Source organism: Rhodospirillum sp. A1_3_36, assembly GCF_047263945.1.
Taxonomy (GTDB): domain Bacteria; phylum Pseudomonadota; class Alphaproteobacteria; order Rhodospirillales; family Rhodospirillaceae; genus Rhodospirillum.
Genome location: NZ_JBLAVB010000004.1, coordinates 56,197 through 113,867, shown reverse-complemented (window position 1 = coordinate 113,867; position 57,671 = coordinate 56,197). Strand labels below are relative to the sequence as shown.

At 61.5% G+C, this 57,671-nt stretch carries 33 protein-coding genes (2 of these 33 only partly in view); 23 read left to right on the top strand and 10 right to left on the bottom strand.

The window, feature by feature from the left end; translation table 11 throughout:
- Positions 1-349, top strand: the 3' portion of a protein-coding gene (locus ACLIRY_RS10990; protein ID WP_413205437.1) for a GNAT family N-acetyltransferase. The gene continues 158 nt to the left of window position 1, outside the view; 349 of the gene's 507 nt are visible here — the last part of the coding sequence; the start codon falls outside the window, past its left edge; its stop codon occupies positions 347-349.
- 269 nt (positions 350-618) lie between these two features.
- Here ACLIRY_RS10990 and ACLIRY_RS10985 read toward each other — a convergent pair whose 3' ends face one another.
- Genes ACLIRY_RS10985 through ACLIRY_RS10975 form a run of 3 tightly spaced genes read right to left on the bottom strand, consistent with a single transcriptional unit; the run spans position 619 to position 1,846 of the window.
- A complete protein-coding gene (locus tag ACLIRY_RS10985; RefSeq protein WP_413205436.1) occupies positions 619-1,023 on the bottom strand; it encodes a GFA family protein in 405 nt (134 codons plus the stop codon).
- A 41-nt stretch (positions 1,024-1,064) separates the two neighbouring features.
- On the bottom strand, positions 1,065-1,511 hold the full coding sequence (locus ACLIRY_RS10980) for an iron-sulfur cluster assembly scaffold protein (RefSeq protein ID WP_413205435.1): 447 nt from the start codon (positions 1,509-1,511) through the stop codon (positions 1,065-1,067).
- A complete protein-coding gene (locus ACLIRY_RS10975; RefSeq protein ID WP_413205434.1) occupies positions 1,508-1,846 on the bottom strand; it encodes an XdhC family protein in 339 nt (112 codons plus the stop codon). Before ACLIRY_RS10975 ends, ACLIRY_RS10980 begins: the two co-directional genes overlap by 4 nt.
- 365 nt (positions 1,847-2,211) lie before the next feature.
- On the opposite strand from ACLIRY_RS10975, the gene ACLIRY_RS10970 reads away from it, so the two are divergent.
- The 12 genes from ACLIRY_RS10970 to ACLIRY_RS10915 all read left to right on the top strand — a co-directional run bounded on the left by ACLIRY_RS10970 (position 2,212) and on the right by ACLIRY_RS10915 (position 30,394).
- Positions 2,212-2,700 (top strand): (2Fe-2S)-binding protein, encoded by a 489-nt coding sequence (locus ACLIRY_RS10970; protein WP_413205433.1) that lies wholly within the window; start codon positions 2,212-2,214, stop codon positions 2,698-2,700.
- A gap of 149 nt (positions 2,701-2,849) precedes the next feature.
- Positions 2,850-5,228: a xanthine dehydrogenase family protein molybdopterin-binding subunit gene (locus tag ACLIRY_RS10965; protein ID WP_413205432.1), complete on the top strand. Its 2,379-nt coding sequence runs from the start codon at positions 2,850-2,852 to the stop codon at positions 5,226-5,228.
- A gap of 25 nt (positions 5,229-5,253) precedes the next feature.
- The gene (locus ACLIRY_RS10960; RefSeq protein WP_413205431.1) at positions 5,254-6,051 is read left to right on the top strand and encodes an FAD binding domain-containing protein; all 798 of its coding nucleotides are present in this window, start codon (positions 5,254-5,256) and stop codon (positions 6,049-6,051) included.
- A 251-nt stretch (positions 6,052-6,302) separates the two neighbouring features.
- Positions 6,303-7,238, top strand: coding sequence for an AAA family ATPase (locus tag ACLIRY_RS10955; RefSeq protein WP_413205430.1), 936 nt, complete (start codon positions 6,303-6,305; stop codon positions 7,236-7,238).
- A complete protein-coding gene (locus ACLIRY_RS10950; protein WP_413205429.1) occupies positions 7,235-8,563 on the top strand; it encodes a vWA domain-containing protein in 1,329 nt (442 codons plus the stop codon). The genes ACLIRY_RS10955 and ACLIRY_RS10950 overlap by 4 nt, the downstream gene beginning before the upstream one ends.
- Positions 8,564-9,298 carry an XdhC family protein gene (locus ACLIRY_RS10945; protein ID WP_413205428.1) on the top strand — a complete coding sequence of 245 codons (735 nt, stop codon included), beginning with the start codon at positions 8,564-8,566 and terminating at the stop codon, positions 9,296-9,298.
- A complete protein-coding gene (locus ACLIRY_RS10940; protein ID WP_413205427.1) occupies positions 9,295-10,944 on the top strand; it encodes an NTP transferase domain-containing protein in 1,650 nt (549 codons plus the stop codon). Before ACLIRY_RS10945 ends, ACLIRY_RS10940 begins: the two co-directional genes overlap by 4 nt.
- Positions 10,945-11,041: 97 nt before the next feature.
- On the top strand, positions 11,042-11,422 hold the full coding sequence (locus tag ACLIRY_RS10935) for an encapsulin-associated ferritin-like protein (protein WP_413205426.1): 381 nt from the start codon (positions 11,042-11,044) through the stop codon (positions 11,420-11,422).
- 66 nt (positions 11,423-11,488) lie between these two features.
- Entirely contained in the window at positions 11,489-12,289 is an 801-nt protein-coding gene (locus tag ACLIRY_RS10930) for a family 1 encapsulin nanocompartment shell protein (RefSeq protein ID WP_413205425.1), read from the top strand.
- 1,133 nt (positions 12,290-13,422) lie between these two features.
- The gene (locus tag ACLIRY_RS10925; RefSeq protein WP_413205424.1) at positions 13,423-26,535 is read left to right on the top strand and encodes a tandem-95 repeat protein; all 13,113 of its coding nucleotides are present in this window, start codon (positions 13,423-13,425) and stop codon (positions 26,533-26,535) included.
- Complete coding sequence (locus tag ACLIRY_RS10920) at positions 26,532-28,931, top strand: type I secretion system permease/ATPase (protein WP_413205423.1); 2,400 nt, start codon at positions 26,532-26,534, stop codon at positions 28,929-28,931. Before ACLIRY_RS10925 ends, ACLIRY_RS10920 begins: the two co-directional genes overlap by 4 nt.
- On the top strand, positions 28,928-30,394 hold the full coding sequence (locus ACLIRY_RS10915; protein ID WP_413205422.1) for an HlyD family type I secretion periplasmic adaptor subunit: 1,467 nt from the start codon (positions 28,928-28,930) through the stop codon (positions 30,392-30,394). Before ACLIRY_RS10920 ends, ACLIRY_RS10915 begins: the two co-directional genes overlap by 4 nt.
- Before the next feature lie 520 nt (positions 30,395-30,914).
- Here ACLIRY_RS10915 and ACLIRY_RS10910 read toward each other — a convergent pair.
- Positions 30,915-31,295, bottom strand: coding sequence for a helix-turn-helix domain-containing protein (locus tag ACLIRY_RS10910; protein WP_413205421.1), 381 nt, complete (start codon positions 31,293-31,295; stop codon positions 30,915-30,917).
- Between the two features lie 724 nt (positions 31,296-32,019).
- Here ACLIRY_RS10910 and ACLIRY_RS10905 point away from each other — a divergent pair.
- From ACLIRY_RS10905 to ACLIRY_RS10885, 5 genes are all read left to right on the top strand, one after another.
- Positions 32,020-35,094: an ATP-binding protein gene (locus ACLIRY_RS10905; RefSeq protein ID WP_413205420.1), complete on the top strand. Its 3,075-nt coding sequence runs from the start codon at positions 32,020-32,022 to the stop codon at positions 35,092-35,094.
- 66 nt (positions 35,095-35,160) lie between these two features.
- Entirely contained in the window at positions 35,161-35,616 is a 456-nt protein-coding gene (locus ACLIRY_RS10900) for a two-component system response regulator (protein ID WP_413205419.1), read from the top strand.
- A 220-nt stretch (positions 35,617-35,836) separates the two neighbouring features.
- The gene (locus ACLIRY_RS10895; protein WP_413205418.1) at positions 35,837-36,880 is read left to right on the top strand and encodes an amino acid ABC transporter substrate-binding protein; all 1,044 of its coding nucleotides are present in this window, start codon (positions 35,837-35,839) and stop codon (positions 36,878-36,880) included.
- 17 nt (positions 36,881-36,897) lie between these two features.
- Positions 36,898-40,338 (top strand): response regulator, encoded by a 3,441-nt coding sequence (locus tag ACLIRY_RS10890; RefSeq protein WP_413205417.1) that lies wholly within the window; start codon positions 36,898-36,900, stop codon positions 40,336-40,338.
- Positions 40,338-41,219 (top strand): diguanylate cyclase domain-containing protein, encoded by an 882-nt coding sequence (locus ACLIRY_RS10885; protein WP_413205416.1) that lies wholly within the window; start codon positions 40,338-40,340, stop codon positions 41,217-41,219. Before ACLIRY_RS10890 ends, ACLIRY_RS10885 begins: the two co-directional genes overlap by 1 nt.
- A 91-nt stretch (positions 41,220-41,310) precedes the next feature.
- Here the strand turns inward: ACLIRY_RS10885 and ACLIRY_RS10880 are convergent, their stop codons facing one another.
- On the bottom strand, positions 41,311-43,998 hold the full coding sequence (locus tag ACLIRY_RS10880; protein WP_413205415.1) for a response regulator: 2,688 nt from the start codon (positions 43,996-43,998) through the stop codon (positions 41,311-41,313).
- A 373-nt stretch (positions 43,999-44,371) separates the two neighbouring features.
- Here ACLIRY_RS10880 and amt point away from each other — a divergent pair, with 373 nt between their 5' ends.
- Positions 44,372-46,288: an ammonium transporter gene (gene amt / locus ACLIRY_RS10875; RefSeq protein WP_413205414.1), complete on the top strand. Its 1,917-nt coding sequence runs from the start codon at positions 44,372-44,374 to the stop codon at positions 46,286-46,288.
- A gap of 220 nt (positions 46,289-46,508) precedes the next feature.
- Here amt and ACLIRY_RS10870 read toward each other — a convergent pair whose 3' ends face one another.
- Positions 46,509-47,291 (bottom strand): YrhK family protein, encoded by a 783-nt coding sequence (locus ACLIRY_RS10870; RefSeq protein ID WP_413205413.1) that lies wholly within the window; start codon positions 47,289-47,291, stop codon positions 46,509-46,511.
- Between the two features lie 351 nt (positions 47,292-47,642).
- Here ACLIRY_RS10870 and ACLIRY_RS10865 point away from each other — a divergent pair, with 351 nt between their 5' ends.
- The 4 genes from ACLIRY_RS10865 (at position 47,643) to ACLIRY_RS10850 (ending at position 52,507) form a co-directional block, all read left to right on the top strand.
- Positions 47,643-49,655: a methyl-accepting chemotaxis protein gene (locus ACLIRY_RS10865; RefSeq protein WP_413205412.1), complete on the top strand. Its 2,013-nt coding sequence runs from the start codon at positions 47,643-47,645 to the stop codon at positions 49,653-49,655.
- 65 nt (positions 49,656-49,720) lie between these two features.
- Positions 49,721-50,227, top strand: a complete 507-nt coding sequence (locus ACLIRY_RS10860) for a prolyl-tRNA synthetase associated domain-containing protein (RefSeq protein ID WP_413205411.1) — start codon at positions 49,721-49,723, stop codon at positions 50,225-50,227.
- A 137-nt stretch (positions 50,228-50,364) separates the two neighbouring features.
- A complete protein-coding gene (locus ACLIRY_RS10855; RefSeq protein WP_413205410.1) occupies positions 50,365-51,768 on the top strand; it encodes an FAD-linked oxidase C-terminal domain-containing protein in 1,404 nt (467 codons plus the stop codon).
- Between the two features lie 4 nt (positions 51,769-51,772).
- Positions 51,773-52,507 carry a hypothetical protein gene (locus ACLIRY_RS10850; RefSeq protein WP_413205409.1) on the top strand — a complete coding sequence of 245 codons (735 nt, stop codon included), beginning with the start codon at positions 51,773-51,775 and terminating at the stop codon, positions 52,505-52,507.
- A gap of 410 nt (positions 52,508-52,917) precedes the next feature.
- Here ACLIRY_RS10850 and choX read toward each other — a convergent pair whose 3' ends face one another.
- From choX to betI, 4 genes are all read right to left on the bottom strand, one after another.
- The gene (gene choX, locus ACLIRY_RS10845; RefSeq protein WP_413205408.1) at positions 52,918-53,868 is read right to left on the bottom strand and encodes a choline ABC transporter substrate-binding protein; all 951 of its coding nucleotides are present in this window, start codon (positions 53,866-53,868) and stop codon (positions 52,918-52,920) included.
- A 62-nt stretch (positions 53,869-53,930) separates the two neighbouring features.
- Positions 53,931-55,616, bottom strand: coding sequence for a choline dehydrogenase (gene betA / locus ACLIRY_RS10840; RefSeq protein WP_413205407.1), 1,686 nt, complete (start codon positions 55,614-55,616; stop codon positions 53,931-53,933).
- The gene (betB, locus tag ACLIRY_RS10835; protein ID WP_413205406.1) at positions 55,613-57,073 is read right to left on the bottom strand and encodes a betaine-aldehyde dehydrogenase; all 1,461 of its coding nucleotides are present in this window, start codon (positions 57,071-57,073) and stop codon (positions 55,613-55,615) included. Before betB ends, betA begins: the two co-directional genes overlap by 4 nt.
- On the bottom strand, positions 57,070-57,671 hold the 3' portion of the coding sequence (gene betI / locus ACLIRY_RS10830; RefSeq protein ID WP_413205405.1) for a transcriptional regulator BetI. It continues 70 nt past the right edge of the window; the window shows 602 of its 672 coding nt (coding positions 71-672); the start codon falls outside the window, past its right edge — the gene reads right to left on this strand; it ends in the stop codon at positions 57,070-57,072. The genes betB and betI overlap by 4 nt, the downstream gene beginning before the upstream one ends.

Sequence of the window (57,671 nt, the reverse complement as noted above, 5' to 3'; positions counted from 1 at the left end):
CTGCTTCCTCGTCGCCGAGGCCCCCGGTGTGCAAGGCCCCTCGGGAGACCTTGCGGGCACCGTCGCCCTGATCGATTGCGGCGAAGGTCTGGCCGCGCTGCGAAAGATGTTCGTCGCCAAGGACCACCGGGGAAAAGCCAAAGGCGTTTCCCGGGCCCTTCTGGATGCGGCCATCGCCCACGCCCGGGAGAACGGGTTCTCGGAGATCCTGCTCGGCACCGTCGCCGTCCTGGAAGCCGCCCGCGCCTTCTATGCCCGCGAGGGGTTTACGCCCGTGGAGCCCGACCATCTGCCGCCCCACTTCCCGCGTATGGCCATCGATACGCATTTCTTTCGGTTAGTGCTGTAGGCACAGCTCTTTCGGTTGGTGCTGTAGGGACAGCTCTTTCGGTTGGTGCTGTAGGGACAGCGGCCCCTTGGGCTCTCGCCCAAACCCAGATCACGTTTATGAAATCAGGTCTGTCCGACCTGATTTCATAAACGTGATCTAAATCATATAGTTAGAGCGGAATGAGACGGAAAACCGCACACACTTTTCCTCATTCCGCTCTAGCCGGGGACGATGTCCCCGGGCCCCTCTTTTTTCTGGAAGGGGCGACCACTGGACCGGGCTTTGTCTTAACCGGGCATGCGGGGGCTGCCTTCCAACGACTCGTCGATGGGAGTCGAGGGAAGCTTGCTGTCGAGGAAGACGTTGCGTTCGGGTTTGATGGCCTCGGGCTGGTCAATCTGCCCGGCGCGGATGCCGATCATCCCAGGTCGGGCAGTATTCTGGCTCGCAATGGGGCTTCCGCATTTGGGGCAGAAGGATTTGGTCAAGGTCGTGCCCCGGTCCGAGGGGTGGGAAAAGGTCGCCCTGTCGCCGGTAATGCTGACGTCATCTTCCTTGAAGAACAGCAAGGTCGCGTAGGCCGCACCCGTAGAGTGACGGCAGTCGGTGCAATGGCAATTGGCCGAAAACACCGGGTCAGCGGTTGTGGAGATTGTCACGGCACCGCAGAGGCAATGACCGGAAATAGACATGGATGGACCCTTTTTGTCAGGAGAGGGGGCGGAAAAGGCGCTCAAACCTTTTTCAATGCCTTCTCGATGGCTTCGAAAGGCAGAAGAGCGCAGGAGTGGCGGCTTTTCGTCGGGGCAACCGGGGTGAACATGGCCAAATCCGCAAAGGGAGCCTCAGGCGGCGGCGCGCCCTCCTTCAGCAGCGCGCGCAAGGCCCCTGCGGCCTCTGCGATGGCTTCGGGGGCATGGCCGGGGGCCGCCTCGGCCAATGCGCCGGTGGCCGCCTGGACAAGCAGGCAGCCTCTGGCCTTGGCGTGGATCCGGGCCACTTTCCCTGTCTCGTCATAACTCAGATCGATGGTCACCTCGTCCCCGCAGAAGGGGTTGTCCCGGTGCACATGCAGGTCCGGGGCCTCGATGGGGAGATCCTCCGCCCGTTTCGCTGCGGCCATGATGGCGGCGTTGAACAGGGCATCCGCGCCTGCGGTGGCGTCGTTTTCTTCGGTCACGCCACTTTCTCCACGAACACCCGGACCTCGCCGCCGCAGGACAAACCCACCTCCCAGGCTTGCTCGCTGGACACCGAGAAGGAGAGCATCCGGGGGGCGCCGTCTTCCATAACCTCCAGGGCCTCGCGGATCACCGACCCCTCAATGCAACCACCGGAGACGGAGCCGACGAAGGCGCCATCTCCGTCAATGGCCAGGGCGCTGCCTGCCGGTCTGGGGGAACTGCCCCATGTGGAGACGACCGTGGCCAGGGCGACCGCGCGCCCCTCCTGCGCCCAGCCCTGGGCCTGGGTATGGGGGTCGGCATCGGAAAGCGGGGTGGTTTGGTCGGGCATGGCGTCGGGCTCCGAATAGGGCAATGGTTTCAAGATGGTTTCTTGGTTCAGCCAAGGCAAGGGCCAGGGCAAGGGCCAGGGCAAGGGTTAGGGCCGGGCCTTCGGTCGGGTCCTCGCGACGAGAGGGGCGAGATCGAAAAATGCCGCATTGCGTCATGAAAATACCCGAAAGCCACAGTGGACAAGTCGGTGCAAAATGCCCAATTCTGTGGTCTCCGGGTTGGGCCGGATACGAGGGAGAGGGAGGCGAGGAAGATCCGCCGCGCCAGACATCCTTCTGTTCCTGAGCTTGGCCTTGGTGAGTCGCCAAGGCTATTCAAAGAAGAGTTCAATCGCGAAACAGTCGCGCGCAGGGAGGTTTACGCATGCCCACGGTCTCCATGACTGTCAACGGTAAGCAGGTTTCGGGCGAGGTGGATGCCCGCATGCTGCTGGTCGAGTTCCTGAGAGAAAACCTGTTGCTCACCGGCACCCACGTGGGGTGTGACACCAGCCAATGCGGGGCCTGCGTGGTCCATGTGGATGGCCGGTCCGTGAAAAGCTGCACCATGCTGGCCGTGATGGCTGACGGGGCGTCCGTGACCACCATTGAGGGTATGGCCAGCGGCGAGACCATGCACCCCATGCAGGAAGCCTTCCGCGAACAGCACGGTCTGCAATGTGGCTTCTGCACCCCCGGCATGGTGATGAGCGCGGTCGATTTGGTCTCAACCAACCCCGACCCGAGCGAGGCGGAAATCCGCCAGTGGCTGGGCGGAAACATCTGTCGCTGCACCGGCTACCATAACATCGTGGAAGCGGTGAAGGACGGCGCGGCACGCATGCGTGCGGCGGGCAAGGCGGCGGCTGAATAAGAAAAAAAACACGTCGCCTTTTCTCGGTTTTCCGTACAGGTGGTTTCTATTCAGGCAGTGGGGGCAAGGCCCCCGTGTCGGCCATGAAAGTCCCCATCCACCTGGGAGTGGATGGCGCGGGCTGGCCGCACCCAAGGGAGTTACAGGTCATGAGTAACGTGACAGGCATTGGCGCTTCGGTGAAGCGCAAGGAAGACAAACGGTTCCTGATGGGCCGGGGCAATTACACGGATGATATCGGTCGCCCCGGCATGACTCACGGATATATTCTCCGGTCCACCCATGCCCATGCCAAGATCAATTCCATTGACACGACGGAGGCCGAGAAGGCTCCTGGGGTCGTTGCGATCTTCACCGGCAAGGACATGGCTGCGGACGGCGTAGGCTCCGTGCCGTGCGGCTGGCTGATCACCCAGATCGATGGGTCCCCCATGAACGAACCGGCCCATCCGCCTCTGGTGGTGGATCGGGTGCGCCACGTGGGTGATCAGGTCGCCCTGATCGTTGCGGAGACCCTGGGGCAAGCCAAGGACGCCGCCGAACTGATCGAGGTCGATTACGAAGAACTGCCCGCGACCGTGTCCGTGGCCTCCGCCGCGACCGGGCCGCTGGTCCATGACGAGGTTCCGGGCAACCTCTGCTACGACTGGGAGATTGGGGACGCTGCGGCGGTGGCCGAGGCCTTCTCCAAGGCCCACCACATCACCAAGATCGATGTGACCAACAACCGCTTGATCCCCAACGCCATGGAGCCCCGGGCCTGTATCGGTGAGTTCGACAAGGGCACGGGGGAATACACCCTTTACACCACCAGCCAGAACCCCCATGTGATCCGGCTGCTGATGGGGGCCTTTGTCCTCAATATCCCCGAGCACAAGTTGCGGGTGGTTGCCCCTGACGTGGGCGGCGGCTTTGGCTCCAAAATCTTCCACTATGCCGAAGAAGCCATTGTCACCTGGGCCGCACCCAAGGTGGGGCGTCCCATCAAATGGACGGCGGAACGCTCGGAAAGCTTCATGTCCGACGCCCATGGCCGCGACCATGTGAGCCATGCGGAACTGGCCATGGACAAGGACGGAACCTTCCTGGGCTTCAAGGTCGAGACCAAAGCCAATATGGGCGCCTACCTGTCGACCTTCGCCACCTCTGTGCCCACCTATCTTTACGCCACCTTGCTGGCGGGCGTGTACAAGACCCCGGCCATCCATTGCAATGTGAAGAGCTACTTTACCAACACAGTGCCGGTGGACGCCTACCGGGGCGCTGGACGGCCCGAGGCCACCTATCTGATTGAGCGCATTGTCGACAAGGCCGCCCGGGAAATGGGCATGGACCGGGTGGAGATCCGCCGGAAGAACTTCATCCCCACAGATGCCTTCCCCTATCAGACGCCGGTGGCTTTGCAATATGACAGCGGCAATTACTTCGCGACCCTGGACCGGGCCGAGGAAATGGCTGATGTGAAGGGCTTCCCTGCCCGCAAGGCCGAGGCGGCCAAGCGCGGCAAACTGCGGGGTCTGGGCTATTCCACCTATGTGGAAGCCTGCGGTATCGCCCCCTCTGCGGTGGTGGGCTCCCTCGGGGCCCGGGCCGGGCTGTTCGAAAGCGCCGTCGTGCGGGTCCATCCAACTGGTGGGGTAACCATCTTCACCGGCTCCCATAGCCACGGCCAGGGCCACGAGACCACCTTCGCCCAGCTCGTCTCCGACACCCTGGGGATCCCGCTTGAGAATGTGGAGATCAGCCACGGGGATACCAACAAGGTACCCTTCGGCATGGGAACCTACGGATCCCGCTCCCTGGCCGTCGGCGGCGAGGCCTTGATGAAGGCCATGAACAAGGTCGTTGAAAAGGCCCGCAAGATCGCCGCCCATGTGCTGGAAACGGCGGTCGAGGACGTGGACTTCAAGGACGGCGTCTTCACCGTGGCGGGCACGGATAAGGCCATGCCCTTTGCTCAGGTGGCGCTGACCGCCTATGTCCCCCACAACTTCCCCCATGACCAACTGGAGCCGGGGTTGGAGGAGCAGGCCTTCTACGACCCGATGAACTTCACCTATCCGGGCGGCTGCCACATCTGCGAAGTGGAAGTGGATCCGGACACTGGAGTCACCCAGGTTGTGGGCATGACGGCGGTGGACGACGTGGGCAATGTGGTCAATCCGATGATCGTCCATGGGCAGATCCATGGCGGCCTCGCCCAGGGTATCGGTCAGGCCCTGCTGGAGGAATGCATCTACGACGAGAGCGGCCAGATCGTCACAGGCAGCTATATGGACTATGCCATGCCCCGGGCCGATGCCTTCCCCAGCTTCAAGGTGGACAACTGCGTTACCGAATGCACCCACAACTCCCTCGGGGTGAAGGGCTGCGGTGAGGTGGGCGCCATCGGTAGCCCGCCTTCGGTGATCAATGCGGTGCTGGACGCCCTGCTGGATGTGGGCGTGACGGATATCTCCATGCCTGCCACCCCGGCCAAGGTCTGGGCTGCCATCCAGGCCGCCAAGCCTGCCCAGGCCGCCGAATAAGCGACGACGGAAAAGGACGAAACAGATGTATGCATTCGAGTATCACCGACCGGGTTCCGTCGCCGACGCCGGAGCCCTGCTGAAGGCCAATGAAGACGCCAAGATCATTGCTGGGGGCATGACCATGATCCCCACCCTGAAGCAGCGCCTGGCCATGCCGGGGGAACTGGTGGATCTGCGCGATTGTGCGGATCTGCAGGGGATCTCCGTCTCGGACGGGGTGGTGACCATCGGGGCCATGACCAAACACGACACCGTCGCCAACTCCGCTGAGGTCAAGGGCGTCCTTCCGGCCCTGGCTGGCCTCGCCGGAAGCATAGGCGACCCGGCTGTGCGCAACCGGGGCACCATTGGCGGCTCCATTGCCAATAACGATCCGGCAGCGGACTACCCATCGGCCTGTCTGGCCCTTGGGGCAACCATCGTTACCACCAATCGGGAAATCGCGGCGGAAGACTTCTTCACCGGCCTGTTCGAAACGGCCCTGGATGAAGGCGAGATCATCACCGCCGTGCGTTTCCCCGTACCGGAAAAGGCGGCCTACAAGAAGTTTGACCAGCCCGCCAGCCGCTATGCCCTGGTTGGCGTCTTCGTGGCCAAGACTGCGGCAGGCGTCCGGGTGGGGGTGACCGGTGCCGGTCAGGATGGAGTCTTCCGCCAGACGGACATGGAAGAGGCCCTTTCGGCTAATTTTGCGCCCGAGGCCATCGACGGTGTAACGGTCTCTCCGGACCGACTGAACGTGGACATCCACGGGGATGCTGCCTACCGGGCGAACCTGATCAAGGTCATGGCCAAGCGCGCGGTTGCCGACTGCGCCTGATCTGCGTGAACCGGGGCGCTTCCGAAAGGGGCGCCCCGGCTTTTCCGGGGTCTTCCAACGCTATCCCCATGTTCATCGTCATCCCCGCAAAAGCGCATAGGGGGTCACGTTTCTTTGTTTCCATCTGAGAATTTTTACGTCGTCATTCCCGTTTTCACGGGGATGACAAAAGTAAAAGGGACAAAACGGAAAATAGAAAAACGTGCATTCTTTAGCGTGAAAGGGACGTTCACACAAAGCTGGATCCCGCCATGACCTCTTGTCCCACATCCCCCCTCCCCACCTCCATCGACGAGACCCAGGCCCTGCTCGCCAAGGGGGGCTATGTCTCAGAGCGGTCTCTGTCCACGGCCCTGTTTCTGTCGCTTTCCATGGGCCGCCCCCTGTTCCTGGAAGGCGAGGCGGGCACGGGCAAGACGGAGATCGCCAAGGTTCTGTCGGCCACTCTGGGCCGGAGCCTCGTTCGCCTGCAATGCTACGAGGGGTTGGATCTCTCCCAGGCTGTCTATGAATGGAACTATGCCCGGCAGATGCTGGAAATCCGCATGACCGAGGCCACGGGGGGAGACAAGGCGGCGCTGGAGGCGGATCTGTTTTCCGAACGCTTCCTGATCAAGCGGCCGATCCTGCGCGCCCTGGAATCCCATGCGGAGGGGCCGCCGGTGCTGTTGATCGACGAACTCGACCGGGCCGATGAACCCTTCGAGGCGTTTCTGTTGGAGGTCCTCGCCGACCATCAGGTCAGCATTCCTGAATTGGGGGTGATCAAAGCCGAGCAGCCGCCCCTGGTGATTCTTACGTCGAACCGCACGCGGGAGATCCACGATGCGGTGAAACGCCGCTGCTTCTATCACTGGGTGGACTATCCCAGCGCCGAGCGGGAGTTGGAGATCCTCAAGGTCAAGGCCCCCAACGCGCCGGAGGCCCTGTCCCGGCAGATCGTGGCCTTCATCCAGAAAATCCGCGGGATGGACCTGTTCAAGCTGCCCGGTGTGGCCGAGACCATCGATTGGGCCCAGGCGCTCATGCAGTTGGACCGGCTGGCGCTTGATCCGCAGACCATCAACGATACGCTTGGCGCCCTGCTGAAGTACCAGGATGACATTGCCCGTCTGCGGGGCTCCGAGGCGGCTCGGGTTTTGGCTGAGGTCAAGGCCGATCTCGCCCAGGAAGACGCCCTGCGATGACACCCGCAGGGGACAGGGCGGCGGGACAGGCCGGGGCAGACAAGCCAACGGGTGACCTCTCCACCCGCGTTGGTGCGAATATTCTCGGGTCGGGCGAGGGCGGAGGGCGGCTGGCAGAAAACGTCATGCATTTCGCCCGGATCCTGCGCGAAGCCGGACTCCCCGTGGGGCCGGGTCGGGTATTGGAAGCTCTTGAGGCCCTGGACCGGGCCGGGATCATGAACCGGCGCGATTTCTATTGGGTCCTCCATTCCGTCTTCATCACCAAGCGCGACCAACGGGAGGTCTTCGATCAAGCCTTCCACATGTTCTGGCGCAATCCGGATATCCTCGAACGCATGATGGCCATGCTTCTGCCCACCATGCGGGGGGAGGAAGGACTGGCCCCGGATAATGGGCTGCTGCCCCGGGTGGCCGAGGCCCTGACCAAGGACCGCCCCCCTCCGCCGCCAGAGGAAGAGGACGAGACCCGGGACAGCGAAGAAGTGGAACTGGACGCGGCGCTGACCATGTCGCCGACGGAGGTGCTGTCCACCAAGGATTTCGAGCGGATGACCGGCGCCGAGTTCGAACAGGCCAAGCGGGTCGCCCGCACCCTGGTTCTGCCCGTCGACGAGATGCGCACCCGCCGCTTCCGTCCGGATCCCGCAGGCGACCGCCCTGACCCCCGGGCGACCCTGCGGGCCATGGCTCGGCGGGGGGGCGAGTTGGAGCGCCCCCGCTTCCGCCGCGCCCGCAAAATCCGACCGCCCCTGGTGGTGCTCTGCGACATTTCCGGCTCGATGGAGCGCTATGCCCGGATCCTGCTTCATTTCATCGTCGGGCTGTCCGAGGATCGGGATCGGATGCATGTCTTCCTGTTCGGCACGCGGTTGACCAATGTCACCCGACCGCTGCGCCACAAGGATCCGGACCTTGCGGTGGCCAATGTCTCCAAGGCGGCGGAGGATTGGTCTGGCGGCACCCGCATTGCCGCTTGCTTGCGCAGCTTCAACCGCGATTGGTCCCGGCGCGTTCTGGGGCAGGGGGCGGTGGTCCTGCTGATCACCGACGGCCTGGAACGGGATGACCCCGGCGAACTGGATGCGGAAGTGGCACGGCTCTCCCGCTCCTGCCGGTCATTGATGTGGCTCAATCCGCTTCTTAGATACGATGCCTATGCGCCGAAGGCCCGGGGCGCGCGTGCGCTGGTTCGCCATGTGCACGCCCATTGCCCGGTCCACAATCTGGCGAGTCTCGCCGACCTTGCCCGTGCGCTGGGAGAGGGAGAGGCCAGCCATCGCGCCGATATGGCCGCTTGGCGGCGGAAGGCGGAGGAAAGCTGAATGGATCGCCTGCTACTCGATGCCTTGAACGCCGCCCGGGCGGAAAAACGCCGGGTGGTTCTGGCCACGGCCCTTCCCGGGGGGGCTCAAGCCCTGTTGGTGGATGGCCTCCGGACCCAGGGCACCCTGGACACCGACGCCGCCCTTTTGGCTGCGGCGGAAGAGTCCCTGGTGTCGGATAAGGCCCGCACCTTGGCGACGGTGGAGGGGGAAATCTTCCTTCGCCCCTTCAATCCCCCCCTGCGGCTGATCATCGTCGGCGCGGTGCATATTGCCCAGTCCCTGGCGCCCATGGCGGCGCTCTGCGGTTATGCGGTCACCGTGACCGACCCCCGCCGGGCCTGGGCGACGGAAGCCCGCTTCCCCGCTGTCGATTTGGTCCGGGGCTGGCCCGAGGACCTGTTGAAGCGGGATCCACCTGATAGACGGACTGCCGTTGTCGTGCTGACCCATGATCCGAAGATCGATGACCCCGCCTTGGTGGAGGCCTTGCGTTCCGAGGCCTTTTATGTGGCCGCGCTCGGCAGCCGAAAAACCCACGCCGCCCGGGTGGAGCGCCTCTCCCCGGTTCTGGAGGCGGACCGGTTGGCGCGATTGGCCGCTCCGGCCGGTTTGGACATTGGGGCAATTTCTCCCGCCGAAATTGCCGTCTCGGTTATGGCCCAGATGACCCTGGCCCTGCGGGGATCCAAGGGGGGCACTGGTTCTGGGTCAAACACCGGAAACGGTTCGTGATTTTCGGCCCCACCCCGCTCGAAGAGGCCGAGGGCGCGATTCTCGCCCATGCCCAGGCGGTGATGGGCAAGCGGCTGCGCAAGGGGGCCGTCCTGACCGTTGCGGACATTGCCCTGCTTAGGGACCAGGGCTTGGAGGCGGTGGTGGCCGCGCGGCTGGAACCCGGCGATCTGCATGAGGACCGCGCGGCCCAGCGCATAGCCGCCGCCCTCCAAGGACCAGGGCTGGAAGCGGGGGAGCCCTTCACGGGCCGAGCCAACCTGTTCTCTGCCGTGGATGGGGTTCTCTCCCTGGATCGGGCGCGCCTGGAGCGGTTGAATGGGCTGCACGAGGGGCTGACGGTGGCCACCCTTCCGCCCTTCGCCCGACTGACCCCCAAACGCATGGTGGCAACGGTCAAGGTCATCCCCTTTGCCCTGCCCGAAGCTGTCGTGGCCGAGGCCGAAGCCTTGGCAGGGGCGGGGGAGGGGGAGGCTCCCCTGGTGGGTGCTGCCTTCCATCCCAAGCGGCTGGTTCTGGTGCAAACCCGCCTGTCCGATACGGCAGACAAAATGCTCGACAAGACCGTCCGGGTCACGGCGGACCGCATGGCATCCCTTGGCGGTGCCCTGGTGGGGGAGCACCGCTGCGCCCATGATGCCGCAGAGCTGGCAGGGGTCCTGTCCTCGGTTTTGGCGGAGGACCCTCCGGACATTCTGGCCGTTGCCGGGGCCTCGGCCATCGTCGACCGCGGCGATGTCATCCCCGAAGCCCTGCGCCTTGCGGGCGGTGTGGTCCAACACCTGGGGATGCCCGTGGATCCGGGCAATCTGTTGATGCTGGGGCGGGCCGGAGATACCGCCGTCCTGGGCCTGCCTGGCTGTGCGCGCTCCCCGGCCATGAACGGCTTTGATTGGGTGCTGGATCGCCTCTGTGCCAACCTGCCCGCCACCGGGCGGGAGATCATGGCCATGGGCGTGGGGGGCTTGCTCAAGGAAGTGGCCGAGCGCCCCCGTCCCCGGGTGGCCGAAGCCCATCCCGCGGTGCCGGGCGCCCCCCGGGTGGGCGTGGTGCTGCTCGCTGCCGGGCTGTCCAGCCGCATGGGCGGGGCGAACAAGCTGTTGCTCGACTGGCGGGAAAAACCCCTGGTGGCCCATGTGGCCGATGCCGCCCTGGCCTTTGGTCCGGTGGCGGCCATCGCCGTTGTCGGCCACCGGGGGCCAGAGGTCCGCGCCGCCCTGGAGGGCCGGGCCCTGACCTTCGTGGAGAACCCCAATCCGGCCCGGGGGTTGTCCTCCTCGCTGAAACTGGGGCTTTCGACATTGCCCGGGGGATTGGACGCTGTCGCGGTTTGTCTGGGGGATATGCCGGGGATTTCGCCGCGTATCCTCAAGCGTCTGGTCGCGGCCTTTGATCCGGGGGAGGGGCGCTCCATCTGCCTGCCCACCTTCGGCGGCGCGCGCGGCAATCCGGCCCTGTTCGACGCCCGCTTCATCCCGGAAATCCTGGAGGTCGAAGGCGATCGGGGCGCCCGGCCCGTCATCCAGGCCCACGGCGCCGAGGTGGTGGAAGTCCCCGTTGATGCCCTGGCGGAGGGCGCCGGGGTGCTGATGGACGTGGACACGCCCGAGGCTGCGGCGAAGCTACGGGGCCTTGACGGAGCATGACAGCAGATTTTGTTCCGGAACATTGGAACCAAAAGGCCGATTTGATCGTTTTAACCACACCCTATCCCGCTCATCCGATGCAAGGAGATGTAAGTCAATGGGTCAATCAAGTGATGGCTTCCATGAACCCCTGGAGAAACTCTCCGAAAGCACCATGAACCGCCACCGGGCGATCGTCTCGGTTATGGAGGAAATGGAGGCCGTGGATTGGTACGACCAGCGCGCTGAGGCCTGCTCCGACCCCGAACTGCGCGCCATCCTTGAGCACAACCGCGACGAGGAGAAGGAACACGCGGCCATGACCCTGGAATGGCTGAGGCGCCACGACGCGGGATGGGATGAGAATCTCAAAACCTACCTGTTTACCGAGGGCAACATTCTGGATGTCGAGGAAGGTACCGCCGAGCCCGGTCCGGGAACCGAGGAAATTGGCCCCTCCAACGATGGCTCCTTGGGCATTGGCTCCCTCAAGGGGTGAGCGAGCCTTCCAGAAGACCCGCTGATCCAACAGACCGAACCGATAGAAGACGAAACGAGGACTCCCATGAACGACCTGATGCGCGACCTGGCCCCCCTTTGCGCCGATGCCTGGACCGAAATCGAGGCGGAGGCCAAGCGGGCTCTGACCGTCACCCTGGCCGCGCGAAAAGTGGCGGACTTCAAGGGCCCCCTGGGCTGGAGCGCCTCCGCCGTGGACCTGGGCCGGGCCAAGGCCCTGAAGACCGGCCCCGTCGAGGGCGTGAGCGCCAGCACCCGCACCGTCCAGCCGCTGATCGAACTGTGTGTTCCCTTCACCCTGAAGCGCGACGAGATGGACGCCATCGCCCGGGGCGCCGATGACGCGGATCTGGAGCCGGTGATGGAAGCCGCCCGCGCCATCGCCATGGCCGAGGACAAGGCCGTCTTCCACGGTTTCTCCGAGGGCGGCATCGAAGGCATCGCCGAGGCCGCCAAGGACCATGCGGTGAAGCTACCCAAGGACCTGAAGGACTTCCCGGGCGTGCTCGCCAAGGCCCTCTCGACCCTGCGCGAGGCGGGGGTGGACGGCCCCTATGCCCTGGTGTTGAGCAAGGGGTTGTATCAGGAGCTGATGGAAACCCCGGCAGCCCAGGGCTACCCCATGCTGACCTACATCAAGCGCATGGTTGATGGCGCTATCGTCTGGGCTCCCGGTGTCGAGGGCGGCATGCTGATGAGCACCCGCGGCGGCGACTTCGAGCTGACTGTGGGCCGGGATTTCTCCATCGGCTATACCAGCCACGATGCCAAGACCGTGACCCTGTACATCCAGGAAAGCCTGACCTTCCGCTGTTTGGCTCCCGAAGCGGCGGTGCCGTTGAAGTAGGGGGGCATCGCGAAGACTTCGGGGGACCCTGTTCTGCTTGATCGTGGCGATGCCCGCCAGGAGCAGGAAGACGTCGCAATGATTCGGGAAATCGGTGTGGTCGCAGACCAACGTCTCGTTTGAGATCAAGTCATCGATATCGAACGGCTGTTCGGCGCATTTGGGTATGGCCTCTTCAATCTCGACGGCGTTCATATCTTCCGTACCTAGAGGGAAAGGGGATCAGCTTCAGTCAAGCTGATCCCCTTTCCCTCTATTTGTATCGATTTTAGAGTGCTGTCTTGGCCAAATGGAGCCAAGAAGTGGCCCAATTTGATCTTGGAGCACTTTATACCAAGCGGCGCGGGTTTAAACCCACGCCGCTTTTCTTGCGTTCAAACGCCAGGCGGGCTTTTACGCGCCATAAGGCGCGGCGGCCACTTGGCCGCTTCCAAGGTGCGGTGAGGCAAACTCACCGCACCTTGGTATGAGCCGGCGGCACCGACATTTGGCGGGGCGTCCCGGTCTATTGGTGCCGATGCTGATCCCTCAGCCGATCTGGAAGGGCGCCCCCCCCGTTGGTCATGATTCCCCCCCGCCCCCGTTTCACTCCGGCGGACCATTCCATGAGTCAATTGTGGAAATACGCCATGGTATGACCGCCTCGCATCTCACATTATCCGCGCGGTAAATGAGAAAGACTGGGCAGTATCATGGATCGGGATAGCCGATGTCCGGAAGAGCCAAAGCCCGAGTGGCCGGTGTCTATAACAAAAACAGAGCCATAGTCGCGCGGCGATCTGTGCCTGAGCTTCTCCGCCTGCCATTACAAGACCTGCGCCCCCTCCATCGAGATCGAAGCCGTCCTCACAAGGGCTGCTTGTGTTTCGTGCGCATCCCGCAAAAACACCCTGTCCTTTTTCGCTCACTCCCATTTCACCATAACGCACTGTTATAAAAAAATATTCTCCAAATTGGCCAACGGCGCCTTGTCCGATCCGGACGTGACATTGCTCGAAAATAAAGACCAGCCATCGGAAGGTTTTTTTTGTGGATAAATCACGAAAGCACACCTAGAACTCACAGAGCGCCCCCATCGGTAGTCTACGAAATAGAAACTACCAATACGAGAAACGTTCAGAAGGAATGCCCTCATGTGCCCTGCTCCCACGACCTCCGACAGCTCCCATTCCACGGGCGAAGACAGCCCCGCTCATATTTTCGCGTTTGGCGAAGCGAGCGGGGACAGCACCTTGACCTATTCCATCCTGAGCCTTCCCTCCGAGGGTCAGGTCTGGAACACAGGCGACGGAACCTTCGCTTTTGACCCGAATGGGGACTTCGAGGATCTGGCAGAGGGGGAAACACGCAATGTCACCTTCACCTACCAGGTAACGGACGAGAACGGCGCCTCCAGCCAAGCGACTGCGACCATCACCATTGTCGGTGCCAATGATGGACCCGTCGCGGCAAACGTCGCCTATGACATCGGTGAGGACGATCCGGCTCAGGTCTTCGCGTTCAATGGCACGGATATCGATAACGGCGCGACGCTGACCTTTGGCATCATCTCCCAGCCCAATGCAGGCGTGGTTGTGAACAATGGCAATGGGACTTTTTCCTTCGACCCCAACGGGGACTTCGAGGACTTGGCCGAAGGGGAAAGCCAAACCGTCTCCTTCAGCTATTATGTCCTTGACGAGCATGGCGCCATCAATATGGCCACGGCGACCATGACCATCCTTGGCGCTGATGAGGGGCTTGTCGCCCAGGATGTCGCCTACGACATCAACGAGGACGATCCCGTCCAGGCCTTCGCCTTCCAGGCGTCCGCAGGCACCGGCGCCTTGACCTATACCATCCTGACGCAGCCCGCAGAAGGCGCCGTCTGGAATACGAACACGGGTCTGTTCGCCTTCAGCCCCAGCGGCGATTTCGAAGATCTGGCCGAGGGGGAAACACGCTCGGTCTCCTTCACCTATTCCGTCACCGACGAAAATGGGGACTCAAGCGAAGCCACGGCCACCCTCACCATTGTCGGTGAAAATGATGGCCCCGTTGCATCCGACGTTGCCTATTCCATCGACGAAGACAGCGCTGCCCAGGTTTTCGCCTTCGACGGCACGGACATCGATAACGGCGCGGTTCTGACCTATGGCATCATGACCCAGCCCGCTGCGGGAACGGTGGTCAATAACGGCGACGGCACCTTTGCTTTCGATCCGGCAGGCGCTTTCGAAAGCCTCGCCGAGGGCGAAACCCAGACGGTCTCCTTTTCCTATTACGTCCTAGACGAACACAACGCCATCAGCCAAGCCACGGCGACCATCACCGTCATTGGTGCCGATGAAGGGCCCGTTGCCCAAGACGTCACCTACGACATCCAAGAGGACGATTCCGTCCAGGCCTTCGCCTTCCAGGCATCCGCAGGAACCGGCGCCTTGACCTATGCCATCCTGACACAGCCTGCGGAAGGCACCGTCTGGAATACAAACACGGGTCTGTTCGCCTTCAGCCCCAGCGGGGATTTCGAGGATCTGGCCGAAGGGGATACCCGAAGCGTCTCCTTCACCTATTCCGTCACCGACGAAAATGGGGACTCGAGCGAAGCCACCGCCACCATTACCGTCCTAGGCGAAAATGATGCCCCCGTTGCATCCGACGTCACCTATTCCATCGATGAAGACAGCGCCGCCCAGGTCTTCGCCTTCAACGGCACGGACGTCGATTCCGGCGCCGTTCTGACCTACGGCATCATGACCCAACCGGCCGAGGGAACGGTCATCAATAACGGCGATGGCACCTTCTCCTTCGATCCTGCAGGCGCCTTCGACAGCCTCGCCGAAGGAGAGACCAGTACGGTTTCCTTCTCCTATTACGTCCTCGACGAACACAATGCTATCAGCCAAGCCACGGCAACCATTACCATCGTTGGCACCAATCACGCCCCCGTCGCAACGGACGTATCCTATTCCATCGGAGAAGATGCGCCCGCCCAGACCTTTGCCTTCGATGGATATGACCAGGACGCAGGCACAGTTCTGACCTTCGCTGTCGTCACCCCCCCCTCCGAAGGCACTCTGGTCAACAATGGGGATGGCACCTTCGCCTTCGCCCCCGCAGGAGACTTCGAGGACCTGGCCGAAGGAGAAACGCGCGTCGTTTCCTTCACCTATTCCGTAACCGACGAACAGGGTGCCTCGAGCCAAGCCACCGCGACGATCACCGTCGTCGGCGCCAATGATGGTCCGGTCGCGACCAACGTTACCCATGATGTGTCCGAGGACGGTCCGGCCCAAAGCTTCGCCTTCCCGGCCACGGACGTGGACAATGGCGCGGTTCTGACCTACGAAATCCTCACCCAGCCTGTGGACGGCACCCTGGTCAACAATGGCGACGGCACCTTCTCCTACAATCCCGACGGCGCGTTCGAGACTCTGGCGGTGGGAGAAACGGTCAGCCGGTCCTTCACCTATGAAGTCACCGACGACCATGGCCAGACCAGCCAAGGGACCGTCACCCTGACCATTGTCGGGGCCAACGACGCTCCGATCGTCGTCGACGACGCGCAGGTCGCGGTCAAGAATACCAGCCGAACCATCCTCGCCGAGGATCTGCTGGCCAATGACAGCGACATCGACGGTGACACCCTGACCATCGCCTCGGTCACTTCCGTCTCGGGTGGCACGGTCACCCTGGATGGCGCGGGCAATGTGCTGTTTGTTCCAGACACGGGCTTTTCCGGCACGGCGACCTTCACCTATACGGTCTCTGACGGACATGGCGGCACGGGAACAGCCCTCGTCTCCGTTGAAGTCGTGGACGTGGACAGCAATAGCGATCCCATCGCCGTCGACGATTACCTCTTTGGCACAGGTGGGGATGACACCCTCAACGGCGGAGATGGCGACGACACCCTCATCGGCGGCAGCGGCCATGACACCATCAATGGCGGCGGTGGTGACGACACCATCTTCACGGGAGGTGGCGACAATAGCGATACCATCGACGGCGGCGAGGGGACCGATACGGTGATCGTGACCGGTGACGACCCCGTCACCATTGATATGGGCGACACCAACGTCGAAGTGGTCATCGGCGGTGGCGGCGACGACACCGTCGACACCTCCACCCAAACTGATCCCACCACGGTCGAGGGTGGTGGCGGCGACGACACCATTATTGTTGGTGGGGGCGGCGACACGACCGTCAGCGGTGGCGATGGAACCGACACCATTGTCTTCAACGACGGCGATACGCCAGCCTCCGACTACGACTACACCTATGACGACGAAGACGGGGGCTGGACCATCACGGGGCCGGACGGGTCCACCACCACGGTCACGGATGTGGAGGTGATTGAATTCCCGGACATGACCGTGGAGCTGGGTCCCGATGGGCGTCCCACCGCCTTCGTGATCTGGGAAGACATCCCCGCGACCATTCCCAAGGAACTGCTGCTCGCCAACGATAGTGATCCCGATGGCGATACCCTCACGATCGTCTCGGTTGGCAACGGCCCGGATTCAACGGTAACGCTGGACGAAAACGGCGACATCACCTTCCTGGGTGCCCAGGATTTCAACGGCGTCACGACCTTCACCTATACGATTACCGACGGCAACGGTGGCTATGACAGCGCCACGGTGACCGTGCGGGTGACCCCGGTCAACGACGACCCGGTGATCGAAAGCATCGAAGGGGGCACCGGCGACGAAGACACGGTGATCACGGGTACCGTGGTGGCCACGGATGTGGACGGGGACGATCTGACCTATACCGTTCCCGAGGCCCACAAACCGGCCCATGGCACGGTGGTCTTCGCCGACGACGGCACCTACGCCTACACACCGGACGAAAACTTTGGAGGAACCGACAGCTTCACGGTGGAGGTTTCCGACGGCCATGGCGGCGTTGTCAGCCAGGAGATCACCGTAACAGTGGCGCCGGTGAACGACGCACCCATCATCGGTCGGGACACTTTGCTGACCACCCTGGATACGCCTGTCACGACCACGATTGATGACCTTCTGGCCAACGACAGCGACCCTGAGGGCGATCCCCTGACCTTCGACGGTGTCGGCAATGCCCAGGGTGGCACGGTCACCCTGGACGAAGAGGGAACCATCACCTTCACGCCAAACGAGGCGTTCGTTGGTCTCGGGTCTTTCGAGTATACCGTCAGCGACGGGCAGGGTGGGGTGACCACCGGCGTGGTGACCGTGTCGATCCCCCCCAAGGGGAGCACATCCCTGGTCTCGTCCGACGAGGTTTCGGTGAACACGACCAAGGAGAATAACCAGGACCGGGCGCGGGTTGCGGTTCTGGCCGATGGCAGCTATGTGGTCACTTGGTTTTCACCAAGCTCAGCGGGCACCATGGTCTACGGACAGCGGTATGGCGTCAACGGCACCCCCATAGGGGACGAGTTCACGGTCAACGAAATACCCTTCTCCGATGGAAACGTCCACGACGGAGCCTCGGATAATCGCCGGGACGGGACGGTTACGGCCTTGGCCGATGGTGGTTTCTTGGTCACCTGGGTCAACGGCAACAACTACATCCATGCCCGTCGCTATGATGCCCAAGGCATACCCCTTAACGGGGAAATGACCCTGGCACAGGGAATCCTCCCCGAGGTCTCCGCTCTGGAGGACGGTGGCTACATCCTCGCCATACAAGGTGGTGACTCAAGCTACTCGGCCTCTTTCGGGCAGCGCTTCGATGCGAATGACCAACCCGTCGGCGGGCGCTTCCAGTTCAACGTCGCCGAGTCCGGCGCCCAATCCTACCCGGACATCACGGTTTTGGCCGATGGGTCCGTGGTGGCCCTCTGGCACGGCGATGGCCAGGGTCCGGTGATGCGCCTTTTTAATGCCGATGGCCAAGCCCTAACCGACGAAATTTTGGTCACGACCAACAACGGACACCTGGCCTCGACGGTATCCAGCCTGAGCGGCGGCGGCTTTATCGTCACATGGCCCTCGACCACAGATGGGAACGGTTACGGCATCCAAGCCATACAGTATGACGCCAGCGGCGAAGCTGTGGGCGACGCATTCCAGGTCAACGAATACACCATGTCCCATCAGAACGATCCGGAAGTCATCGGCACCGTAGATGGTGGGTTCGTCATCGCATGGCAATCCAACGGACAGGACGGAAGCGGCTACGGCATTTATGCCCGCCGCTACGGCGCCGATGGCACGCCCCTGGGCGCGGAATTCCAGATCAACACCACAACCCTGGGCAACCAGGTCGACGTCACCCTCGCAGCCCGACCCGATGGAGGCTTCGTCGCCTCCTGGACTTCAGCAAACAGTGACGGTGAAGGTAACGGGACAGGCATCGTCTCCAAGGTGTTCTCGGCCTCCACCCAGCCCCCGGTCATTATTGCCAACGATGTCGTGGTCACAGAGGCCAATCCTCTGGATGCCCAAGCCCTGGTGACAGGAAGCCATGTCCAAGGCGACGGCTCCGTTCGCGGTGGCCTGCAACAGCTCATCCAGTACGAATTCGTCGACGATACCCACGGGGCGGGTAGTGGCCATTTCCTGCTTGATGGCGTGGAAGTGGCTGCGGGTAATGTCATCACCCTGGATGCCAACGAGCTCTCCCGCCTCACCTTCGTGGGCGGAACCGACCTGGGCGCCGATAGCTTCCGCGTTCGGGCCACAGACGGCCTGAGTTGGAGCGACTGGGCAACCGGCTCGGCCCAAACCCTCCCCCTCACTTCCTCCCTGGTCTCGTCCGACGAGGTTGCGGTGAACACGACCACAGAGAACAGCCAAGACCGGGCGCGGGTTGCGGTTCTGGCCGATGGCAGCTATGTGGTCACTTGGTTTTCACCAAGCTCAGCGGGCACCATGGTCTACGGACAGCGGTATGGCGTCAACGGCACCCCCATAGGGGACGAGTTCACGGTCAACGAAATACCCTTCACCGATGGAAACGTCCACGACGGAGCCTCGGATAATCGCCGGGATGGAACCGTGACCGCTCTGTCAGGTGGTGGTTTCTTGGTCACCTGGGTCAGCGGCGACAACTATACCCGTGGCCGTCGCTATGATGCCCAAGGCGTGCCCCTTAGCGGGGAAATGACCCTGGCACAGGGAATCCTCACCGAGGTCTCCGCTCTGGAGGACGGCGGCTACATCCTCGCTATACAAGGCGGTGACTCAAGCTACTCGGCTTCCTTCGGGCAGCGCTTCGATGCCAATGATCAGCCCGTCGGCGAGCGCTTCCAGTTCAACATCGCCGAGTCCGGCGCCCAATCCTACCCGGACATCACGGTTTTGGCCGATGGGTCCATGGTCGCCCTCTGGCACGGCGATGGCCAGGGTCCGGTGATGCGCCTTTATGATGCCGATGGCCATGCCCTAACCGACGAAATTTTGGTCACGACCAACAACGGACACTTCGCCTCGACGATATCGAGCCTGAGCGGCGGCGGCTTTATCGTCACATGGCCCTCGACCACAGATGGGAGCAGTTACGGCATCCAAGCCATGCAGTATGACGCCAGCGGCGAAGCCGTGGGCGCCGCATTCCAGGTCAACGAATACACCTATTCCAATCAGAACGATCCGGAAGTCATCGGCACCGCTGATGGTGGCTACGTCATCGCATGGCAGTCCGATGCCCAGGACGGAAGCGGCTACGGCATTTATGCCCGCCGCTACGGGGCCGATGGCACGCCCCTGGGCGCGGAATTCCAGATCAACACCACAACCCTGGGCAACCAGGTCGACGTCACCCTTGCAGCCCGACCCGATGGAGGCTTCGTCGCCTCCTGGACATCGGAGAACATCGACGGCAGCGGCACCGCCGTCGTCTCCAAGGTGTTCTCGGGCTCCATCCAGCCCCCGGTCATTATTGCCAACGATGTCGTGGTCACAGAGGCCAATCCTCTGGATGCCCAAGCCCTGGTGACAGGAAGCCATGTCCAAGGCGACGGCTCCGTTCGCGGTGGCCTGCAACATCTCACCCAGTACGAATTCGTCGACGATACCGACGGTGCGGGCAGTGGCCATTTCCTGCTTGATGGCGAGGAAGTGGCTGCGGGCACTATCATCACCCTGGATGCCAACGAGCTCTCCCGCCTCACCTTCGTGGGCGGAACCGACCTGGGCGCCGATAGCTTCCGTGTTCGGGCCACAGACGGCCTGAGTTGGAGCGACTGGGCAACCGGCTCGGCCCAAACCCTTCCCTTCACTTCCTCTCTGGTCTCGTCCGACGAGGTTTCGGTGAACACGACCAAAGAGAACAACCAGGACCGGGCGCGGGTTGCAGTTCTGGCCGATGGCAGCTATGTGGTCACTTGGTTTTCACCAAGCCAAGCGGGCACCATGGTCTACGGGCAGCGGTTTGGTGCCGACAGCACCCCCATAGGAGACGAGTTCACGGTCAACGAAATGCCCTTCACCGATGGAGGCGTCCACGACGGGAAGTCAGATAATCGCCGGGACGGGACGGTCACAGCCCTGGCCGAAGGTGGTTTCTTGGTCACCTGGGTCAGCGGCGACAACTATACCCATGCCCGTCGCTATGATGCCCAAGGCGTGCCCCTTAGCGGGGAAATGACCCTGGCACAGGGAGTCCTCACCGAGGTCTCCGCTCTGGAGGACGGCGGCTACATCCTCGCCATACAAGGCGGTGACTCAAGCTATTCTGCCTCCTTCGGGCAGCGCTTCGATGCCAATGACCGGCCCGTCGGCGAACGCTTCCAATTCAACATCGCCGAAGAAGGTGCCCAGTCCTACCCGGACATCACGGTTTTGGCTGATGGGTCCATGGTCGCCCTCTGGCACGGCGATCGCCAGGGTCCGGTGATGCGCCTTTATGATGCCGTTGGGCATGCCATTACCCCGGAAATCGTGCTTCCAGCCAACAAGGAGCACTTCGCCTCGACGGTATCCAGCCTGAGCGGCGGCGGCTTTATCGTCACATGGCCCTCGACCACAGATGGGAACAGTTACGGCATCCAAGCCATGCAGTATGACGCCAGCGGCGAAGCTGTGGGCGACGTATTCCAGGTCAACGAATATACCATTTCCGATCAGAACGATCCGGAAGTCATCGGCACCGCAGATGGTGGCTACGTCATCGCATGGCAATCCAACGGACAGGACGGAAACGGCTACGGCATCTACGCCCGCCGCTACAGCGCCGATGGCACGCCCCTGGGCGCGGAATTCCAGATCAACACCACAACCCTGGGCAACCAGGTCGACGTCACCCTCGCAGCCCGACCCGATGGGGGCTTCGTCGCCTCCTGGACTTCAGCAAACAGTGATGGTGAAGATAACGGGACAGGCATCGTCTCAAGGGTGTTCTCGGCCTCCACCCAGCCCCCGGTCATTGTTGCCAACGATGTCGTGGTCACAGAGGCCAATCCTCTGGATGCCCAAGACTTGGTAACAGGAAGCCATGTCCAAGGCGACGGCTCCGTTCGCGGTGGCCTGCAACAGCTCACCCAGTACGAATTCGTCGACCTTACCGAAGGGGCGGGCAGTGGCCATTTCCTGCTTGATGGCGTGGAAGTGGCTGCGGGCACTGTCATCACCCTGGATGCTGACGAGCTCTCCCGCCTCACCTTCGTGGGCGGAACCGACCTGGGCGCCGATAGCTTCCGCGTTCGGGCCACAGACGGCCTGAGTTGGAGCGACTGGGCAACCGGCTCGGCCCAAACCCTCCCCCTCACTTCCTCCCTGGTCTCGTCCGACGAGGTTGCGGTGAACACGACCAAAGAGAACAGCCAAGACCGGGCGCGGGTTGCGGTTCTGGCCGACGGCAGCCATGTGGTCACTTGGTTTTCACCAAGCTCAGCGGGCACCATGGTCTACGGACAGCGGTTTGGCGCCGACAGCACCCCCATAGGGGAAGAGTTCACGGTCAACGAAATACCCTTCACCGATGGAGGCGTCCACGACGGAGCCTCGGATAATCGCCGGGACGGGACGGTCACGGCCTTGGCCGATGGTGGTTTCTTGGTCACCTGGGTCAGCGGCGACAACTATACCCATGCCCGTCGCTATGATGCCCAAGGCGTGCCCCTTAGCGGGGAAATGACCCTGGCACAGGGAGTCCTCACCGAGGTCTCCGCTCTGGAGGACGGCGGCTACATCCTCGCCATACAAGGCGGTGACTCAAGCTACTCGGGTTCCTTCGGGCAGCGCTTCGATGCCAATGACCGGCCCGTCGGCGAGCGGTTCCAGTTCAACACCGCCGAGTCCGGCGCCCAATCCTACCCGGACATCACGGTCTTGGCTGATGGGTCCGTGGTCGCCCTCTGGCATGACGACACCCAAGGTCCGGTGATGCGCCTTTATGATGCCGATGGCCATGCCATCACCCCGGAAATCGTGCTTCCAGCCAACAGGGAACATATCGCCTCGACGGTATCCAGCCTGAGCGGCGGCGGCTTTATCGTCACATGGCCCTGGAGCACAGATGGGAACGGTTACGGCATCCAAGCCATGCAGTATGACGCCAGCGGCGAAGCTGTGGGCGACGCATTCCAGGTCAACGAATACACCATGTCCCATCAGAACGATCCGGAAGTCATCGGCACCGCTGATGGTGGCTACGTCATCGCATGGCAATCCAACGGACAGGACGGAAGCGGCTACGGCATTTATGCCCGCCGCTACGGCGCCGATGGCACACCCCTGGGCGCGGAATTCCAGATCAACACCACAACCCTGGGCAACCAGGTCGACGTCACCCTTGCAGCCCGACCCGATGGGGGCTTCGTCGCCTCCTGGACATCGGAGAACATCGACGGCAGCGGCACCGCCGTCGTCTCCAAGGTGTTCTCGGGCTCCATCCAGCCCCCGGTCATTATTGCCAACGATGTCGTGGTCACAGAGGCCAATCCTCTGGATGCCCAAGACCTGGTAACAGGAAGCCATGTCCAAGGCGACGGCTCCGTTCGCGGTGGTCTGCAACAGCTCACCCAGTACGAATTCGTCGACGATACCGATGGTGTGGGCAGTGGCCATTTCCTGCTTGATGGCGAGGAAGTGGCTGCGGGCACTGTCATCACCCTGGATGCTGACGAGCTCTCCCGCCTCACCTTCGTGGGCGGAACCGACCTGGGCGCCGATAGCTTCCGTGTTCGGGCCACAGACGGCCTGAGTTGGAGCGACTGGGCAACCGGCTCGGCCCAAACCCTTCCCCTCACTTCCTCTCTGGTCTCGTCCGACGAGGTTTCGGTGAACACGACCAAAGAGAACAACCAGGACCGGGCGCGGGTCGCAGTTCTGGCCGATGGCAGCCATGTGGTCACTTGGTTTTCACCAAGTTCAGCGGGCACCATGGTCTACGGGCAGCGGTTTGGTGCCGACAGCACCCCCATAGGGGACGAGTTCACGGTCAACGAAATGCCCTTCACCGATGGAAACGTTCACGACGGGAAGTCAGATAATCGCCGGGACGGGACGATCACAGCCCTGGCCGATGGTGGTTTCTTGGTCACCTGGGTCAGCAGCGACAACTATACCCGTGGCCGTCGCTATGATGCCCAAGGCGTGCCCCTTAGCGGGGAAATGACCCTGGCACAGGGAATCCTCACCGAGGTCTCCGCTCTGGAGGACGGTGGCTACATCCTTGCCATACAAGGCGGTGACTCAAGCTACTCGGGCTCCTTCGGCCAGCGCTTCGATGCCAATGACCGGCCCGTCGGCGAGCGGTTCCAGTTCAACACCGCCGAGTCCGGCGCCCAATCCTACCCGGACATCACGGTTTTGGCCGATGGGTCCATGGTCGCCCTCTGGCATGACGACACCCAAGGTCCGGTGATGCGTCTTTATGATGCCGATGGCCATGCCATCACCCCGGAAATCGTGCTTCCAGCCAACAGGGAACATATCGCCTCGACGGTATCCAGCCTGAGCGGCGGCGGCTTTATCGTCACATGGCCCTCGACCACAGATGGGAACGGTTACGGCATCCAAGCCATGCAGTATGACGCCAGCGGCGAAGCTGTGGGCGACGCATTCCAGGTCAACGAATACACCGTGTCCCATCAGAACGATCCGGAAGTCATCGGCACCGCAGATGGTGGCTACGTCATCGCATGGCAATCCAACGGACAGGACGGAAACGGCTACGGCATCTACGCCCGCCGTTATGGCGCCGATGGCACGCCCCTGGGCGCGGAATTCCAGATCAACACCACAACCCTGGGCAACCAGGTCGACGTCACCCTCGCAGCCCGACCCGATGGGGGCTTCGTCGCCTCCTGGACATCGGAGAACACCGACGGTGAAGGTAACGGGACAGGCATCGTCTCAAGAGTGTTCTCGGCCTCCACCCAACCCCCGGTCATTGTTGCCAACGATGTCCTGATCACAGAGGCCAATTCTCTGGATGCCCAAGCCCTGGTGACAGGAAGCCATGTCCAAGGCGACGGCTCCGTTCGCGGTGGCCTGCAACATCTCACCCAGTACGAATTCGTCGACGATACCGACGGGGCGAGCAGTGGCCATTTCCTGCTTGATGGCGTGGAAGTGGCTGCGGGCACTGTCATCACCCTGGATGCTGACGAGCTCTCCCGCCTCACCTTCGTGGGCGGAACCGACCTGGGCGCCGATAGCTTCCGTGTTCGGGCCACAGACGGCTTGAGTTGGAGCGACTGGGCAACCGGCTCGGCCCAAACCCTCTCTCTCACCTCCTCCCTGGTCTCATCCGAGGAGGTTGCGGTGAACACGACCACAGAGAACAGCCAGGACCGGGCGCGGGTTGCGGTTCTGGCCGATGGCAGCCATGTGGTCACTTGGTTTTCGCCAAGTTCAGTGGGCACCATGGTCTACGGACAGCGGTTTGGCGCCGACAGCACCCCCATAGGGGACGAGTTCACGGTCAACGAAATGCCCTTCACCGATGGAGGCGTCCACGACGGAGCCTCGGATAATCGCCGGGATGGAACCGTGACCGCTCTGTCAGGTGGTGGTTTCTTGGTCACCTGGGTCAGCGGCGACAACTATACCCGTGGCCGTCGCTATGATGCCCAAGGCGTGCCCCTTAGCGGGGAAATGACCCTGGCACAGGGAGTCCTCACCGAGGTCTCCGCTCTGGAGGACGGCGGCTACATCCTCGCCATACAAGGCGGTGACTCAAGCTACTCGGCTTCCTTCGGGCAGCGCTTCGATGCCAATGACCGGCCCGTCGGCGAGCGCTTCCAGTTCAACATCGCCGAGTCCGGCGCCCAATCCTACCCGGACATCACGGTTTTGGCCGATGGGTCCCTGGTCGCCCTCTGGCACGGCGATGGCCAGGGTCCGGTGATGCGCCTTTTTAAGGCCGATGGCGAAGCCCTAACCCAGGAAATTTTGGTCACGACCAACAACGGACACCTGGCCTCGACGGTATCCAGCCTGAGTGGCGGCGGCTTTATCGTCACATGGCCCTCGACCACAGATGGGAACGGTTACGGCATCCAAGCCATGCAGTATGACGCCAGCGGCGAAGCTGTGGGCGCCGCATTCCAGGTCAACGAATACACCATGTCCCATCAGAACGATCCGGAAGTCATCGGCACCGCAGATGGTGGGTTCGTCATCGCATGGCAATCCAACGGACAGGACGGAAGCGGCTACGGCATTTATGCCCGCCGTTATGGCGCCGATGGGATGCCTCTGGGTGCGGAATTCCAGATCAACACCACAACCCTGGGCAACCAGGTCGACGTCACCCTTGCAGCCCGACCCGATGGGGGCTTCGTCGCCTCCTGGACATCGGAGAACATCGACGGGAGCGGCACCGCCGTCGTTTCCAAGGTGTTCTCCGATGCGACGGATAGTACAGGGGGCTCTGCAATCATGGACGGGGACAACACCCTATACGGGTCCTCTGGATCTGACATTCTCACCGGAGGCAACGGCGCAGACACCTACCTTGTTGGGGGCGGCACCGGTGCCGATGTCATCGACAACATCGGCCATGGCGCGGATGGGGACAAGGCGCTCTTCGGCAACGGGATCGCTGCGGACCAGGTCTGGCTCAGTCAATCCGGCAACGACCTGACGCTCTCCGTCATCGGGACCGGGGACAGTGTTACCGTCAAGGATTGGTACACCTCTGCAGACAACCAGGTCTCCGCCTTCCAAACGGCGGATGGGGCCATCCTGTCTGCGGCCAATGTGGACAGCCTGGTCCAGGCAATGGCCGCCTTCGCACCCCCGGGGGTTGGTCAAACAGACCTCACTACCGACCAGCATCAAGCCCTCGACACCGTCATCGCGAGTAGCTGGCAAATCTCGTGACCGAGACCATGACGGTTGCCCCATCTGACAAGTCCCCGGGGGAGGAGACATCCTCCCCCGGGGACACCGGTCTGACCTGCCTCCTGCTGCTCGCCCGCATCCTGGAGGTCCCCGCCCGCGAGGACACCCTCCTCCGTCAGGCGGGGCTGGAGGGTCAGCCCTTCACCGAAACCGATCTCCTCCGTGCGGCCAAAAGCCTGGAGATCAAGGCCCGAGCCGTGGACAGTCGCTGGTCCCGGCTCGCCGCCACCCCGCTGCCTGCCATGGCTCGGACCCGCGACGGCTCCGGCTGGTTTCTGATTGCCAAAATCGCCCCGGACCAAAGCCGGGTCCTCCTCCACGACCCGATCGAGGGTAAAGCCGTCGAGGCGACGCGCGAGGAGTTGGAGGACCGCTGGGACGGCCGCCTGATCCTCATGACCACCCGCGCCCAATTGGCCGGAGAGGCCCGGGCCTTTGACATCTCCTGGTTCATCCCCGCCGTCATCAAGTACCGAAGACTCTTCGGCGAGGTCCTGGCCGCGTCCTTCTTCCTTCAGACCTTCTCCCTGGTGACCCCCTTGTTCTTCCAGGTGGTCATCGACAAGGTCCTGGTTCACCGGGGGCTCACCAGCCTGGATGTGCTGGTCATTGGTCTGGTCCTCATTTCCCTCTTCGAGTCCGTCCTCGGCGCCCTGCGGACCTATATTTTCAGCCACACCACCAACCGCGTGGATGTGGAGCTGGGCGCGTCGGTCTACCGTCACCTCACCCGCCTGCCCATCGCCTATTTCGCCGCCCGCCGCGTCGGCGAGACCGTCGCCCGGGTGCGGGAGTTGGAATCCGTCCGCTCCTTTTTAACGGGGTCGGCCCTGACTCTGGTCATCGATCTGGCCTTCACCGTCATCTTTCTATCGGTGATGTTCTCCTACGCGCCGCTGCTCACCTGGATTGTCGTCGGCTCTTTCCCCTTCTACATCACCCTCTCGGTCCTGGTGACCCCGACCCTGCGCGCCCGTGTCGAGGAAAAGTTCCGGCGCGGCGCGGAGAACCAAGCCTTCCTGGTGGAGACCATGAGCGGCGTCGAGACCGTCAAAAGTCTCGCCGTCGAGCCCCAATTGCAGCGCCGCTGGGAAGAGCAGTTGGCGGGCTATGTCGGCATCTCCTTTAAGGCCGCCCAAATCGGCAATATCGCGGGCCAAGGCGTACAGTTCATCCAAAAGGCCTGCATGGCGGCCACCCTTTGGTACGGCGCCCGACTGGTCATCGACGGCGACCTCACCGTGGGGCAATTGGTGGCCTTCAACATGCTCTCCGGTCGGGTCTCCCAGCCCATTTTGCGGTTGGCTCAGCTGTGGCAGGATTTCCAACAGATGCGGGTCTCCATCGCCCGCCTCGGCGATATCCTCAATACCCGCCCTGAAACCCAAGGTGCGGCGGGCAAGGGCTCCCTCTCCGAGCTCAAGGGTGCCCTGACCTTCGACCGGGCCATCTTCCGCTATCAACCCCAAGGCAAAGAGATCCTACGCGGTCTGGATCTGGAGATCCGCGCCGGCGAGACCCTCGGCGTCTGTGGTCCCTCTGGCTCGGGAAAATCGACGTTGGCCAAGTTGGTTCAGCGGCTGCATGTGCCGGAGAGCGGGCGGGTTCTGCTTGACGGCACGGACCTGACCATGGTCGACCCCGCCTGGCTGCGTCGCCAAATCGGCGTCGTCCCCCAGGAAAGCTTTCTGTTCACCCGCTCCGTCCGGGACAACATTGCCATCACCCACCCGGCCGCTCCCCTGGAAGCCGTGGTGGAGGCGGCGAAACTCGCGGGCGCCCACGACTTCATCCTTGAGCTGGAGGAAGGCTACGACACGCGTATTGAGGAGCGGGGCAGCTCCCTGTCCGGCGGCCAGCGCCAGCGCATCGCCATCGCCCGGGCCCTGATGGGCGATCCACGCATCCTCATTTTCGACGAAGCGACCTCGGCGCTCGACTATGAATCCGAACAGGCCATCCAGGCCAATATGCGCGCCATTACCAAAGGCCGCACGGTGATCGTCATCGCCCACCGTCTGTCGACCCTGCGGGACTGCCACCGCATCGCCGTCATCGAAAAGGGGCGGGTGGAGGAACTGGGCGCCCACGACGAACTGCTGCGGCTCAAGGGGCGCTACGCCACCCTCTGGGCGGCCCAGTCCAAGGCGCCCGCCCCAGTGGCCGCCCCAGTGGCCGCCCCCGTGTCGACCCCCGTGCCGACGCCAGCGCGTGCGCCCGAAACCCCAACCCAACAGCTCGCCGTTGCGGCCAAACCCCAACCCAGAGCAAAATCCACCGGAACCCCAGGACAGACAGTGTCCTTTCAAAGGGGCGAGGACGGGCGGTTAATCCTCGGCACCTCCCATTTGCCAAAACAGAGCGCCCAATCATGACCGATGGCCTCATCAATCGCTGGCAAGGCTTCCGCCGGGGGCTGGAGCGCACCGGAGCCCTCTTCTCCCGCTTTGGCCATGTGGGCAAGGCCGCCCTGGAGATCGAACGGGCGCAGGAAAAGGCCCGCAAGGCTCAGGGCAAGACTGGCGGCGACCGGAGCGACAAGGCCTTTCTGCCGGCTGTTCTAGAGGTCACCGAAACACCGCCTTCCCCCATGGGACGGACCCTCATTCTGGTCATCTGTGGTGCCTTTCTGACCGCGACCCTCTGGGCCACTTTTGGCAAGGTGGATGTCATCGCCTCGGCCCAGGGCAAGATCCTGCCCACCGGCCGGGTCAAGGAGATTCAGCCACTCGAGCCCGGGGTGGTTCGAGTGATCCATGTGGTCGAGGGCCAACGCGTGGCCGCCGGAGCCCCCCTGGTCGAGCTGGACGCGGCGGATGCCCGGGCCGACGCCGAACGCATGGCCGGGGAGCTGCTGGAAACGGATATGACCATTGCCCGCCTCAACGCTTTGCTGGCCGACGATCCAGCAGCCGCCTTCACCCCTCCACTGGAGGCGCCGCCGGAAATGGTGGACCTGCACCGGCGCTACATGATGGGTGAGATCCAAGACCATTGGGCAACCCTGGACAGCCTCGCCAGCGCCGAGACTCAGGCGGAAGCCGAAGTCCAGGTGAAGGAGGCGGAAATCGCCCGGCTGGACAAGGTCATCCCCAAGACCCAACAGCGGGTGGAGAGCTATCGGGGCTTGGTCGCCAAGCAGCTGTCCGGCAAACTGGACTTTCTCGAGTTGGAAGCCTCACTGGCCGAATACGAGGGGGAACGGGGCGTGCTGGTTCAACAGGTGGATCAAGCCCGGGCCGCCCATGCCGCAGCGCTGGCCGAATACGCCCGGGCACGGGAAGCCTTCCGGCATGACGTCCTCAAACGCCTGTCGGAGACCCGAAGAGACCGCTTTTCCCTGGCCCGGGAGCTGGACAAGGCCCGGGACCGCCTGGACAAAAGGACCCTCTCCAGTCCCGTTGCGGGCCGAGTGCAGGACTTGGCCGTGCATACGGTGGGGGGCGTAGTGACCGAAGCGCAAAAGCTGATGACCATCGTACCAGAGGACGCAACCTTGGAGGTCCAGGCCCTGATCCTGAACAAGGACATCGGCTTCGTCGAAGTGGGCCAGGACGTGACGCTAAAGGTGGACAGCTTTCCTTTCACCAAATACGGCACACTCAATGGCGAGGTCATTGACGTGTCTGCCGATGCCATTGAGGACGAAAAGATGGGCCTGGTCTTTCCGGCCCGGGTGCATATGGACAAAACGACGATCCAGGCCAACGATAAGGATATCCGCCTCGCCCCGGGGATGACCGTCGTGGCTGAAGTGAAGACCGGCAAACGCCGCGTCATCGAATACCTGCTCGCCCCCCTACAGCGTTACCAGAGCGAGAGCATCCGGGAACGATGAGGATGCGAGGACAAACGGATGGGTACGCACCCTGTTCTCGCCTCCCAATTTGGGCGATTGCCCAAGCCCATTTGGGGGCCAATGCCCCCAAACCCCCCTCTTTGGCTAGTCTGGGACCTTTCGGCCCCAGACTAGCCAAAGAGGGGGGGGGACGGGACAAAGCCCCGTGACGGGAAAACACCACTTGTCCTATATCCTGGCCGCAAAGTGGCCCAGCTCGATCTCGAAGATACTCTAGAGTGAAACGGGATCAGCTTGAATCAAGCTGGCCCCGTTTCACTCTCATTATATAGATTTTAGAGTATCTTCGAGGCCAAGTTGGGTCGCAAAGCGACCCAACTTGATCTCGAAGATACTCTAGGACGGTGACTCCAACTGGCGGAGAAGGCGGGTTCGTCGCTCCGTCGGGGGCGCGGTCAGGGCGGTGTGAAGCAGGGTCTGCGTCAAATGCTCCCTTATACCAAGCGGCGCGGGTTGAAACCCACGCCGCTTTTCTTGCGTTCAAACGCCACGCAGGCTTTTATGCGCCATAAGGCGCGGCGGCCACTTGGCCGCTTCCAAGGTGCGGTGAGTCAAACTCACCGCACCTTGGTATTAGGCGGGATTCCAGGCGTTTGGGGCGGCATGGCGGCTCCAGGCCCTCGACGAAATAGGTCATGGGGACGTCCAGAAGAACCGATAGGTCGTGGAGCGTCTTCGCGTCTATCCGCGAGGTTCCCTCTTCCCAGGCGCGAAAATCCTGGTGTGGAATGCCCAGTAGCGACGCGAGCCAGCGACGGGACAGGTGAAGGTCATTCCGCCGCCGGGTCAACCGACGGCCCATATGCAGGGCAGCCGGATCCGGGACAGAGGTGGAGACGGAAGCGGAGATGGGCGAAGGATAGGGGGTTTCCGATGTCATGGCCGAACTCCTCAGGGCCAGAGGCGGAACCGGGGCCGGGTGAACGGGCCGAGCCGACAAGGCGGGTGCCAGGATAAACCCGGCCCGCCCGGCGCCCGGTCCTCAGCCTCCGGCCTTCACCACCAGGAAACACTCCCGAACCCATGACGGGTCTGGGGAAACGGCGAACAATCGGATATAACAAGCATTAGCCATGGCTCTGCTACTCCTGTGGTTGAGCAGGGTTGTGGTCAGGCGACGGGAGGTGCTCCTACACCTTTCGTCGCCGCTAAGCTTGCCCGAGAGACGGACAGGCAAGCGAAGTATATCTCGAATGGGTTGTCAGCTCCACCATAAAGGGTCGGAGTGCGTCTGTTGCCGGTGGGACCGAAGGGGGGCAGGCGGCCCTGCGGAGCAGCATGGAACAGTCCGCAACGCGGGGTTTGGGGAGGCCGTGCCTCCCCAACTGGGTCCGGGCGAGAGCCCGGGTTTTTCTTCTTCGAGTCGCAATCAAGCCCGCGATGACGAACTATTGCGCCACAATATAGTACCGTCTCTCCCTAACTTTCGGCTCATTTTTCTTGATTCGACGGTGTCATTTTTCGCGTATTGGTCAAACCGGTTATTATTCAGGCATTCTACGAGATCTCATTTCATCAGGGTTGTACCCTGGCCCAGTTCTCTTGCCTCGGGTGGGGTGCGGGGGTGCTGGTGGGCTCTCGATCGACCGGAGTAGTGGTTTGGCATGAATGACCCAAGAAGGATCAAGTCCGTTTTGGAAGAGGGGGGGCGTGTCGCGGCGGGGCGGCAGGCCGTGGCCATACTGGATCGGCAGGATCGGCTGCTATCCTGGGACGAGGGGCTTTCGTCCCTCCTCGGGCCGGGACTGCGGCCCCTTAAAAAAGGGGGGGCGATTTCTGACCTGCTGGAACCGCTCGCCATCGTTCCGGCCTCTTCGGGACAGGACTGCTTTCGCACCCTGGATGGGCGGGATCTGGAGATTGTCACCCTGACGCTGGGGGAGGGCGACCAGCGGGTTCTTTCCGTCCGGAATATTGGCGAACTGAACCGGGCCGTGGGGGTCGTTCGGCAAATTTTCCAGTTCGCCCCCTTTCCCATGTTCATGGTCGAGGCCTCGTCGCGGGTCGTCTCGCGGATCAACAACCGCGCGGCGGAGCTGTTTCCCTATCCTCCTGGCCAGGGGCAGGTGACCCATACTCTTGATGATTATATCGGGTCCAAAAATAGACGGCGCTTCATGGGCCGAATGGAGCGCCAGGGCTTCGTCGAGGACATGGAAGCCGAGGTTACAACCCTCTATGGCCAAACCCTTTCGGTCCTGTTGAGTGGACAGCGGATCGAAGCGGGTGCCGACAATCTTCTGTTTGTCAGTATCAACGATATCACCGACCGGAAGAATTTGGAAAGCCAAGCCAACCGGGTGTTCGAGGTGGCTCCGGCTTGGTTGCTGCTTTGTCGACGGGTGGATGGAATGTTGATCCGGATCAACCGCCGGGCCTCGGAAGTCTTCGGCAATACGGTCTCTCCCAATGGACAAAGTTGGAAGACCATTCCCGATCTGTTCGGTCAGGAGGCCTGGAACGAGTTCCGCCTGCGTCTGGAAAATGGCGGGTATGTCGATGATTTCGAAACACAATTGCAGACGGAATATGGGGAAATTCTTTGGGTTCTGCTGACCGGACAGGCCATCACCGTCGAAGATGAGTCCTGTATCCTGGTCGGGGCCAATGACATCAGCGACCGGAAACTGGCCGAAGAAGAATTGACCCTGGCCCGCAACGAGGCCATGAGCCATGCCCGCGCCAAAAGTTCCTTCCTTGCCTCCATGAGCCATGAGATCCGGACCCCGTTGAACGGGGTCCTCTCGACACTGGACTTGCTGTCAACCTCCGTTGTCGGGAGCCAGGAAAGCTACCTGCTTTCGCTGTGCCGGGATTCCGGCGAGACCTTGATGACCATTATTAACGATATTCTTGATACCTCGAAGATCGAGGCGGGGATGCTCTCCCTTGAAAGGGTGCCGTTTTCCGTATCCGATGTGGTTGAATCTGCGGCTGAACTCCTGGCCCGGAAAGCGGAGGAAAAGGGGCTCGAGCTGGTGGTCTATGTGGATCCCCGGATGCGGTCGAGTCTTGTGGGGGATGCGGTTCGCATCCGCCAGATTTTGCTGAATCTGATCGGCAACGCGGTCAAGTTCACGGACCGGGGGCATGTTTCGGTGCGGATGGGCCTTCAGGGAGTCGCGGATGGCAAGGCTAACTTGCGCTTCGATGTCTCCGATAGCGGGATCGGGCTTTCCCCAGAGCAACAAAGTCGGCTGTTTCGCCCATTCTCGCAGGCCGAAGATGACACCGCGCGTCGGTTTGGCGGGACCGGATTGGGGCTGTCCATCTCCAAACGTCTGGTGGAAATGATGGGCGGGCGGATCGGTGTCGTTTCCAAGGAAGGAAAGGGGGCCACCTTTTGGTTCCGCCTGTCCCTGCCGGTCGTGGAGGACGAACAGGACGGTGCGTCGGAGAAGTGCGAGGGGCCCGACCTGAGTGGATACCGCGTTCTTGTGGCCACCGTTGGTGAGGTGACGCGCAAGGGGATCCTGGCCTATCTCAAGGCCGCGAAAGCCCGAATATCAGATCTGGGGACACCCCTTGACCTTCTGATTCTCGACGACGCCATCCCACGGGAAGATCGGGAGGAAATTGTCGAACTGGCTGGGGCTGGGGGCGGGACGGACAGGCGTCCTGCGGTTCTGTTGCTTGCGGCACGGGGAAATGCCGGGCAGGACACGGCAGGTCGGGCCGACGCGATCGTCACCAAGCCGGTTCGCCGGGATGTGTTCCTGGAAACCGTTGCCTTGTTGTGCGATCCCGAGGCGGCACCCGGTCAGGGCCGCCATGCGGCGGTGGCGGCAAGGCCCCTCGGTTGGGTGGCGCCCTCGCGCGAGGATGCCACCTTGGCCAAGGCCATGGTGCTGATCGTGGATGACAACAAAACCAATTTGATTGTACTGGGGCGCTTTCTGGAGCGATTGGGCTTTGCCTATGACATGGTATCGTCTGGAGAAGAAGCCCTGGAGCTGCTGCGAAATCCAAATGCGGGCTATGGGATTCTGATTACGGATTTGCAAATGCCGGGCCTTGATGGGTTCGGTTTGGTTGCGGCTTGGCGCGAACAGGAAGAGGCGCTCGGCTCGGCTCGCCTGCCTGTGGTGGCCTTGACGGCCGATGTCATGCCCGAAACCGTTTTGCGTTGCACGGAAGTGGGGATGGATGCCTATCTGACCAAGCCGATCGATCCCAAGGCATTGGAAGACATGCTTGTGCGTCGTTTCCCGGTCGGGGCGACCCTGCGCAGGGAGGAGGCTCCGGAGGAGCTTGCGCCTTCGTCCAGCGGAGTGTCTCTGGAGTCCGGGCCACAATTGAGGGAAGATGGGGGCCGTGAACTTGGGAACCCAGCGATGAACGAGGAGATCCCTGTATTGGATCTCTCCTCCATCCTATTTATTTTCGATAGCTTTACAGCGGAAGCACGGGCGATGTTGACAGATAATGTCGATCGGGTCGCGCCCATTCTAGAGGATGCAACCGCCCAACTGTCCGAGGGTGAGGGGACAGAAGTGCTTGCTCTTCTGCATGCGGCCAAGGGGGCTGCGAATACCACTGGGGCCTTGGCTTTGGGGGCGTTGTGTGCTCGGCTTGAATCTCTTGTCTTGTCCGGTGAGATCGACCAAGCCGCCCGCGAGGCAAAAGACCGGATCCCCGGCGCCCTGGCTGAGGTGCGGGCTGCGATTGCATCTCAATAGGGGATCCGTTGGCATACTTGGGCAATGGGGCGACTGCGGAGTCATGTTTCATCGGAGGGAGTTTGGATGAAGAAGATTACAGATTACAGTGGGTTCGACTTTCTCATCATCGACGATCAAGATGTTGTGCGGAATATTCTGCGTGGGTTTTTGTTCAAGATTGGTATCACGACCGTGGAAGAGGCCTCGGACGGAACGGAGGCCATGCGCATTCTGGAGAGATTTACGCCAACGGCCATTCTGTGTGATATCGATATGAAGCCGATGAATGGGTTTGATTTCCTGCAGACCCTTCGCACCTCGTCGCTTGGAGCTCGGCATTCTCCGGTGATTATGTTGACCTCCCATTCCGACACACGGTTTGTTGAGGCGGCCAAGGCCTTCCGAGTCGACGGCTATTTGGTGAAGCCCTTTAACGGTCCACGCCTGAAGGCCGTTGTGGACAAAATCCTGGAGGGGCGTCCGAAGGTCGATGGGGTGGATCGTCTGCGTAAATATTTGGCCGCATCCGCTCCTGAGTAGGAGCCTGTGTCGCGCCCCTTGGGCCCGGCGGTGGGGTTTTGAGTTGTTGGTTTGGGATGTCCCTCAAAGGGGCTTTCCCGGGTGATCAAATGCACGGCTCCGCCGTTCAAATAGATTCACTGTCTGGGCATTTTTATCTATATGTATGACCCTCCTGTATCGACTATAGTGTAGCGCTATTGGTTTGTTTTCGGGTTTTGGGTGGTACGGATAGAACGCTATGAGTGTGAAATTGGCTTTGGCACGTTTGGGTCAGGTCTTGGCTCTGGTCTTGTCCTTGTCCTTGTCCTTCCTGTGTTTGGAAAAAGGTGGCGCGGCGGCGTCGACATTGGACTCGGTCAAGGATGCTGGGGTGCTGCGCTGTGGCGTTCAGGAAATTGGCCCGGCGTTTTCCAATATCGACGAGACGGGACGGTGGGTCGGGTTCTACACGGACTTCTGTCGGGCAACTGCGGCTGCGATTCTTGGGGATCCCGAGGCGGTGGAATTCGTTGTTGTCGGAACCGATGATCGGTTTTCGGCTCTCCGCGACGGAGACTTCGACGTCTTGATGAGTTCTGCAACCTGGACCTTGAGCCGGGACGTTGATGGATTGACCTTCATGCCCCTGTATCTGTTCGATGGGCAGGGGTTTTTGGTCCATAAGGTGTCGGGGGCGAAAAGCCTTGTCGATCTGAAGGGCGGTACGATCTGTGTTGAGGATCATACGACCTCCGTGGCCAATGTCCGCGATTATGACACGTCCCACGGCATGAACTGGACGGTCAAACCCTTCGCGACGGTGGAGGGGGCCTTTAATGCCTTTTTCGAGCACCAGTGCGAGTCCGTCACCACCGATGTGATGTCTCTGGCGTCCAGCTGGTTGTTTCTGGCTCCAAACCCGGAGGATCACGTCATCCTGCCCGATCGCATCAGCAAGGAGCCCTTGTCGGCGGTGGTGCGCAGTGACGACGTCCAATGGAGCGATACCGTGCGTTGGATCATCAACGCCCTTATTTCCGCAGAAGAGTTGGGAGTGACCTCCAAAAACGTGGAGCAGATGAAAACCTCCAATAATCCCGAGGTTCGCCGCCTTTTGGGCCGTGAGGGGTCTGTGGGGGCGTTGCTCGGGCTGGATGAGGCCTTCGCCGCCCGGGCCCTGGCCGCCATGGGGAACTATGGGGAAATCTATGACCGCACCATCAAGAAAACCCTGCATGTCGAGCGCGGGATCAATAACCTTTGGACCAAAGGTGGTTTGATCTGGTCGCCTCCCATACGGTGAGGGGATAGAACAACACCATGACCTCTTCCAAGTCCCATCGGTTTGGCGTCGCAGGCCGGATTACCTCCGGCCTGATTGTTTTGGCGTTGTTGTCGATTTGCGCGGCGGCTCTTGCTTTGTGGGGGCAGGGCCAGGTTCGGGCGGATTTCGATAATATCGTCAATGTCAAAATGGTCCGGCTCGATGCAGTGGCACGTCTGGTCCAGCGGGTTGAGGCCATCGCCGCCACCGCCCCGCGCATTTCCACCGCCAGGCAGCCCGCAGACCTGCGGCAGAGTGTGCGGGAGATGACGGACCAGCTTCAGGTTCTTACGGATGCCTTTGAAAATACCCGACGCACGGGATTGCCTGAGGCGGAGCTCATCGAACTGGGCAACCGTGTTTCCAAGATGAGGGAGAATCTGTCTGGTGTTGTCGCTTTGGTGGAACAGAGGGTTGCCTTGGACCAGCGGGAGCAGTCGCTGACCGAGTCTTTTTCGGATGTTATTCGGAGACAGGGCGCACGACGCGGGGAATTACGGACCCTGGGCCAGGATGGCCAACGGATAGAGGACGCCCTTCGGCGTATCGACCACATCATTTTTTCGGCGTTAACCCAAAGACGCCCTGGGACATTGCAGGTCTTGGAAGAGAAACTGCGGGAAGAGAGCCAGGGCATTGAAACCGTGGTTGCGGCCCTGCCCCCCGACGCGTTGGCGGCGGATGTTTCCGGGCTTTTTGCGGACGTAGACCGGGTGGCTGTGGGACCAAACGGTGTTTTTTCTGTCAAGCGGGACCAACTGGAGGTCGCTGCTGCCTTAAAGGGCAAGCTGCGCCTGAACCATGTGTTGACGGTTCGCCTCGTGTCGGGCGCATCGGCGATCTTCAGGGAGATCGAAGAGGAAATCTCTGCGGATCGAACGGCCCTGGGAAAACAGCTTGATCGGCTGTCTCGCATGTTGAGCGGGATTGTTATCGCATCCGCTCTGGGGGCGGCTGTGGTGATTTTCTACCTCCGCCGCCATGTGGTCTCTCGGGTGATCTCGTTGCAACAATGCATGAACGACCGGGCCAAGGGAAGGGCAACGCCCATCCCCCTGGGGGGGCGGGATGAGATCTCCGACATGGCCCGGACGTTCAGCTATTTTGTCGATGAGATTGCGAGGCGTGAAACGGCTCTGTCACAGGCGCGGGACGAGGCCGATAAGGCCAATAAGGCGCGGGGCGATTTCCTGGCGAATATGAGTCACGAAATTCGCACTCCCATGAACGCGATCGTCGGCTTGAGCCATTTGGCCCTGAAAACGGATTTGAGCCCGCGGCAACGGGATTATCTGGTCAAGATCGGTGGAGCATCGAATAATCTTCTGGGGATTATTAATGATATTCTAGATTTTTCCAAGATTGAGGCGGGAAAGCTCGAGATTGAGCGGGTGAGTTTCAATCTGGAGAAGGTCTTGGACAATGTGTCTTCCATCGTCGTCTCCAAGACCGACGAAAAGGGATTGGAATTCGTTGTCTCCTGTCCGCCGAACATTCCCCAAAGCCTTTTGGGTGACCCTTTGCGGCTCACCCAAGTTCTGATCAATCTGTGCGGTAACGCGGTGAAATTCACTGAGAGCGGTGCTGTCGTCCTCTCGGTCCATATGACGGGAGACGGCCGTAATTCAGTGGTCCTTCAGTTCGAAGTGCGGGACACGGGAATTGGCATGACCGAGGAACAGCAGGGGCGGCTGTTCAAATCCTTTTCCCAGGCCGACAGCTCCACGACCCGGAAGTATGGTGGCACGGGCCTCGGCCTCAGTATCTCCAAGCAACTCGTCGAATTGATGGGCGGCGAAATTGGCGTGCGCAGCGCGCCAGGGGAGGGCAGCACCTTTTATTTCACCGCTGAATTCGGCCTTGGCGTCCAGGAAGAGCGGAAACGGCGCCTTCCGGACCCCGATCTGCGCGGGAAATGGGTTCTGGTGGTCGACGACAATGAAATTTCCCGGGACATTCTGTCTGAATACCTGACGGCCATGAATTTTAATGTGCGAACCGTCGACTCCGGTGTCGCGGCCCTGAGGGAGCTGGAACGGGTCGAGAGGGAGTCGGAGCTGCCGAACTATGATTTGGTGCTCATGGATTGGAAAATGCCGGAAATGAGCGGTATTGACGCTTCGCGGCGGATTAAGGCCAATGATCGCTTGTCTAAGGCGCCTACTATCATTATGGTTACGGCCTTTGGTAGGGAAGAGGTGTTGCGGGAGGCTGAGGATCTCGAGTTGGGCGGCTTTATGCTCAAGCCTTTTAACGCCTCCATTCTTTTTGACACGATCATGAATGCATTTGGTCGTGGAGACTCCGATATTCCGGTCGCACCCCAGGTGGAAGAGAAGGGGGACGAGGCCATAGAAGCCCTAAGGGGCGGGCGGGTCCTTCTGGCGGAGGACAACGAGATCAATCAACAGGTCGCCCTTGAACTTCTTGAGGACAAGGGGCTTGTCGTTACCGTTGTGTCCAATGGCCGGGAGGCCGTGGATGCGGTTTTGAGCGACCAAATCGGGTTCGGTGTGGTGCTCATGGACATCCAGATGCCGGTGATGGATGGGTATGATGCCACAGCGGAAATCCGAAGCCATCCAGAGTTCAAGGACCTGCCGATCCTGGCCATGACGGCCCATGCCATGCGGGGCGAGCGGGAGAAATCCATCTCCAAAGGGATGAACGACCATATCAATAAGCCGATTGATCCCGATGCGTTGTTTGATGCTCTGGTCAAATGGATGACGCCCATTCCGCAGGACGGGGTTCCGCTACCAGAAGACCTCGGCGAGAAGGACGAGCGGGGAGATGCCGAGCTGTCGATCCTTCCGGAGAGTCTTCCAGGCTTCGACCTTCAAGAGGCCCTGAAGCGGCTGAATGGCAAGGAGAAGCTGCTGAAAAAACTTCTTTTGGCCTTTAAGGAGAGTTACAGGGATCTGGCAGCCACCCTTCAAGGCATGGTGGAGCGCGGCGAGGTGGAAGATGCTCAGCGACTGGCCCATACCCTCAAGGGAGGGGCGGGCAATCTGTCGGCGAAGGAGATCGCCCAGGCCGCAGGTCGCTTGGAACAGGCCTTCGCCGATCGGGACCTGAGCGCAGCTGCCAGTTTGACCGACGAGCTGGCGGCCCTTCTGGAGCCCTCGCTGGAGGCCATGGACGGGGCATTTGTGGATAGCCAAAAGAGGCCAGCCATCGAGACTGCGGTGTCAGGGTCCGCCGCTGATCCGGAGACGGTCCAAGCCATGATGGCGGAATTGGGTGCCCTGTTGGAGAAGAGTAGTTTGAAGGCGAGAAAGGTAGTGCCCGAGTTCACGCAGGTCATGGCGGGACAGGTCGGGGCCGATAAAATGGAGAGGCTGGTGGATTGCGTCGAACGTCTGGATTTCAGCGCGGCAAAACGGGCGCTTGATGAGATTGCTGAAGAAGTCAGCAGGTCCGGAGGGGCAGGGTGATGTCCGAAAAAAGAACGGTTTTGATCGCCGATGACGATCCTGGAAACATTGAAATCCTGAATGATATTCTGGAAGAAGAATACGACGTTCTGTTCGCCATGGAGGGACCCCGCGCGCTGGAGCTGGTCCGGGAGCAGATGCCGGATTTGGTCATCCTGGATGTCATGATGCCCGGGTTGAGTGGCTACGAGGTCTGTCGGGAATTGAAGAAAGACACGAAGACCGCGCATATTCCCGTGATCTTTTTGACCTCCCTGGATAACGATCAGGGGGAAGCCTACGGCTTGGAACTCGGCGCCATCGATTACATTGGCAAACCCATCCGCCCACCGATCGTCAAAGTCCGGGTTCGCAACCACATGGAACTCAAAAAATCCCGGGACCTGCTGGAAGTGCTGTCTACAATAGATAGTCTCACAGGTGTCGCCAACCGGAACAAGTTCCATCAAAAATTCGATGAAAGCCTTAAGTTGGCCAGGCGCGAAAGCCTGAACTTGGCCTTGCTGCTGCTGGACCTGGATCACTTTAAAGACATCAACGATACCTATGGCCATGCGGTTGGGGATGAAGTGCTGAAGGCTTTCGCGCATTGCAGTTCGCATGCTTGCCGAGAAACGGATATGGTGGCTCGACTTGGGGGGGATGAATTCGCCATCTTGCTGGTCAATCCTCAGGATCGGGACACAGCGGCGAAAGTTGCCGGGAAACTTCTGGAGACCCTGGAAAAACCGATCGAGATCCAAGGGAACCGTATTCAAATCGGAGCGAGCATCGGAATCGCCATGTACCCGGCAGACGGGGAAGACGTGGACATACTGACCAAGAAAGCGGATGCCGCGTTGTACGAAGCGAAAGCGAGCGGGCGGAATCGCCATATATGACGTGAGGAGTTGGGGAAGGCCATATCTTCCCACAAGGTCCTTTAATACCAAGCGGCGTGGGTTTCAACCCGCGCCGCTTGGTACAAAGAGGTCAGCCCAAACCAAGGTCAAGCAATGCCTTCGTCAAGGTGCCCCTGGTTACGGGTTTGGAAACGAAGCCATTCATTCCGGCTCTCATGCAGGCGTCCTGGTCTTCCCGATTGGCATTCGCGGTCACGGCAATGATCGGGATCTGGGCCCCATCTCCCTCCAGGGTGCGGATGGCACGGGTGGCTTCCAGGCCGTCCATTTCTGGCATTTGCATGTCCATGAAAACGACGTCGTAAGGCCGCTTGGAGACGGCGTCAAGCGCTTCCAGGCCGTTGGCCACCACATCGACCCGGTGCCCGAGTTTGCCGATAAGGCCCATGGCCACCTGTTGATTGATCACATTATCCTCGGCCACCAGCACCCGCAGTCGATGAAGTGTCACGGCAGGGGCATTTATCGCGTCAGGATCTTCAGGATGGGGCACTGCCCCGTTCTTGTGGGGGAGAAGGGTGCTCATGCAGACATCCAGCAGGGAGGATTGCCGCACAGGTTTCATCAGGAAGGCGGTCGGTGTGGTGGCCGGGTGGTTGCGCCGGTATTCCGTCTCCGAGATGGAGGAGGTCATAATCACCGGGAGGTCCCCGAGGCTTGGATCGCCGCGCAAAATGCTCAGGAGATCTCCGCCTGTCATGTCCGGCATCTGGAAATCCAGGAGAAGCAGATCGTAGGCCTTCTTGCTTTTAACGTTGGCGCGCAGTTCGCTCAGGCCCTTCGCCGCTCCGTCCAGGGCGGTTACTTGTAGGCCCCAGGCCGTGAGGATCCGTTCGAAGATTTCCCGGTTTACGAGGTTGTCCTCGACCACAAGGACCCGCTTGCCCATCAAGGGGGTGGTATCCCGCTTCGTCTCGCTGTCCCGGCATTTGCTGCTTCGGGGCAGGGGGAGTTCGAACCAGAAGACGCTCCCTTGGCCCGGGGTGCTGTCCACGCCGATCTGACCGCCCATGATGTCGACCAGCCATCGGCAGATGGCCAAACCCAACCCTGTGCCCCCATACTTTCGGGAGATGCTGGCATCCACCTGGACAAAGCTTTCAAACAGCTTGCCCAAGGACTCAGCTGGAATGCCGATACCCGTGTCCTGAACCTCAAAGCGCAGGAGGGCCACGGAGGGGGCTGCTTCCCCATTCCCATGTTCATCCTCAAGCATGGCGGGGGTCGATGTGGCCCGCAGGGTGACCCCTCCCTGATCAGTGAATTTTACCGCGTTGCTGAGAAGGTTCATAAGGATTTGGCGGATCCGCCCCTGGTCGCCCTCGAACAGGCCGTCGACTTTTGGTGGCACGAAACAGGCGATCTCGATTCCCTTGGCGTGGGCCCGGGGCGCAACGATCTCGATTGCGCTTTCGCAGAGGTGGGACAGATCAAAGGGGCTGATCTCCAGTTCCACCCGGTTGGCCTCCAGTTTGGAAAAATCGAGGATGTCGTTGATGATCCCCAAGAGGGCTTCTCCGGACTGGCGGATCGTATCGGCGAAATGCTCCTGCTCGCGGGTGAGCTTGGTATCCAGGAGGAGCCCGGCCATGCCGATCACGCCATTCATGGGGGTGCGAATTTCGTGACTCATGGTGGCCAGGAATTCAGACTTCACCTGGGTAGCAGCTTCGGCCTCCTCTTTGGCTTGGTGGAGCGCGGCCTCTTCCTCCTTGCGGCGGGTGATGTCCTCTTGGAAGGCCAGATAGCGGATGATCTCGTCCCGCTCGTTTTTTAAGGGAAAGACGTGGCTGTATAGGGTGTAGTCCCGACCATCCTTTGTTCGGTTGATGATTTCCCCGAGCCAGTTCCGTCCTTCTTTAATGGTCGCCCACATGGTCTCCATGTCTTCGGACGGGGCATTGGGTGATTTCAGAATCTTGGGATTGCGACCCAGGACCTCCTCGCGCGAATAGCCCGTGGTTGTCTCGAAGGCCGGGTTGACATAGCAGATGGCGCCAGTCACGTCCGTGATCAGGACTGTGATGGGACTTTGCTCCACGGCGTGGGACAGTTCCCGGAGCTGGATTTCCTTTGCTTTGAGGGCCGCTTCGTTGCGGCTGATGGCGTCGCGCATGGACTGGAAACCCTCAATGAGATGTCCAATTTCGTCGCGACCGACCCGTGGCAACTGCGCGTGATAGTCGCCAGCAGAAAGCTTGTCGACCGCCCGGGCCAAGCTGTTGACAGGGCGGATGACGACCACTTCCAGGCTCAGGACGATGGCCACCACGGCGGCCGAAAACACCGCCAGGACGATGAGCGCCAACCTCCGGTTTTCCGACCGCAGCTCGGTCAGACGGTCCTCCATGTCGAAGTAGAGGGTGATGCGCCCGAGCACACGCCCCTCAAAAAGGATGGTTTGGACGGTTCGGCGTGTTCCCTCTGCCCGAATTTTCGCAGGGGGATCCGTCAGGGGGTACAGGCGCCGATCGTTCCGGTCATGGAGTTCGATGGCAATCCAGTCTGGATGGTTCTTGATGTGGTGGTCCAGACTTTTATGAATGGTCGCGACCTGGATTTGCTGCATAGGCGGAACCAGGCTGTCGGCGAGGATTTCCACGTTGGTTCGTATGGCTTGCACCTGCCGGGCTTCGGATCGGGACTCCGCGTTTGGACCCCAGTAAAGCAGGATGAACACCAGAATCGCCGCAGCAACGCAGGCCATCAGGGCCGCAAGACGGACCCTCAGCCCGCCGAGCCAGGGATGGAGCGGCAAGGACCGCGGGGGCCGTTCCGGTGGGGGCCGACTATTCACCAGAGATACACTCCAAACCTCGGACGCCCATGTCTGAATGATCCTTCGCCCGTGTTTCGGTGCCCCTGTTGACGGAGTCCTCTTTTTAACCTGCAAGCTCCATAAGGATAGCAGAGCCCTCTTCTCTGTCCAATTGTCTATGGAGTGTAGGGAAGAAATACCAAAATGAGCCCAAAGGAGGGTATTTTGTAAGAATTTGCCATATTTAGCAGGTGCGTCATCTATGCATTGATCCCTTTTCTGGATTCGTGCAATTCTTCAATCCATGTATAGTTCGTGAAATACCGTGTATTCACCTTAAAATACACGCAGCGATATTTTGGGGTATTAAGAAATGGAATCTCAAGCACTTGATGCGGACGTTCTTTGGGTGCTCATGTGCGGGTTTCTGGTCGCCCTCATGCAGGCGGGTTTCGCTTGTCTGGAAAGTGGCATGGTCCGCGAGAAGAACTCCATCAACGTTGCGATCAAGAATCTCGTCGACTTTTGCCTCACTTGCGCTTTGTTCACGGTCATTGGCTTTGGCTTGATGTTCGGACCAAGCTGGGGGCCGTTGGACGGTTGGGTGGGAAAGCCCTATTTTCCGCTGTCGGACTCCGGTGAGGCGGTTCATATCAGTTTCTTCATCTTCCAGGTCATGTTCGCCGGGACGGCGGCAACCATCATTTCAGGCGCCGTGGCCGAGCGCATGAGCTTCGTCGGCTATATGATCACCACGGTGATCATCGCCGGGCTTGTCTACCCCATCGTCGGTCATTGGATCTGGGCCGGAGGGGACAAGGGCGAGGCATGGGGCTGGCTGGGCCAATTGGGCTTCCATGATTTTGCCGGATCCACCGTGGTCCATTCCGTCGGTGGTTGGCTGGCCCTGGCCGCGATTTTGATCATCGGTCCGCGCATTGGTCGCTTCGGGCCCCTGGGCCGCCCTATCGAAGGCCATAACCTTCCCATGTCCACGCTGGGGGTGTTCCTGCTGTGGTTCGGTTTCTTTGGTTTTAACGGAGGCTCCACCTACGCGATCGATACCCGGGTGCCCGAGATTATTGCCAATACGGCTGTGGCAGGGGCGACCGGCGGATTGGCTGGTTTGATGCTGTCCTGGTTGGTCTGGAAACGGCCCCAGGTCGACCGCATCGTCAATGGCGTCATCGCCGGACTGGTGGCGTCCTGTGCCGGCTGCGATGTGATTTCCGGCCTGGATGCCATGGCCGTGGGGTTCGTCGCTGGAATCCTCTGCGTGCTGTCCATGCATTGGTTGGAGCAGCGGGAAATCGATGATGTCATCGGTGCGGTCCCTGCCCATCTGGTGGCCGGAGCCTGGGGGACCGTCGCTGTGGCCCTGTTTGCTCCGCTGGACGCCTTCGGTCCCGATGTGACCCGTTGGCACCAATTGTCCATTCAGGTCCTGGGCGTTGCCGTTTCGGGCTTGTTTTCCTTCGGCGTTGGCTACGCGTTGCTTTGGGGCATCAATCGGGTTTTGCCCCTGCGGGTCTCTGCCGAGGCCGAACGCATTGGTTTGAACGTGGCCGAACATGGCGCGACGACGGCCTTGCTGGACCTGATTACCCAAATGGACAGTCAGGCTCGGCAGGGGGATTTTTCCCGGGCCGTCACGGTCGATGCGGAGACCGATGCGGCCCATATCGCCGTCTTCTATAACGCGGTGCTCGACAAGTTCAACACGGAGACCGAGCGCCGCCACGTCGCTTTGGAACGCCTGAACCAGATCGCCAACCACGACGCATTGACCGGACTGGCCAACCGCCGCCGCTTCATGGAGCACTTGGGCCGCATCGTTCAGCGGGCTCGCCGGGGGGCGGCGGTGAGTGCGTTGTTGTATCTGGACCTGGATGGGTTCAAGCAGATCAATGATAGCTTGGGCCATGAGGCCGGGGACATGGTGCTGGTGGAGGCCGCCCACCGCATGAAGGCCTGTCTCCGGGATGAGGATATGCTTGCCCGCCTGGGGGGCGACGAGTTCGCCATTCTGATTGAAGGCGGAGAGGAGGCTGCGCTGAATGCGGGGGCCGTGGCGGAAAAGCTGTTGGATTGCCTCGTGGAGCCCATTCCGCTGAAGGATGCAACGGGGAAGGTCGGCGTCTCCATCGGCATTGCCTTGTTCGGTGGCCTGGGGTGGTCCGGTGAGTCCGAGGCGGTTTTGCGGGCCGCCGATCAGGCCATGTATGAGGCCAAGCTGGCAGGCAAAGGAACCTGGCGCCAAGCGAATGCATTCGAGTTGGAAGGGGGCTAGAGTGCTCCGAGATCAAGCTGGGCGACTGTGCGGCCACGGTACATGACAGTGTCTTTTATAGCCCGTCCCCCCCCGCCGGGGCCGAAAGGCCCCAGACCCCAGGCTGTTATTTTTAAAAGAAAAATGGGGTTTGGGGGCATCGCCCCCAAATGGGTTTGAGCTATCGCCCAAAAAAGACGAAACACTGTCGTGTACTGTGGAAAACATCTCCAGTTTCACTCTAAGCAGCTGTGTTTGGTGCGGGATTCGGTTCGGTGTCGCCTTTCCCCACCTGATCGCGCATCACCAACGCCGCCCGCCATGCGTTGAAGATGCCGCCGACCAGAAAGAGAATGCTTCCGGCCTCGTACAGCCAGACGAGATAGGTGAACAGGGTCCACTTGTCCCGGCCATTGGTCAGGGTCCAGAGGTAGGGGACGCTGGCCACGGCGAAGAGGACCGACCCCACGATGAAGGTGATGGCCGTCAGGTTCATCAGCTGCAGCCGTTGGGGTGAGCGGGCGTCGAGGATGCGCAACACGTTGATCCCCGCACCGACGACGAAGAGCAGGCTTCCGACAATGAAGCACCAAGCCCCGGCCTGAGCCATGTCGACCCAACTGAGGAAAAACAGGCTCCCCAGGATGAAGAGGAGGCTTCCCGTCCCATAGAGCAGGGCAGCGAAAAGCTCCAGGGCGAAGCCCTCCATCCGGTTCTGCCAGACCTGATTGTTGCGGATGACCTCCATCAGGTCATGGCCCGAAACCAGCAGGTAGAGCAGGCTTCCCAGCACGAACAGCCAAGCCCCCAGGTCCTGATAAGGGGACAGGGCCGGAAAGAATCCAATCGACCCCAGCATAAAGATCACCCCCCCAATCAAGTAGCAGACCGCATTGATGGTCTCCCAAGTTGCGTGTTTTTCAGAATTCAGGGGGTGATCCCCAGGGGCATAGACACGGGGTCGGTTGAGGAACATATGCGGCATGGCGCGAAGGGTCCGATTCCAGGGGCGAGATCCCTCCATCCTCCAGGTTCCGAGGCGGAGTGCAAGGGCATCTTTGTTTCTGCTCCGATCCGTCTGCGGTCACCTTTCCGTGATCACGCCAACAGTGACACTGTGAGCGTGGGTGTTCGAGGGAGGTGGGAGCCAGGGAGGAAGGGGCTATGGCCTTGGTAGACAGTCCTTTTTTAGGAATGGGTCTCATCGAGTTGGCTGTGGGATAGGCCGTAGGTTTCATGTCACTCCCTTAGGCCTACGCTGTGGCGTTGACTTTCCTGCCGTGTTCCTCACCTGATAAGTTCAGAATTGACGACTGCGGAAAGCGGCGCATGCTCTTGGACCCTGAGGGACGGGCGCAAAAGGAGAGGTAAAGAGATGGGCTTGAAGAATGTCCGCATTGCGCAGAAGATCGGTGGCGGCTTCGCAGTGATGATGGGGCTGATCCTGGTGCTTGGGATCCCTTCGGTCATTGCCTTTCACGTCATTGGGGCCGACGTGGCCACGTTGGTCGGACTGTCCAACCAAACCAAGAGCGCCGGTGAAATTCAAACGGAAGTGCTGCTGGGTGAGCGGGAAGCGTTGACCTATGCTTTGACTGGAGACAAGGGGGCATCGGAACGGGCCAATGGTCACTATGGAACCCTGGTTCAATTAATCGGTAGCATGAAGCGTGAGGCGGAGGCCGCAGACAACACGGTCCTGACCAAGAGGCTGGATGGATTGATGTCCGGAGTGGAGGCCTACTACAAAGGCTTCGCAGGTATTGTTGAAAAGCAGCAAATGCGCGAGGGACTGGAAGTCTTCCTCGGTACGATTGGCGATGGGATGTCCGACTCCCTACGCGAGGTCATGAAGGGGGCCGAGGCCACGGGGGATGCGACCTTGGCCTATACGGCCGGAACCGCCTTGGAAGACCTGATGTCCGCTCGGCTGGCGGTGAAGCAGTTCCAGATGAAGCCGGACAAGGAGAGCGAAGCTACGGCGCTTGATAAAATGGACGCGTTTACACGCAATATGACGTTCCTCATCTCCCAACTCAAGGGGGACGTGAAGAGCACGGCGGAGACCGCCCTGTCCGATCTGGATCGGTACCGAATGACCTTCACCGAGGAGGCGGAGGCCATCTATGCCCAGCAGACCCTGCGGCAGGGCGTGATGGCCGAAACGAGCACGCAGTTGGTTTCGGAGACGGAAGCCTTGATGGCCGAGGCCGTGACCAACCAGGGGCATCTGGGTGATGGTGTGCTTGGTGCGGTGCAGCAATCAACCCTGGTGGCGGTGGTGATCCTGATCGGCGCGGTGTCCTTCGGTGTCCTTGCGGCCCTGATGATCGGCAAGGGGATTGCCGGGCCGGTGCGGGCCATGACCCTGGCTATGAAGCGTTTGGCAGACAGGGACTTGGGCGTGGATATTCCCGCCACGGACCACGGCGACGAGGTCGGCGAGATGGCCCAGGCAATGGTGGTCTTCCGCGACAATATGCGCCGCGCTGAAGATTTATCCCAGGAGCAGGAAAGGCGCCGCGCCGCGCGGGAGGCCCGGTCCCGGCGGATGGAGGAACTGACCGGCCAGTTCGAGGGATCGGTGCGAGGTGTTCTCGATCAATTGGCGACGGCAACGAGCCAGCTCCAGGACACGGCAGAGCGGATGACCAGCATTTCCGAAGAAACCAATGGGCGCGCAGCCACGGTTGCGGCGGCTTCGGGGGATGCCAGCTCCAGCGTGGAAGGGGTGGCCGCAGCGACGGAGGAACTCTCCTCCTCCATTTCGGAAATCGGACGCCAAGCCCATCATTCCAGCGAGATCGCCGCACGCGCGACTGAGCAGGCCAGGAGCACCTCAACGGAGGTTCAGGGGCTGGCCGACGCCGCAGATCGCATTGGTCAGGTGGTGGGCTTGATTACCGACATTGCCAGCCAGACCAACCTGTTGGCGCTTAACGCAACCATTGAGGCCGCCCGGGCCGGGGATGCGGGCAAGGGCTTCGCGGTGGTGGCCAATGAGGTGAAAAGCCTTGCCAACCAGACCGCTCGGGCGACGGATGACATTGCCAAGCAGATCTTCGATGTGCAGACCCGCACCCGCTCCTCGGTCGAGGCGATTGGCGAGATCCTGGCGGTGATCGAGGAAGTCAGCGAGGTGGCCGACGCCATTGCCGCAGCAGTGGAAGAGCAGAACGCAGCGACTCAGGAGATCTCGCGTAATGTGCAGGAGGCCAGTCGGGGCACCATGCAAGTGGGCGACACCATCGAGGGGGTCGCCCAGGCGGCAACCGAAACCGGCGCCGCAGCCGCCCAGGTGCTGGCCTCTGCCGGGGATTTGGGCGCGCAATCCCGTTCTCTGTCGGAGACTGTGCGCGGGTTCCTTGATGGGGTGAAGGCGGCTTGAGCTTCCGTCCCGGGCCGGTTATGCATGGGGACCTTGTTTGTCCTTGACCCACCCGGAGGATCGCCATGCCCAAGGCAAGCCGCGCTGACTTGTTTTCTCGATTGGATGACCTGGGAATTTCGGTGGTCACGGAGGAGCACCCTGCGGTCTTCACCGTCGAAGAGGCCCAGGCCGTCTGCGATCATATCCCTGGGGTCCATAGCAAGAACCTGTTCATGAAAGATGCCAAGGGCCAGCTTTGGCTGGTGGTCTGTCCCCATGATCGGGATGTGGAGATGAAAAGCCTCCACAAACGCATCGGGTCAAAGCGCCTGTCCTTTGGCAAGGCCGAGCTGCTGGAGGAGGTCTTGGGGGTCACGCCGGGTTCGGTGACGCCCTTTGCGCTGATCAATGACCGGGAGCTTCGGGTCAAGGTGGTGCTGGATGCCTGGATGATGGAGCAGCCGATTCTCAACTATCATCCCCTGGAGAATACGGCGACGGTCACCATCTCCAATGGGGATCTGCTCAGGTTTATTGAGAGTTGTGGCCACGAGCCCCAAGTCGTCGATTTGGTTGCTCCCTTGGAATAGGGGATAGGAGGCACCGTCCTCTCGGCCCGTGCGGTGGCTCCTACTTGATATTGAGATAGCTCTGGCGACCGACCGGCCTTGTTGGGCTACCGGGGCTCTGCACCTTATGAAATATGAAAACCGTCAAGGAAATACCCATGTCCACCGCACCCACTCCCCTCGTCGAATGTGCCCTGCCGGACTCTCTGATGGCCGAGCTGCGTGCCCTGCTGGGGGACCGCCTGTCGACTGCGGCTGCGGTTCGCGAACAGCATGGACGGGATGAGAGCTACCACGAGCCCATGCCCCCCGACGCGGTGGCCTTCGTCCAATCCACCGAAGAGGTGGTCGCTCTGGTCAAAGCCTGCGCCGCCCATAAGGTGCCTGTCATCCCCTTTGGCACGGGAACCTCGCTGGAAGGCCATGTGACGGCCGTGCGGGGGGGAGTCTGTATTGACGTTTCGGGTATGAACAAGGTGCTGGAGGTCCGGACCGACGACATGGATGTCAGCGTTCAACCCGGGGTCACCCGCAAGCAGTTGAATGAATATCTGCGCGACACCGGACTGTTCTTTCCCATCGATCCGGGGGCGGATGCCTCCATCGGTGGCATGGCCGCCACCCGGGCCTCGGGCACCAATGCGGTCCGTTATGGCACCATGCGGGAAAATGTCCTTTCCCTGACCGTTGTTACCCCCGAAGGCCGGGTGGTGCGGACCGGACGGCGGGCGCGGAAATCTTCCGCCGGGTATGACCTGACGCGGCTGTTCGTGGGATCCGAGGGGACCTTGGGCGTGGTGGTGGAAGTGACCCTGCGCCTCCACGGTATTCCGGAGAAGATCGCGTCGGCGGTCTGCCCCTTCCCGGATGTGCGCGCGGCGGTGGATACGGTGATCATGATCATCCAGACGGGCATTCCCATTGCCCGGGTGGAGCTGCTCAACGCCGCCCAGATCGATGCGGTCAACCGCTACAGCAAGCTCAACAACAAGGTGGCGCCGACCCTGTTCTTTGAGTTCCACGGGACGCCGGGTCATGTGGCCGAACAGGTGGACATGGTTCAGGACATTGCCGGTGAGTTCGGAGGCTCTGATTTCCAATGGGCGGAAACCCAGGAGGACCGGGATCGCCTGTGGAACGCCCGGCACACGGCCTACTACGCCGCCCTCGCTATGCGACCGGGACACAAGGGGGTCAGCTCCGATGTCTGTGTGCCCATTTCCCGTCTGGCCGAATGCATCACCGAGACTGAGGAGGATCTGAAATCCTCTCCCTCGTTTACCACCATCGTCGGCCATGTGGGGGACGGGAATTTTCACGTCCTGGTGCTCATTGATCCGAACGACCCGGCGAGCCTGGAGGAAGCCCGAGCCATCAACGAGAGGGTGGTGGCCCGGGCCTTGGCCATGGATGGCACCTGTACCGGCGAGCATGGGGTCGGAACCGGCAAGATCGCCTATCTGGAGGAGGAACACGGTGAGGCCCTGGACCTGATGCGGCGGATCAAGCGGGCGCTCGACCCCGACGACATCATGAACCCCGGCAAGATTGTGCGTCTGTAAGCCCATGACCGGCTCAGGTCCCCCGCCCGTCTCCCTGATTGTTCCGGTGCTGGATGACAGTCCCCATTCTCCCTGGTCCATCCACACCCTATTGGAGGACCTGGTGGATATTCCCGGTGAGGTTATCCTGGTTCTCAATGATCCCCCCAACCAGGGGGATCTGATGACCCACCCCCGGGTGGACCATTGGTGCGCCAATTCCCGCAATCCGGGGGTGGCCCGGTCCTGGTCCATCGGCATGGCCCTGGCCACGCAAGAGACGGCGGTGATCCTGAACGCCGATTTGCGCCTGGAACGGAGCGCCGTAGAGACCATCGCCCGGGCGCTCCACGAATTGCCAGAGGCGGCGGTGGTGGGGCCGGAAGGGGCGCTGATCGATTTCACCACCCTGCAATCCGTCCGCCATCTGGCCCGGGGTGTGGCGACAGAGCCGACACCGGTCAATGCCGTATCCGGTTTTTTGTTCGGTTTGCGCCTGGATCGTCTGCGAGACAAGGGGATCGCCTTTGATACCCGGTACACACCATGCTTTTTTGAGGAAATCGACCTGGGTCTGCAAGTCTTGCGCGCCAATCTGCGCAGTTGGGTTGTACCCTGCGAGGGGTACCAGCATGACTGGGGCGTGTCTGGTAAGGATCCGGACACGGAAATCGCCTTTTTGGGGAGACGGGAAAGTTTGCGCGGCATTCGAAACCGGGCGGAGGCCCTGTTTCGGGAGAAATGGGCCGAGGTGATCTAGCAGGTTTCTCTGTGCCCAGGGTAGACGACAGGGGATGGTTTCCCGTCACGGGGCTTTGCCCCGTCCCCCACTGGGGCCGAGAGGCCCCAGACCCCGGGCAAAAAAAATGGGGGTTTGGGGGCATGTGCCCCCAAATGGGCTTGGGCTATCGCCCAAAAAACACGAGATACTGTCGTGTCCTGTGCTTTGTGCCGCTCCGAAGTAAAACAACGTATTCTTTAGAGCAAATCCCGAGCAATCTGGAACAGAGTGCGACGGGCGGAACGCGGGCCGTAGGCGTGACGATTTGCTTCAATGTCAGAGGGTTAGAGCACAGAGAAACGTGCATCCCTTAGCGTGAAAACGGGGATGACGATCCAGAAAATGGGTGGGTGGGCCCTCAGTGACCAAAGAGCCCACCCGCAGCCAGTTTACTTGATCCCGAGGGCGGCCTTCACTGCGGGCAAACCGGGCTTGCCGTCCAGGGTGGTGACCCCCTCCAGCCAGGGCTCGATCATGGCCGGGTTGGCCGCCAGGAAGGTCTTCGCGGCCTCTTCGGCATCCAGCTTGTGGTCCATGATGCCCCCCATGATGATGCTTTCGGACTCCACCGTGAAGGACAGGTTCTTGAGAAACTGGGCGACGTTCGGGCAGGCCTCGGCATAGCCGTGCCGAACCAGGGTGTGCACCGTGGCGCCGCCCTGGTTCGGACCGAAGTATTCATCGGCGCCGGTCAGGTAGTTGATCTCCATCTTGGTGTTCATGGGATGGGGAGCCCAACCCAGGAAGGTGATCCACTCCTTGCCTTCCGTGGCACCCTTGGCCTGGAGTAGCATGCCGGCCTCCGAGCTTTCCACCAACTGCCAGTCACCCAAGCCGAAGGCGTCGGCGTCGATCATCTGCTGGATCAGAAGGTTGCCGTCGTTGCCAGGCTCGATGCCATAGATCTTGCCGCCGAACTGGTCCTTATGGGCGTCCAGATCGGTGATGTCCTTCACGCCGGCATCGTAGACGTAGCGGGGAACGACCAGGGTGTATTTCGCCCCTTCCAGGTTGGTGTGCAGATCGTCGAAGGCGGCGTCCTTCAGCTTCTCCTCGACCATGCCCTTCATCGAGGGCATCCACAGGCCGAGGAAAACGTCCAGGTCCCCCTGCTCCAGGCCGACGAAGGTCAGGGGAACGCTGGTGTTCTTGACGTCCGGGGTATAGCCCAGGGCCGTTAGCACCAGGGATGCCGCGCCGGTGGTGGCCTGGATGTCGGTCCAACCCACCTCGGAAAACCGCGGACTGGCGCAGTCCTCCGGGTCGGCGGCCAGGGCCGGGGAGGCGATGGAGGCGGTCAAGGCGGTGGCCGCGAGGGCCGAGGTCAGGAAGCTCTTCAAGGTCTGGATCTCCTTTTGGAATGGCGTCTCTTGTGGATGGCGTCTCTTCTCGGGGTCCAGGGTCAGCGCCGCGTTTTATTCAGGTCGTCGGGGGTATGGTAGGGCGCGAGGTCCGGCGGCGACGGCTGACGACCCCGGATCACGTCGGCCAATTTCTCAGCCATCATGATGGTCGGTGCGTTCAGGTTGCCGGACACCACGCTGGGCATGATGGAGGCATCGACGATCCGCAAACCGTCGAGCCCGTGGACGCGGCCCTTCGCGTCCACAACAGCCATGGGCTCGGTGTCCGGTCCCATGGCGCATGTGCAGGAGGGGTGATAGGCGCTTTCCACCATCTTCCGGGCGTAGGCATCGATATCCGCGTCGGAGGTAACGTCGGGACCGGGGGCCAATTCCCCGTCGTTGAAGGGGGCAAAAGCGGGCTGGTTCATGATCTCCCGGGTCAGCTTGATGCCGTCCCGGAATTCCCGCCGGTCCCGCTCGGTGGAGAAATAGTTGAACAGGATCCGCGGCTTGTCCTTGGGATCGGCGGAGCGGAGTTTCACCCAGCCCCGGCTTTCCGGTCGCATGGGGCCGATATGAGCCTGATAGCCATGGACATTCTGCATGCCCGAGCCATCGTAGGAGGCGGCCACGGGCAGGAAGTGGTATTGCAGGTTGGGATGGGGTACCCCGGGTTCGGAGCGGATGAAGCCTCCGGCTTCGAAATGGTTGGTGGCGCCGGGACCGGTGCCCCGCAGCAGCCATTCCAGGCCGATGGGAAGTTGCTTCCAGGGCTTCAGAACGCCGTAGAGGGTGTCCTTGGTCTTGCACTTATACTGGACGTAGATCTCCGGATGGTCCTGGAGATTCTTGCCCACGCCTTTTAGATTATGATGGACCTTCACACCCAGGGCGGCGAGCTCCTCGGCATCGCCGATGCCCGAGAGCATCATCAATTGCGGCGAGTTGAAGGCGCCGCCCGAAAGGATCACCTCGCGGCTGGCGCGGACCTCGGTCAGGGTGCCCCGGACAGAGGCTTGCACACCCACGGCCCGGCCCTTTTCCAGAAGGATCCGGGTGGTCAGGGTCCTGTCGGCGAAGGTCAGGTTGGGGCGTTTCAGGGCCGGTCGCAAATAGCCCATGGCCGTGCTGGAGCGCCGCCCCTTGCCCACGGTCATATCCATGGGGCCGACGCCTTCCTGTTGAAAGCCGTTCAGATCATCGGTTTCCGGATAGCCCGCCTGCACGCCGGCCTGGATGAAAGCCTGGTAGAGGGGGGACCATTGGGTCCCTCGCGTCACCTTCAGGGGGCCGCCGACGCCGTGGTAGCGGTTGGGGCCGACCTGGGGGAAATCCTCGCATTTCTTGAAGTAGGGCAGGCAATGGGCGTAGCCCCAGTCGGGGTCCCCCGTTTCCTCGGCCCAACGCTCGTAGTCCAGGGCGTGGCCGCGGATATAGCACATGCCATTGACCGAGCTGGAGCCGCCCCAGACTTTTCCGCGCGGCTGGTACATGCGACGGTTGTCGACGAAGGGTTCCGGCTCCGTCTCATAAGCCCAGTTGAAGGTGGTGGTCTTCAGGGGCCAGGCGAAGGTGGCGGGCATATGGATATAGAGGCTGAGGTCCCGCTTTCCGGCCTCCAACAGCAGAACGCGGACGTCGGGGTCCTCTGTCAGGCGGTTGGCGAGGACGCAGCCCGCCGACCCGGCGCCGATGATGATGTAATCGTAGTCCTTGGCGAGATCCTGGGCGCGCGCTGTCATTGGTAGGGGTTCTCCAGGGGCTCGGGTTCCACATAGATGCTCTTGACCTGGGTCACATGCTCAATGGCGGCCCGGCCATTTTCGCGGCCAAGGCCCGACTGTTTGGACCCGCCGAAGGGCATTTCCACCGGTGTGATGTTGTAGGTGTTGATCCAGACCACACCAGCCTCCAGTCGGGCGGCGACCCGTTGGGCGCGGGTTCCGTCCCGGGTCATGACGCCCGCCGCCAAGCCGAAGGGCAGGCTGTTCGCCCGGACGATGACCTCGTCCTCTTCGGTGAAGGTCAGCAGGCTCATCACCGGGCCGAAGATTTCCTCGCGGCAAATGGTCAGGTCATCCGACGGGCAATCAAAGACGGTGGGCGCGACGAAAGCGCGGCCCGCCAACGCGGGATCGGAGGGCGTCCCGCCGCCGGTCAGACAAACGGCCCCCTCGGCCTTGCCCTTTTCGATATAGGACAGGACCTTGGCGTGGTGCTCGGGGGAAACCAGGGGACCCATCTGCACCTTGGGATCCAGGGGGTCGCCCAGGAGGATCCGCTCTGTCCGAGGAATGAGCCGCTCCAGGAAGGCCTGTTTGATGTCGGCGTGGACGAAAACCCGGGTGCAGTTGGTGCAGATCTGACCGTTGGTATAAAAATTCCCCATCATGGCCGCGGCCACGGCGCTGTCCAAATCGGCATCGGGGAAGATCACCAGGGGCGATTTTCCGCCCAGTTCCAGGGTCACATGCTTGAGGGAGGCCGCGCTGGCGGCCATCACCGCCTTGCCCGTACCGACTTCGCCGGTGAAGGTGATCTTGGCGATTCCCGGATGGGCGGTGAGCATCTGGCCCACGGCGCCATCGCCCTGCACCACATTGAAGACACCTGGGGGCAAGCCCGCATCGGTGAAAATCTCCGCCAGGATATAAGCGGACAGGGGGGTGAGTTCGGCGGGCTTGAAGACCATGGCGTTGCCCGCAGCCAGGGCCGGGGCGGCCTTCCAGGCGGCGATCTGGAAAGGGTAGTTCCAGGCGCCAATGCCGCCGACCACGCCCAGGGGTTCGCGCCGGGTGGAGAACCAGGGGCCGCCCAGGTCGACACGCTCTCCGCCGATGGAGGGGGCCAGCGCGGCGAAGTATTCCAGGCAGTCGGCTGCAGAATCGACGTCAGCTTCGGGGGTTTCGGACAGGGGTTTGCCGCCGTCCAGGCTCTCCATTTGGGCGATTTCATCCCGAACGGAGCGGATCAGGGCGGCGGCCTTGGCTAACACCCGGCCCCGTTCCGTCCCGCTCTTCGCCGACCAGAGGGCGAAACCCTGCTGGGCGGCGGAAACGGCGGCGTTCACGTCGGCCTCGGTGGCAATCTGGACGGTGGCTAAGGGCTGATTGTCGAAGGGGTTCCGTGTCTCGAAGACCGCCTCCCCGGAGGCGGGGCGGTAGCCTCCGCCAATGTAAAGCTGTCTCGGTTCGGTCATGGTTCACTCGCTTGTTCGTTATGACGGGCCAGGGGGGGCGGAACAGGGGGGGCGGTTTGGTACGGGTGCGTCAGGTGACCCAATTCGGCCTCAAGGGTGCGCAGGGCCAGGCCCAAGGTGCGATCCGGATCAACGCCGCCATTGTCAAGGGCCGCCCGCAGCCACAGGCCGTCGATCAGGGTCGACAGGACCAGGGCGATACGACGGACCTCCTCCTCCTTGTTCGGGATCCCGTCGGGGATCAGGTCGCGCAAGGGGTGGCGCAGGTTGCTGGTCAGTCGGGCGGCATTGATCCGCTGGATCCGCGCCAAACGGGGCGAATGGTTCACCCGCGCCCAGAAGGACAGCCAGACCGCACTCGTATCAGGGCGGAACTGCTCTGCCGCCAGATTGGCGGCCATGATCGCCGTGATCCGCTCCATCGGGGTCTTGGCGTCCCGCAGACGGTGGGCCTGCTCCTGGCCCAGCCTGTCGCCGATGTGGCGCATGGTGGCTTCCATCAGTTCCGCCTTGTCGGCGAAGTAGTGGGAGACGATGCCCGCCGTCAGTCCCGCCCGCTTGGCGATACGGGCCAGACTGGCACTTTCCAGGCCGTCCT

Excerpts from the sequence above, each read along its gene's own strand:
- ACLIRY_RS10985 (WP_413205436.1), bottom strand. The coding sequence starts at position 1,023 with ATGTCTATTTCCGGTCATTGCCTCTGCGGTGCCGTGACAATCTCCACA.
- ACLIRY_RS10975 (WP_413205434.1), bottom strand. The coding sequence starts at position 1,846 with ATGCCCGACCAAACCACCCCGCTTTCCGATGCCGACCCCCATACCCAG.
- ACLIRY_RS10970 (WP_413205433.1), top strand. The coding sequence starts at position 2,212 with ATGCCCACGGTCTCCATGACTGTCAACGGTAAGCAGGTTTCGGGCGAG.
- ACLIRY_RS10965 (WP_413205432.1), top strand. The coding sequence starts at position 2,850 with ATGAGTAACGTGACAGGCATTGGCGCTTCGGTGAAGCGCAAGGAAGAC.
- ACLIRY_RS10960 (WP_413205431.1), top strand. The coding sequence starts at position 5,254 with ATGTATGCATTCGAGTATCACCGACCGGGTTCCGTCGCCGACGCCGGA.
- ACLIRY_RS10955 (WP_413205430.1), top strand. The coding sequence starts at position 6,303 with ATGACCTCTTGTCCCACATCCCCCCTCCCCACCTCCATCGACGAGACC.
- ACLIRY_RS10950 (WP_413205429.1), top strand. The coding sequence starts at position 7,235 with ATGACACCCGCAGGGGACAGGGCGGCGGGACAGGCCGGGGCAGACAAG.
- ACLIRY_RS10945 (WP_413205428.1), top strand. The coding sequence starts at position 8,564 with ATGGATCGCCTGCTACTCGATGCCTTGAACGCCGCCCGGGCGGAAAAA.
- ACLIRY_RS10935 (WP_413205426.1), top strand. The coding sequence starts at position 11,042 with ATGGGTCAATCAAGTGATGGCTTCCATGAACCCCTGGAGAAACTCTCC.
- ACLIRY_RS10930 (WP_413205425.1), top strand. The coding sequence starts at position 11,489 with ATGAACGACCTGATGCGCGACCTGGCCCCCCTTTGCGCCGATGCCTGG.
- ACLIRY_RS10925 (WP_413205424.1), top strand. The coding sequence starts at position 13,423 with ATGTGCCCTGCTCCCACGACCTCCGACAGCTCCCATTCCACGGGCGAA.
- ACLIRY_RS10915 (WP_413205422.1), top strand. The coding sequence starts at position 28,928 with ATGACCGATGGCCTCATCAATCGCTGGCAAGGCTTCCGCCGGGGGCTG.
- ACLIRY_RS10910 (WP_413205421.1), bottom strand. The coding sequence starts at position 31,295 with ATGACATCGGAAACCCCCTATCCTTCGCCCATCTCCGCTTCCGTCTCC.
- ACLIRY_RS10905 (WP_413205420.1), top strand. The coding sequence starts at position 32,020 with ATGAATGACCCAAGAAGGATCAAGTCCGTTTTGGAAGAGGGGGGGCGT.
- ACLIRY_RS10900 (WP_413205419.1), top strand. The coding sequence starts at position 35,161 with ATGAAGAAGATTACAGATTACAGTGGGTTCGACTTTCTCATCATCGAC.
- ACLIRY_RS10895 (WP_413205418.1), top strand. The coding sequence starts at position 35,837 with ATGAGTGTGAAATTGGCTTTGGCACGTTTGGGTCAGGTCTTGGCTCTG.
- ACLIRY_RS10890 (WP_413205417.1), top strand. The coding sequence starts at position 36,898 with ATGACCTCTTCCAAGTCCCATCGGTTTGGCGTCGCAGGCCGGATTACC.
- ACLIRY_RS10885 (WP_413205416.1), top strand. The coding sequence starts at position 40,338 with ATGTCCGAAAAAAGAACGGTTTTGATCGCCGATGACGATCCTGGAAAC.
- amt (WP_413205414.1), top strand. The coding sequence starts at position 44,372 with ATGGAATCTCAAGCACTTGATGCGGACGTTCTTTGGGTGCTCATGTGC.
- ACLIRY_RS10870 (WP_413205413.1), bottom strand. The coding sequence starts at position 47,291 with ATGGAGGGATCTCGCCCCTGGAATCGGACCCTTCGCGCCATGCCGCAT.
- ACLIRY_RS10865 (WP_413205412.1), top strand. The coding sequence starts at position 47,643 with ATGGGCTTGAAGAATGTCCGCATTGCGCAGAAGATCGGTGGCGGCTTC.
- ACLIRY_RS10860 (WP_413205411.1), top strand. The coding sequence starts at position 49,721 with ATGCCCAAGGCAAGCCGCGCTGACTTGTTTTCTCGATTGGATGACCTG.
- ACLIRY_RS10855 (WP_413205410.1), top strand. The coding sequence starts at position 50,365 with ATGTCCACCGCACCCACTCCCCTCGTCGAATGTGCCCTGCCGGACTCT.
- ACLIRY_RS10850 (WP_413205409.1), top strand. The coding sequence starts at position 51,773 with ATGACCGGCTCAGGTCCCCCGCCCGTCTCCCTGATTGTTCCGGTGCTG.
- betA (WP_413205407.1), bottom strand. The coding sequence starts at position 55,616 with ATGACAGCGCGCGCCCAGGATCTCGCCAAGGACTACGATTACATCATC.
- betB (WP_413205406.1), bottom strand. The coding sequence starts at position 57,073 with ATGACCGAACCGAGACAGCTTTACATTGGCGGAGGCTACCGCCCCGCC.